Below are 51,271 nucleotides of genomic sequence, written 5' to 3'. Positions count from 1 at the left end.
TAGCGCGCCGACTGCGGGCTGTCCTTGACGAAGCCGAGCATCCACTGATGCGCGTTCTCGAGATTGGCGTAGCCGCCGGTGGCGAAGGCGCGGATGAGGTTCAGCGTCGCCGCCGACTGGCGATAGGCCATCAGCTGGCGGTGCGGGTCCGGCACGCGCGCCGCTTCGTTGAAGGCGATGTCGTTGACGATGTCGCCGCGATAGCTCGGCAGGGAGACGCCGCCGACCTCCTCCATCGGCGCCGAGCGCGGCTTGGCGAACTGGCCGGCGATGCGGCCAACCTTGACCACCGGCAGGGCGGCGGCGAAGGTTTCGACCACGGCCATCTGCAGGAACACGCGGAAGAAATCGCGGATGTTGTCGGCCGAATGCTCGGCGAAGCTCTCGGCGCAGTCGCCGCCCTGCAGCAAAAAGGCCTCGCCGTTCGCCACCTTGCCCAGAATGCGCTTCAGCTTGCGCGCCTCGCCCGCGAAGACGAGCGGCGGGAAGCCGGCGAGCTGGCGCTCCACCTCGGCGAGCGCGGCCGCGTCGGGATAGACGGGCGACTGCTCGATCGGCTTGGCTCTCCAGCTCGACGGCGACCAGTTTTCGGCGGACATGTCATCGACTCCCGGGCGGCGAAAGGCGCCGCAAAAGCGTCCAGCCGGGACAAAATTTCGGCGACGCTCGTTCAAACGGCTCCTTTAACAGGGGAAAAGCCTGCGACGCAAGCCGTTCCGACACGGCCGCGCGGCTATGGCGCGGCCGGGCTCGCCGCCGGCCCGGGCCGGACCTCCCGGCGCGCGGCGCGTGCGTCGAGCAGACGATAGGCGCCCATCTTGACGAGGCTGCCGACGAGGAAAGCGGCGAGCGCGTAGCCCCAGACCATCAGCGCATAGGTCCAGCCGATCGGCGCCATGAACCAGCCGTAGACGGCGGCGCATGTGCCAAGAAGCTGCGTCAGCTCGCAGGGGATGATCAACTTCAGGCTCGGCCAGGGACGCTCCCAGACCGGCCCCCTGTTGCGCGTCAGATAGATGGTCATGTGCCCGGCGACGAGCAGCTTGAGAAAGACGATCGACTGGACGACCGGCTCGGGCAGGCCGAAATAGTTCCGTGCGAGCCAGAACACGCCGAAGCTCGACGCGACGCCGAAAGCCCCGAGCGTCGAGGCGATCGTCAGCACGCGCCGCATGTCCCAGCGCACCGGGCGCGCCGCGAACGGCGCGTTGTCATAGGCGATCATCATGATCGGCAGATCGTTGAGGAGCGCCAGCAGCACCACCATGACCGCGGTGACGGGATAGAAATTGAAGACGAGAATGCTCGCGGTCATGAACAGGAGCAGCCGCGTCGTCTCCGAGATGCGGTAGATCGCGTAGCTGTTCATCCGCTCGAAAATGCGCCGCGCCTCCTCGATCGCGGCGGCGATCACCGAAAGCCCGGGCGCGGTGAGCACGAGATCGGCGGCGGCGCGCGCGGCGTCGGTCGCGCCGCTGACCGCGATGCCGACGTCGGCCTGCTTCAGCGCCGGGGCGTCGTTCACCCCGTCGCCGGTCATGCCGACGATATGGCCCGCCTCCTGCAGCGCCCTGACGATCCTGAACTTGTGCTCGGGAAAGACGCGCGCGAACCCGTCGGCGGCGAGAATGCGCGGCAGGACGTCGCCCCCGGCCCCGGGCCCGAACACGGCGTCGGCGACGACGATGTTCTGGCCGAGCCTGAGCTCGCCCGCGATCTCTTTCGCGATCGCCTCATGATCGCCGGTCGCCATCTTGACGTCGACGCCCATCGCCCGGGCGGTGGCGATGGTTTCGGCCGAATCCTCGCGCGGCGGATCGTAGAGCGGCAGCAGGCCGAGAAAGCGCCAGCTTCCGGCCTCATCCGTCCGCGCCACGCCGAGCGTGCGAAAGCCGCGCGCCGCCTCGCGATCGACGGCGGCCTCGATCGCCGCGCGCTCGGCGGAGTCCGGCGCGCAGAGCGCGACGATCGCCTGCGGGGCGCCCTTGGCGACCCTGAACGTCCGTCCGTCGGTCTCGATCGCGGCCTCTGCCCGCTTGGCGACCGGATCGAACGGCTCGAACGTCGTCACGCGGAAGCCGTCGAGCGCGCCGGCGGACGAAAGGCCGGCGAGAATGGCGCGGTCGATCGGGTCCGGCGCGTCGCGCCGCGAGGCCAGCGCCGCCGCGACGATGAGCTCGTCTCGCGCGAACCCCGGCGCGGGCTCCGGCTCGCCGAGGGTCAGCTCATTCCGGGTCAGCGTGCCGGTCTTGTCGGTGCACAGCACGTCCATGCCGGCCATCTCTTCGATGGCCACGAGGCGCGAGACGACGGCCTTGCGCCGCGCGAGCCGCTCCGCGCCGACGGCCATGGTCACGGAGAGGACCGCAGGCAGGGCGACCGGGATCGAGGCGACGGTCAGGATGAGCGCGAACTGCAGCGTCTCGATCAGCGGATCGTGGCGCCAGAGCGCGACGAGGCCGATGATCACGACAAGGCCGATCGTCACGAAGATCAGGAAATTGCCGATCTTCAGCACGGCCTGCTGGAAATGCGAGACCGTCTGCGCCTGCTCGACGAGCTGCGCGGTCTTGCCGAAATAGGTGTTCATGCCGGTCGCCGTGACGACCCCGCTCATTTCGCCCTGCCGCGCGATCGAGCCGGAATAGGCCTCGTCGCCCGCCTTTTTGTCGACGGGCAGCGATTCCCCGGTCAGCGCCGACTGATCGACGCTGAGATAGTCGCCTTCGGTCAGTTTCACGTCCGCCGGAACGACATTGCCGAGCTTGATATGGACGAGATCGCCCGGAACGACGAGCCGCGCCGCAATGTCCTTCCAGACGCCGTCGCGCCGGACGCGCGCCTTGAGGGCGAGCCGCTGCTTCAACAGGGCGATGGCGGTGTCGGCCTTGGTCTCCTGCCAGAAGCCGACGCCGGCGTTGATGAACAGCATGGTCAGGATGATCGCCAGATCGTCCCAGTGGCGCAGCGCCGCCGAAAGGGCGGCCGCGACCTCGATCATCCAGGGGATCGGCCCCCAGAAAAACCGCGCAAGCCGCCCGAGCGCGCCGATCCTGTGTTCGATGAGTCCGTTCTCGCCATAGCGTGCAAGACGCTGCGCGGCCTCGGCCTCGGTCAGGCCGGCCGCGTCGCCGCCGGGCGTCGGCCCGGCCGCCGCGGCGGCGTCGCCGATGTTCTCAGCCGTCATCCGCGCCTCACGCCTCGTCCGGCATGGCGTCGGGCGCCTCCGGCCCCGGCGTCGCGCGTTCGTAGCGGGCGGTGCGCACGCGCATGGTGACCAACTCCTCGGCGGCGGTCGGATGCACCGCCACTGTCGCGTCGAAATCGGCCTTCTTCGCCCCGAGCCTGACGGCGATGGCGATCGCCTGCACGACCTCGCCCGCGCCCTCCCCCAGAATGTGCACGCCGAGCACGACGTCGGACTTCGCGTCGACGACGATCTTCATGATCGTCTTTTGCGACGAGCCCGAGAGCGTCGCCTTCATGGGCCGGAAGCTCGCCTGATAGACGTCGACGCAGTCATAGGCCTCGCGCGCCTGCCCCTCGGTGAGGCCGACGACGCCAAGCTCCGGCGTGGTGAAGACGGCGGTCGGCACGTGCTCGTGTCGCACCGGCGTCGGCCGGTCGCCGAACACGGTGTCGGCGAAGGCGTGGCCCTCGCGGATGGCGATCGGGGTAAGCGCCACGCGGTGGGTCACGTCGCCGACCGCATAGATCGAGGGCACGTTCGAGCGCGAGAATTCGTCGACCTTGACGGCGCCGACGCCGTCGAGCTCGACGCCCGCGGCCTCAAGCCCGAGCCCCGCCGTCGCGGGCCTGCGGCCGGTCGCGAGCAGGATCTGGTCGACCTCGACCTCAAGCCCCGAGGTGAGTTTGACCCTGTACGCCTCGTCCGCCTTCTCGATCGCCGTCGGCAGATGGCTGAAATGGGTTTCGACGCCCGCCGCCTGCAGCGCGTCGCGAACGCCGCAGCGCATGTCCTCGTCGAAGCCGCGCAGCACGTTCTCGCCGCGCGAGGCGAGGATCACCTTCGAGCCGAGCCGCGCGAAGACCGAGGCGAATTCGACCGCGATATAGCCTCCGCCCACGATCAGCAGGCGCGCCGGCATGGTCTTGAGGTCGAAGATCTCGTTCGAGGTGATCGCGTGCTCGCGCCCGGGAACGTCGGGCTCGAGCACCGGCGCGCCGCCGGTCGCGACCAGAATGGTCTTCGCGCTCACGATCCGCCCGTCGGCGACGAGGCGCACGCGATGCGCGTCGACGACCTCGGCGCGGCTGTCGACGAGCGCGACGCCGGCCTTTTGCAGATTGGCCCGGTAGATCGCCGAAAGCCGCGAGATTTCATGCTCCTTGGCGGCGACGAGCCGGCTCCAGTCGAACAGCGTCGCCGGAACGGTCCAGCCGAAGCCCGCGGCGTCCTCGAACTCGTCGCGGAAGCGGCTGGCGTAGACCATGAGTTTTTTTGGCACGCAGCCGCGGATGACGCAGGTTCCGCCGACGCGAAACTCTTCGGCGATGGCGGTTCTGGCGCCATAGCCCGCCGCGACGCGGGCCGCGCGCACGCCGCCCGATCCGGCGCCAATGACGAAGAGGTCGAAATCGAAGTCAGCCATGGCGCCCCAGCTCAAGGTTTTCCGCCCGTTCCCGCCGCGGGACCGTGGCGCGGCCAAGCTCAGATGTCATGGCCCTTTTTCTTCATTTCTTCGCGCACGCGGCTCATCATCTGGGTCGACAGCTTGCCCTGCCAGCCCTGCATGGCGGTCATGATGTCGCCGAGCACCAGGGGCTGCGACGCGACATAGGCCTTGCCCGCGGCGCTGGTGAAGAAGGCGACGGCGGCCGAAAGGTCGGCCTCGCTCATCCGCTGGGCGAAGATCTGCGCGGCGACGCCGACCATCTCGTCCGGCAGGCGCTCGAACTCCGGCTGGAGATTGTTCAGCACCTCCTTGAGGTCGCCGGCGAGCTCGGGGCGGGTCTGCACGATCGAATCCGCGATCTGCCCCACGAATTGCGCCGGCACCACCGTGAAGGAGCGCGCCATGCCGGAGGCGAGGACGAGCGCCCGCGCCGCGGCGAGATGCGACGGCTTGATGACGTTGGCGGCCGCCGCCGGCGCGGGCGCCGGCTTCTGCGCCTGCGCCGCGGTCGGCCCCGCGGCCAGCGCGAGGGCGAACGCCGTCGCGACGGCGCGGCGAAATTCCTGTGGCGATCGTTTCATGCAGCTTCTCCCGCGCCGCGGCTTCAACGCGTCTCGACGGCGCCGAAGCGCGCGACTCCGTCAGGCCCCGCGACGATCGCCATCCGGGCGAGGCCGATGAAGAGCCCGTGTTCGACCACCCCCGGCAGGACGCTCAGCGCCTGCGCGAGATCGTCCGGGCGCGGCAGCGCGCCGAAGCGGCAGTCGAGGATGTAATTGCCATTGTCGGTGACGAAAGGCGCGCCGGACGCGGCGCGGCGCAGCGCGACGTCGCCCTCGCAGCCCGAAGCGCGCGCGGCCGCGACGACATGGCGGCGCGTCGCCTCGAGGCCGAAGCGGACCACCTCGACCGGCAGCGGGAACGCGCCCAGCGTCTCGACCTTCTTGCCGGCGTCGGCGATGACGACCATGGCGCGCGAGGCGGCGGCGACGATCTTCTCGCGCAAAAGCGCGCCGCCGCCGCCCTTGATCAGGCGCAGCCGCGCGTCAAATTCGTCGGCCCCGTCGACAGTCAGGTCGAGCTCGGGAGTTTCGTCGAGCGTCGTCAGCGGAATTTTGAGCCGTTCGGCCTGGGCGCGCGTGTCTTCGGACGTCGGCACGCAGAGAACGTCGAGGCCCGAGGCGACGCGTGCGCCGAGCAGGTCGACGAAATGGCGCGCCGTGGACCCCGTGCCGAGGCCAAGCCTCATGCCGGGCCTGGCCAGCGTCAACGCTTCGGCTGCGGCGGCGCGCTTGGCGTCGTCAAGATTGAGCTTGGTCATCGAGCCGCTCCGGACGGCCTCGCCGCATGAGGCCGCCAGCGGGTTAGCGGTCGCGTCCGCGCCCGTCAAGCGGCGCCGGGCCCGGGCCCCGATCCTTCAGCCTATGTCGGCGGCGCCCGCCATTCAGGCGCCGGCGGCGGAAATCCGGAAAATTTTAGTACGTTTATCCGAAGTTGGCGGCCGAAAAGCGCGCGGCGCTCTTGCTTTCCGCGCCATCCTCGCCGACGCTGCCGGAAACGCGCTCCCGACACGCATCCGGCGAAGATTTTTCCATCTTCGCCGGGCGTAGGCGCATATTTGCGTCAACGGAAAGTTCTCACGCCGGAATTTCTCGAAGACGCCGGATTCTTGACCTAAGCAGGAGCCCATGACTTCCACCTTCACGCCTCCCCCGCTGCTGGTCTTTGACCTGGACGGAACGGTCGCCGACACCGCGGTCGATCTCGTCGCGACGCTCAACGCCATCCTGACGCGCGAAGGGCTCGCCGCCATTCCCTTCAAGGACGCCGTCGGCATGGTCGGCTCGGGCGCCAAGGCGCTGCTCCAGCGCGGCCTCAAGGCCAATGACGTGACCGTCGACGAAAAGCGGCTCGACGAGCTTTTCACCGACTATCTCGCGCATTACGAGGCGCATATCGCCGACGACTCCACGCTCTATCCGGGCGTGACCAAGGCGCTCGACCGCTTCGAGGCGGCCGGCTGGACCTTCGCGATCTGCACCAACAAGGTGGAGTCGAGCGCGCGCCTGCTGCTGACGGCGCTTGGCGTCGCGCAGCGCTTCAAGGCGATCTGCGGCAAGGACACGTTCGACGTGTCGAAGCCCGACGGCGACGCGTTGCTGCAGACCATCGCCAAGGCCGGCGGCGACCCGCGCCGCGCCATCATGGTCGGAGATTCGCGCACCGACATCGACACGGCGAAGAACGCCAAGGTGCCGGTCGTCGCCGTGACCTTCGGCTACACCGACCTGCCGGTCGAGACCTTCGAGCCCGACCGGATCGTGAAAAGCTTCGACGAGCTTTTCGACGCGGTCGAGGAGCTTTCGGCGGTGTTTCACGTGGCGTGAGGCGGGCCGGGTCCGGCGGCGCGCCGGGCCCGCGGCGGCGCCTAGGCCGCGGGATTGTCCCGCGTCATGACGAGCGCGGCCTGCTCGACGTCATTGGCGCGGTTCGTCCAGCCCCGGCCGAAGGCGTCCCAATTGTCGAGGCCGCGATAGAACTGCAGCCGACGCTCCGTCGTTTTGACGACGACGTCGGCGGGGCGCATGGCTTTCGTCGCGGCGAGCGTGGCGTCTCCGATCGAGCCGTCGGCCTCCGCCCCGACGACCTGCTGGAGAATTTTGGCCGCGCGTCCGGGCCCCATGTTCACCGCCATGTCGAAGACGACGAGATCGACGCCGGGCGGAAGGTCGTCGCAGCGACAGACGTTCCAGTAGCGCGTGCGATAAATTTCGCAGGCCGTCTCGCGCGTCAGGCTCTTGACGTCCTCCACGTCCGCGGGCCGGCCGACGCGGTCCTGCATCCATTTCGAGAGCGTGCCGATCGTGATCCCGAAATTGGTCGCGCCGCCGCGGTCGTCGGGATGGTCGACGAAGCCGCCCTCCCTGGCGAGCACGATGTCGACGCAACGCTGAAAATTGGAGAATTTTTTCGCCGGCGCAGCCGGAGCCGACGCCCTTTCCGGCGCGAGCGACGCGCGGGCCGCCTCGATCGTCAGGGCTTTCGACTGGGTGGCCTCGATCGTCGACTGCGCGGACTTCATCAGCTCCGCCGCCTGTCGCGTCTGCTCGACCTGCTGATTGACGCCGGCGACGTCCTTGATGCGAGACCCCTGCGACGAGCCGAGCCAGAAGGTCACGACGGTCGTGAACGCGGCGACGAGCGCGCCGAGCGTCAGATTGATCAGCTGAAACAGCGACTGGTAATGCAGATCGGCGCTTTTCTGCATCTCCGGGGCTGTCGCGGCGACGTTCATTTGCGGACCGCCCATGACGGTGAGCCAGCCGAGATTGACGAAGAAGCCCAGGATGACGAGCAGCGAAATGGCGAGAGGCCCCCATTTTTGCGGCCCGTCGAGCTTCGCCCATTCGAGCGCGCTGCGGCGCGCGTCGCCGACATCCCTGAGCTCTTCGCCGAGCCGGGCCAGATCGTCCTTGCGTTCGTCGGCGTCGCGCGCGTTCGCCTCCCTGATCAGGAGAAGCTGCGCCTCCTGGCGCTTGCTCTCCTGATCCGCGGCGATTTCCGCAAGCCGGATCTGAAGCGCCCGTTCGGCCGCGGGGTCGGCGTTCAACTTTTGACGGGCGACGTCCGGGTCCTGCGTGCCCGCGGCGTCGGCGACGGCCTTGCTGACGCTCGCGGCGATCGCGCCGGTCTTGTCGCCGGCGAGCGCCTGGAGAATGATCGGAAGCACGTTCAGCGCGATAGGGATGAGCGGACCCATGGCGTCCCCCGGTTTGTCCTGACGCGCCGCAGACACGGCGGCCACGGCGGGATCAAGACTGATTCCGAGCCTCGCGGCGGTGTCCTTTCCCACCTCGCCGTCGGCGACGATCCCGACCGAGGTCTGAAAGGCGCTAACGGCGCGCGCGGTGTCCGGCCCATAATCGCCGTCGATCTTGCCGGGGTCGAAGCCCTTCGCCCGCAGCGCCGCCTGAATGCGCCGCACGACGGCCTCGTGCATGCCGGGCGCTTCAGGATAATAGAGCGGCCCAGGCGGCGTGAAGTCGCGCGGCGCGGCGGCGTCCCCATACTGAATTTCGGGGATGAGGACGCCCGCGTCCCATTTGCGTCCGTCGACCCTGCCGCGACGCACGCCATAGGCCTTTCCCATGGCCTCGATCGTGCCGCCCTTCCCGTCGCTGAGCGCGATGTGGCCCATGGTCCCGGGGGCCGGCGGAAACCGCAGCAGAACGCCGCCCGGCGTGGCGGCGGCCTGCTTGGCGGGAACGCTGATGGGAAGGCTCGTCGCGTCGCGCCGCCAATAGCCGGTGTAGGCGTCGGCCGTATGGGGATCGCTTCTGTTGTCTTTGCAGCCGTAGAGGACGCCGGCTTCCTGATACACGAGCCAGGAAATGAATTCGGCGCAGTCCCAGGGACCTTTCCAGTCCGGATCGTCTTTTGGAACCAGCACGAAATCGTATTTTTCGGAAAGATGTCTGACGGCCCGATCGACGAGGCCCTGACCGCTTGGCATCGTGATCTCCGGGGAGGAATTTTGCAGATCTGTTTGTAATCGAGCAGATTTAGCTGTTTTGACATGCGCGACGACTGCGCCTTAATTTGTATTTGGCGCACCGGAAAAAATATAAATCCACAAAAAATCAATATCTATGCTTCAACGCGGCATGTCTGTCACCGCCGATAAAGCAACTATCATTAATAGTTACGCGCAAAATCACGCCCGCGCAAGCAGGATGACGGATCGCCCGCTCAAAATAAAAGAGCGGAGCCCGCCGCCCGGCGAGCCCCGCCCCAATCCTGCGTATTTACTGTAGAGCTTCTGCTTGCTACCGCGAAAACCGCTTGTACTTCATGCGGTGCGGAATCAGGCTCTCAAGGCCGAGGCGGCGCTTCTTGTCCTCCTCGTAATCCTGGAAATTGCCCTCGAACCATTCGACATGGCTGTCGCCTTCATAGGCGAGGATATGCGTCGCGATGCGGTCGAGGAAGAAGCGGTCATGCGAGATGATCACCGCGCAGCCGGCGAAATCGGTCAGCGCGTCCTCAAGCGCGCGCAGCGTCTCGACGTCGAGGTCGTTGGTCGGCTCGTCGAGCAGCAGCAGGTTCGCGCCCGATTTCAGCATCTTGGCGAGATGCACGCGGTTGCGCTCGCCGCCTGAAAGATTGCCGACCTTCTTCTGCTGGTCTGGCCCCTTGAAGTTGAAGGCGCCCGTATAGGCGCGCGAGTTGATCTCCTTCTTGCCGAGGTAGATCACCTCATTGCCGTCGGAAATCTCCTCCCAGACGTTCTTCTTGGGGTCGAGCGCGTCGCGCGACTGGTCGACATAGCCGAGCTTGACCGAGTCGCCGATCGTGATCGAACCCTTGTCCGGCTTCTCGAGCCCGGTGATCATGCGAAACAGCGTGGTCTTGCCGGCGCCGTTCGGGCCGATCACGCCGACGATACCGCCGGGCGGCAGCTTGAAGGTCAGGTCGTCGATCAGCAGCGTGTCGCCGAATCCCTTGGAGATGCCCTCGAAATTGACCACCGTATTGCCGAGCCGCTCGGCCACGGGAATGACGATCTGCGTCGCGCTCGGCGCCCGCTCGCCCTGCTTGGCGACGAGATCCTCATAGCGCTGGACGCGCGCCTTGGACTTCGCCTGGCGCGCCTTGGGGCTTTGCGAGATCCACTCCGCCTCCTGCGCGATGGCGCGGATGCGCGCTTCGTCCTCGCTCTTCTCCTGGCTCAGGCGCTTCTGCTTGGCCTTCAGCCAGGCCGAATAATTGCCTTCGTAGGGAATGCCGCGGCCACGGTCGAGCTCGAGGATCCAGCCCGTCACATTGTCGAGAAAGTAGCGGTCATGGGTGACGATCAGGATCGCGCCCGGATAATTGCGCAAATGCCCTTCGAGCCAGTTCACCGTCTCGGCGTCGAGATGGTTGGTCGGCTCGTCGAGCAGCAGCAGTTCGGGCTGCTCCAGCAGGAGCCGGCAGAGCGCGACGCGGCGGCGCTCGCCGCCCGAGAGCTTGTCGACCGGCGAATCGTCGGGCGGGCAGCCGAGCGCGTCCATGGCGAGCTCGACCTGGGCGTCGAGATCCCACAGGCCCTTGGCCTCGATCTCGTCCTGCAGCCGGGTCATCTCGTCGGCGGTCTCGTCAGAATAGTTCATGGCGAACTCGTTGTAGCGCTCGAGGATCGCCGTCTTGGCGGCCACCCCCTGCATCACGTTCTCGCGCACGGTCAGCGCCGGATCGAGCTGCGGCTCCTGCGGCAGGTAGCCGACCCGCGCCCCTTCGGCGACGAAGCCCTCGCCCGTATACTCCCTGTCGATCCCGGCCATGATCTTGAGCAGCGTCGACTTGCCCGCGCCGTTGACGCCGAGCACGCCGATCTTGGCGTCAGGGTAGAAAGAAAGGTTGACGTTCTCGAGGACTTTCTTGCCGGTCGAATAGGTCTTGGTCAGACCCTGCATATGATAAATGAATTGCCGCGCCATCAGGGCTCCGCATCGGTGCGTCTTGCGTTCAGGGGTTGGGCGTTATGTAGACGCGCGGCCGCCTTCGGTCCAGTTGTTTGGCCGGGGCCATTTTCCCCGGGCCATGGCCGCGACGGTCCCGCGCATTGATCTTGCTCCGATTTGGTCTAGAACGGGCCCTCCTCTTCACCAGGGATTTGAGCCTTGCCCGACCTCGGATTGCGCAAACTCGGATCGATCGTCCCCGGCCGGAGCGCCGACGCCGCGCCCGCGGCGCGGCGGATCGAGCCGGCGATCGCGCCGCCCGCCGCGCCCCCGCCGGGCTCCGCCCGCGCGCAGGCCCAGACGCAGGCGCAGGCCGCGCCGGAGCGCGCGCCCGTCCTGTTTCGCGCCGAAACCGCCGAAAATCCCCGGCCCTCCGACGCCTCTGACGAAACCGCCGTCGCCCTCCTCGCCGAGCTCGCGCTGCACAGGCGCACGCAGACGCCGTTCTCGATCGGGCTCGTCGGTCCCTCGGGCTCGGGCAAGAGCGTCGTCCTGAACCGGCTCGTCGCCGCGGTCGAGCGGCTCGCCGCCGCCGCGCGCGCCGGGCAGGCGCCGGCCTTCCACGGCGAGACCCAGGTCCTTCGCCTCGACGCCGCCGACATGGACGGCGCGCCCGCGACCGCGCTCGCCGGCGCGCTCTATGGCCGGCTCGCGGTCGACGCGCCGCAGCTCGGGCTCGAGGCGAGCCACGCCGCGCGCGACCCGGGACTCGCCGCGCGCGAAGCCTATGAGCGGCTCGACGCCGCGAGCCGCAAGCTGCAGGAGGAGCGCCGCTCCTTCGACGAAGCGGAGGCGCATCGCGCGCGGCTCATGGACATCGTGCTCTATGAAACGCCGGGCTCGAGGGTCGACGCCGAGATCGCGCGCCGGCGCGGCGCCGTCAACGCCATGATGAGCCGCCTCGGCCCGCGCGGCGACGCCGTCGCGGAGTTCAAGGACATGGCCCGCGGCCTCGCCGAAGCCCGCGGGCCCGGGCGCGCGGGTTTTATCGCCAATCTGTTCTGGGGCCTCAGGGGCCAGTCGAAGCGCCTGATCTGGGCGGGCGCGCTCGCCCTTGCGGGCTTCGGGATCGGCGTCGCGCTCAACCATCAGGCGGAGTGGACCGGCTGGATCGCGGCGCAGCCCGACATGGGCGCCGTCGCGGGCGCGATCCGCTCCCATGTCTCATGGCTCGAACCGCTTCGGCTCGCGGCCTATGCCGGCGCGGCCTGGGCCCTGCTCTCCAACCTGTGGCGCGGCGGACGGCTGCTGCATCTCCTGTCGCGCGCCGAAGAGCTGCTCAAGCGGGAGCTGACGGAGCGCGGCCGCGACGCCGACGGGCTGCTCGCGCATCAGGCGCGGCGCGTGCAGGACCTCGCCGGCGAGGTCGACCGGCTGAGCCGCAAGGCGGCGGAGGCCGAGCGCCGCGCCCGCGGCGGCCTCAGCGCGACCGCCGCCGAACCCTCGCCCTTCGTCGCCGATCTCGTCAGGCAGCAGGCGCAACGTTTCATCGCCGCGCTCGGCGCGATGGTCGAGGCCGGGGCCGATCGCAAGCTGCGCCGCGTCGTTCTGGCGCTCGACAATCTCGACATGGTGACGCCCGAGCGCGCGCGCGAGCTTCTGCGTTTTTCGCCAGGGCCCGGCTATGTGAGTCTGGTCGCGGTCGATCCGGCGCGCGGATCGACCGCGCCGCCGACCTCGAAAAATGGATCGCCGCGCCCCTGTCGGCGGCCGAGCTCGCCGCGCGGCGCGACCCGGCGCGCCAGCTGCGCGAGCTGATCGGCGCCGAAGACGCCGCCCAGCCGCCGCCCGCGCCGCGCGCCGCGCTCGACGAGCCGCTCGGCCCGCAGGAGGAAAGCGTGCTCGAATGTCTCGCGCCGGTCGCCGGCGGCTCGGCCCGCGCGCTGAAGCGCTTCGTCAATCTCTATCTGCTGCTGCGCGCGCAATACCCGGGCGACGACGCGCGGAAAGCCGCCGCGCTGGCGCTCGCGGTCGACGCCGGCGGCGGCGACGAGTTCGCGGCGCTCGAAGCCGCCGTGCGCGGGCCGGGCGCCGAGCCCGTCTTCGACCCGCACCGCATCGGCCCGCGCCTCGCCGCCGGACTGCAGGCGCTCGCCGCCAATGGCGCGCGCCTCGACAAGGGCGACCTGCGCGCTGCGATCGCCGAAGCGCGGCTGTTCTCCTTCAGAAGCTAAGCGCCGCGCGGAAGCGTGGCGCCGCGGCGCGGCGAGCCTGCCAAAAAGCCGTCGTCAAAGCGGAGCGCTCAGAACATCCGGGCGGCGCTTTCGAGCGCCTTCCACACGCCCCACAGGATCGGCAGTCCGACGAGCGCCCATGGCAGCGCCGTCGCGGCGTCGAAGCGTCCGGCTCCGACGCCCTGCGCGCTTCCGCCCGCGGCATGCGGGGTCTCGACCTCGGGCTCGTCGATCAGCCATTTCGGATCGACCGGCCGCACAAGAAGATTGGCGACGAAGCCGACCACGAGAAAGCCGGCCAGAATATACATCGTGCGGTCGTAGACGAGGGCGCGCGCGACGCCCGCCTCGATCTGCGCGTCGCGGATGTAGCCGACCACGACCGGGCCGAGCACGCCCGCCGTCGACCAGGCGGTCAGCAGGCGTCCGTGGATGGCGCCGACGTAGCGCGTCCCGAAAATGTCGGCGAGATAGGCGGGGACGGTGGCGAAGCCGCCGCCATACATCGACAGGGTAATGCAGAACGAAGCGACGAAAAGCAGCTTCGAGCCCATGTGGGCGAAGGTCGGCGCAAGCGCGTAGAGAACGACGCCAAGGCCGAAGAAGACGAAATAGGTCGTCTTGCGGCCGATCTTGTCGGAGAATGACGCCCAGGCGAAACGTCCGCCGATGTTGAACAGCGACAGCAGACCGACGAAGCCAGCCGCGACCGCCGCCACCGCTGCCTTCTGCCCGGCGTCGAGGCCCGAGAAGGGAATCTGCGGCAGGCGGATCAGCGCGCCGGCGAAGATCTCCTGAAGCATCGGCGAAGCCATGGCGAGCACGCCGATGCCGGCCGAGACGTTCATGCACAGCACGATCCAGATCAGCCAGAACTGAGGCGTCCTGTGCGCGTCGCGCAGAGCCACGTCGCCATGGGTGACGAAACGGCGCTTGTGATGCGGGGCGACGAAGCCTTCGGGCGCCCAGTTCTTCGGCGGCACGCGATAGCCGAAAGCGCCGCACAGCATGACCACGAGATAGATCGCGCCGAGCGTCGCCATGGTCTGCCACACGCCGACGTCGGTCGGGGTGCGGAAATGCGTCATGAGCAGATTGGCGAGCGGCGAGCCGATCATGGCGCCGCCGCCAAAGCCCATGATGGCCATGCCGGTGGCCATGCCGCGCCGGTCAGGGAACCATTTGATCAGCGTCGAGACCGGCGAGATATAGCCGAGGCCGAGGCCTATCCCGCCGACGACGCCAAGGCCGAGCCAGAGCAGCCAGAGCTGATGGATATGGACGGCGTAAGCCCCGATGAGAAAGCCCCCGCCCCAGCACAGGGCTGCGACCAGCGCCGCCTTGCGCGGGCCGGCGCGTTCGAGCCAGCCGCCGAAGACGGCGGCCGAAAGGCCGAGGAAGACGATGCCGAGCTCGAACACGACGAGCAGGTCGCTGACGCGCCAGTCGCAGCTTGTCGTGAACAGCGCCGTCGCGATCGACATGTCAGGGCAGGCGATCGACTGGTCATGGCCGAGCGCGCGCGAGAGCGGCAGCCAGAATACGCTGAGGCCGTAGGCCATGCCGATGCACAGATGAATGGCGAGCGCCGCCGGCGGAACCAGCCAGCGGTTGAAGCCGGGTTTGGCCACGGTATGTTCGCGCGACAGAAACCCCGGGCGCGCCGGCGCGCCCTCGATTCGAGAAACAGTCGGCATCATCCTCCCCGATATTTTCTTGAGCGTGCGGGCGGCCTCTGTCGCGGGCCGTTTGTTCGCCGCTGGGCCTGCGAAGGTGCAGCATCGCTCACGCTGGAGCAATCGCCTTCTTGCCTTGGGCGGTCTTTTTCCGGCGCGTCGGCGTCAATGTTCAGACGCGCTGCGCGGCGTCGGTCCGGAAAGCCTGACGGACTTCGGCCGGTTTCGCCGAAGCGACGGCCCCAAGGGGGCGCGGCGTCGCCGGCGTTTGCGCAGAAGGGACGACCGACGGACAAAAAAGAGCCGCCCGCATGGCGGACGGCTCTGAAGGCTTTCGAAATCCGGCCGCGTCAGCGCGAATAGAATTCGATGACGAGATTCGGCTCCATCATCACCGGATAGGGCACCTCCGCCGGCAGCGGGATGCGGGTGATTTTGGCCGTCATCTTGGTGTGGTCGACTTCGTAATAATCGGGCACGTCGCGCTCGGCGAGGTTCTTCGCCTCGACGACCATGATCATCTCGCGCGCGGCGTCGCGCACTTCGACGACGTCGCCGACCTTGACGAGATAGGACGCGATGTTGACGCGCTTGCCGTTGACCTTGACATGGCCATGGTTGACGAACTGGCGCGCGGCGAACACCGTCGGCACGAACTTCGCGCGATAGACCACCGCGTCGAGACGGCGCTCGAGCAGGGCGATGAGGTTGTCGCCCGAGTCGCCGCGCATGCGGATCGCCTCCGCGTAATATTTGCGGAACTGCTTCTCGGAGATGTTGCCGTAATAGCCCTTGAGCTTCTGCTTGGCCTTGAGCTGGGTGCCGAAGTCGGACAGCTTGCCCTTGCGGCGCTGGCCGTGCTGGCCGGGGCCATATTCGCGGCGGTTGACCGGGCTTTTGGGCCTGCCCCAGATGTTCTGGCCCATACGGCGGTCGATTTTATACTTGGCTTCTGCGCGCTTCGTCATCGCGTGTCCTCGTGAACGGAAAAGCCGCGAGAGGCGCGCGCGCACAGAACCCCTCGCCCCGGCGAGGAGCGAGAGAACCAAAGCCCGCGTCCTCCCGCAGCGGGAGGAACGCGCCCTCCTCCGCCCCTTCTTGCGTCGGGGCCGACAGGCGCGCCAAAAGCGCGCCGCGGGTGCGTTTGTTTCGGACCTTCGCCCAAAACACGAGCCGCGCCATTAAGGCGCGGCGAGAGGAGAGCGCTTAGCCCGGTTTTTCGCAGGCGTCAAGCGGAGACGCCCAGGCGCGGGTCAGTAGCACGGCGGATAGGGATAATAGCCGCAGGCCGGCCGGGGCGCTGCCGCCGCGGCGCCCACCGCCGCGCCGGCGACGAAGCCCGCCGCCCCGACGCCGACAGGATAGGCCGGGCGGGCGTACCACGCGCCATGATACACGGGCGGATGATAATAGGCCGCGCCGCCCCCATGCCAGCCATAGGAGGCGCCGCCCCAGCCGCCGACATGCGCGAAGCCTCCGCCATAGGGTCCGCGCATGGCGAAGGCGTCGATGAACAGCGCCGCCGGCCCGCCGGCCGCGAGCGAACCCTCAAGAACCGCGACGTCAAAGGTCAGCGTCGCGCCTTCGAGCTTTGGCGCCTTGAGCGTCACGACCGCGTCGGAGACGTCGCCGGCCTTGGCCCCGAGAACGGACACGGTGGCGTTGGGCGGGTCGGCCGCGAAGCTGTTCTTGCCTTCGTCCCACTGCTGCAGAAACTGCTGCAGGGTCTCATGGCCCGCGGCGCGCACGGGACGGTCGGCGAAGACGATCGCATTCGCCGAAACCCCGGTCAGCACGAGCTTGCCTCCCTCGAGCTTCGCCCCGGCGGCGTTGATCACGGCGAGCGAGGGAACAGGCCGCTCGGCGTAAGCTTCGCCAATGGTCTTCTGCAGCGGCTGGTGCGGCTGGGGCTTCGCGGGCTCCTGCGCCATCGCGGCGGCGCAGCTCAGAACGAAGCCCGCGGCGGCGAAGGCGCGCAGCGCCGTGCGGGCGCGCGGCGTTGCGCCGGTCTCGGTTCTCGGCATGATTCTTCAATCCCTTTTCTGCGGCTTGCGCCCGACTGTCTTACGCGCGGCGGCTTGCGTCGGCCTGACGCGACGGCGCGCGACGCGCGACCGGACTGTGGCGCCGACGGCGGCGGAAAACTTGACCTTATGCGTCACGCAGGAGGCGTCCGCGCCTTGCGGCCGGGGCTATCCGGTCGCGACCTGACGGCCCTGCCCGTCGACGACGCGCTCGCCGTTCTCCTTGAAAAACTCGCCCCGCTGCGGCGGCAGGAGGTCGAGCGCGAGCTCGGCCGGGCGGCACAGCCTGACCCCTTTCGGCGTGACGACGATCGGCCTGTTGAGCAGCGCCGGACGCTGCTCGATCGCGTCGAGGCGCTGTTCGTCGGTCACGTCCGGCGCGCCAAGCCCGCGGTCGCCCGGCGGCAGGATGTCGGCGCCGGGCTTCTCGACGACCGCCGAATGGATAATAACCATTGCCGCCGAGATTGACGCCGCTGTGACAGGCGGCGCAGCTACCAATCACTTGAACAGGCGCAGGCCGGCCTTCTGGACCGGGGTCAGGGCGTTCTCGTCGCCTTCGAGGAAGCGGTCGAAGGGCGCATTCGGCGTGATCAGCGTCGCCTCGAAGGCTTCGATCACGCCTGCGCGGCGTTGTCGAAAGTCACCGGATCGGCCTCGCCCGGAAGGCGCTGCGGAATTCGGCGACATATTCGGGCATGTAGTTGAGCACCGCCAACGCTGGGACCGTGGCGTTCATTTCAATGGGGTTCTCCATCGGCCCCTTGGCCTGCCTTGAGGTCGGCGGCGCGCCCGTCCCAGAACTGCGCCTTGTTGAACTTCGGCGTTGAGCACGCTCGGGGCGCGGCGCGACGCGCTGCCAGCCATGGCCGATCGAGGTCGGACCGGCGTCGGGCCGCCGCCGCCGATATTGGCAGCTGTTGCAGGCTCAGCGCCTGGCTGCCTGAAAGCCCGCGCGTCGAAAAACAGCTTGCGGCCGAGGTCGATCTGCGCCGGCGTCGGCCGCGCGCCGCGGATCTCGCCCACAGCTGCGGGAATGGGCTTGAAGATGACGCGTCCTTGCGCCGTCGGCGGCGGCGGCGAGCGAGCGCGGCCGCGCCCATGATCAGTCGCATCGCGCGTCCCTCCTGACTTTTGCGCGATCTCTGCGCGGCCTGCGCCTTGATTTCGATCAAGGGCCCCGGCGCGGCGCGGGCGCTGGTCAGGGTCTTGCCCAGCGCCGAGAGCGTCATGCGCCTGCCGCGCCGCTTCGAGCGGAAGGCGCGCGTGAACGACCGGCCTGACCTTGCCGGCTTCGATCAGCGGCCAGACCTTCTCGCGCAGCACCCTGCGCGATCGCGGCCTTCTCGGCGACCTTGCGCTGCCGCCCGAGCATGCAAAGGATCGGCGACAAGCCTTGCCGCCGCCCGAACAGGCGATTTTCGACCAGCGGCCCTCCGTGGCCAGCGCCGAGTTGCGCTGCAGATAGGGCGCGCCGACCATGTCGAGCACGACGTCGACGCCCCCGCCCGACGTGAACGCCTTCGCCTCGGCGAGAAAATCCTGCGTCCGGTAATTGACCGCGAGCTCCGCGCCGAGCTTGCTGCAAAAGGCGCATTTCTCGTCGGAGCCCGCCGTCGCCATGACCCGCGCGCCGAACGCTTTGGCGAGCTGGATCGCGATCGAGCCGATCCCGCTCGATCCGCCATGAACGAGCAAGGTCTCGCCGGGGGCGAGGCGCCCGCGCGTGAACACGTTGTCATGGACCGTGAAGACCGTCTCCGGCAGGGCCGCGGCTTCGACGGGGTCGAGGCCGCGCGGAAGTTCGAGGCAGAGCGCGGCCTTGGCCAGCGCATAGTCGGCGTAGCCGCCCGAGCCGAGAAGCGCGCAGACCGCGTCGCCGACGCTGGCCCTCGACCCCTTCCCCGAGCGCCGCCACGCGGGCCCGAGATTTCGAGGCCCGGCACGTCGGACTCGCCCGGCGGCGGCGGATAGACGCAAGGCGCTGCGCGCAGTCCGGCCGGTTGACGCCGGCCGCCGCGACCTCGATCAAAACCTCGCCCGGCCCGGGCGAGGGAACTGGCGCCTCGCCGATCCGGATGACCTCCGGGCCGCCCGCGCCCTCGAAATAAATGTAGCGCATGGTCGACGTCACGGCGCCCTCACGAAGAAATAGACGGTCAGGACGACGCCCATCGCGATGACGAAGCCGCGCACGATCTTCGGCGGCAGCCTGCGCGCCGCATGGACGCCCACATAACCGCCCGCGATCGCCGAAACGGCGGCGATCAGCGTCAGGCGCCAGAAGATGAGGTCGGTGAAGACCAGCGCGAGCACCGCCGCGGCGTTCATCAGCGTGGCGAGAAAGATCTTCAGGCTGTTCATCAGCCAGATGTCGCGCAGCCCGTACAGCGTCAGCGCGGCGAGCATCAAAATGCCGATGCCGCCGCCGAAATAGCCGCCATAGATCGCGACGATCGCCTGGGCGACATAGATTCCCTTGGCGTTGAGCCGCATGAAGCGGTTGTCCGGCTTGAGCGCGGAGCCCGCCGCGAAGACGGTGGTCGCAAACAGGATCAGCCAGGGAATGATGCGCGCGAACACGGCCGGCGGCGTCACGAGCAGCAGCAGCGCGCCGATGAAGCCGCCGACGAGGCTGATCGCGCCGAGCACGCGGGCGTCGACCCGCGGGTCGAGCGCCGCCGCCTTGAGGCCGTCGCGGGCCGCGAAGGCGGTCGTCACCTGGCCGGGGAACAGCGCGACGGTGCTCGAGGCGTTGGCGGCGATGGGCGGCGCGCCGGCGGCGATGAGCGCCGAGCGTAAGGAAGAGGCCGCCGCCGGCGAGCGCGTTGATGACGCCGGCGGCGAAGGCCGCGAGCGCGACGATAAAAAGAGCGAACATCGCGCGGTCCTTCCGGGCGGCCGTTCGATCGGCCGTCCTGCGACGCTGTCGTTCCTTTTAATGCGCCTGCGCGAAAAGTCATGCGCCGCGGCTCGAGCGCATAATCTTGAGCGTAAAGCGCTTCGCCCGGGTCGCGGCGCGATCCGGGCGTTGCGAGGCGGGCGAACGGGCCGCCCGAGACGGGCGAAGACGAGCCGCCCGGTCAGGCGCCGGCCTATTCCGCCGCTTCGGCGAAGGCGTCGTAGGCGGAGAGCCCCGTCGCCGCATGGATCGAGGCCTCGAGCTCGGGCGACACGTCGCAGAGGCCGAACTGAAGCGAGCCATGGGCCGCGCTTCTGTGGCGTCCGAGCACGACATGCCGCAGACCGCAGCGATTGAAGATCCGCGCCAGCAGCTTCGAGTGATCGCGACCATCTGCGTCACGCCATGGTCGAGGGCGAAGGCGCACATGCCGGCGATGATCTCGCAGGCGGCGCGCGAGACGCCGTTCGGCTGGAGGCGACGGTCTTCCGAAACGGCGAAGCGGGTCGCCTCCCAGATCGTCGGCGAGCGGATCACGAGCCCCGGGAACATATGCTGGAACACGGTGGTCGCCATATGCTCGGTCGAAGTGTTCAGGAAGCGGATCGACCCGGCGAGCGTGCCGTCCGGAAGCATGCTGCACAGATAGACCGCGTCGTCGCGATCGAATTCGTCTCTTTCGAATTCGCCGTTCACAGATGGGATGTCCCATTTCTTCTGGTCGATGAAGATTTGCTTACGCTGACGAAACATCTCTTCGAAGACGTCACGGCGCTCTTCAGCGTTCATATCCATAAATGATCTCGATCATGTGAGCTCTCCTTGTAGGAAGATGAGTTCATTTTCTACTCCGGCAATTTTAAGGATATTCCCCCGATAGGGGATAAATCGAGAGAGCCGACCACAGCGGCGGCCGGCCCAGGCCAATACAGAACGACGCCGCGACAACATGTCGCGGCGTCGGCCCTGTGGAGACATTGAATAATATTGAAAAACGTCAGCGAATAAGACCGGCGCGAATCGCTTTGGTCACGGCGTGCACGCGGTTCAGCGCCTGCAGCTTGTAGCGCGCGGAGTCGAGATGCGCCTTGACGGTCTCCACCGAGATACGCATCAGGATCGCGATGTCGGCGACGGATTTGCCTTCGGCCGACCATTCGAGCGCTTCGATTTCACGCTTGGTGATCGCGTTGAGGTCGATCGGCGTGTCTTCGGCGTGAATGCTGTAGGCGCGCTGATGCACGAAATGGGCGACATGCACGAGATCGCGCATCAGATCGTAGCGGCGCGCGGCCCATTCGCGCGGCGATTCGTTCGACGTCGCCACGAACAGCGCCCAGAGGCCGTTGGTCGGGCCGCGCACGGGAATGGTGAGGCCCTGCTCGCCGACGCCATGTTCCTTGGCCTCGCCGAACAGGCGCTGCACTTTCTTGTTCGGGCGCGGCAGCTTCGACCAGTCGACCGGCAGAAGGGAGCGCGCGCCGACGTTCACGACCGGGTCGATCGCAGTGTAGCCGCTCGCTTTGTAGTGCTTGATCCAGTCGTCGCTATACGTCATATGAGCAAAAGGGTTCTCGATCGTGCGGCCGCGGAAGGACGGGCATAGATAGGCGACATGCGCCAGTCCGTAACGATCCCGAATATAGTCGATAAATTTATCAAGCGTCTGATCGGTCAAGTCCGTTTCGAGATCCAAAAGCCGGCGGATGTCGACGTCTTCAAGCCCTTGCATACCCGTCTCCTGTCCGCCCCGAAGGCGGGTTTCCGTCGGCCGCCGCATTTAGCAATTTCGCCGCGCCAAGAATGATAAGATTATCAAGGTGATCGCGTTCAACCCCGTTCGACTTTCAACTTCATCAAAGGCGATGCGCGGACGCATGGAAGCAAATATTATTGAATACATCGTCCAGTTGCGACGCGTTCCGTAGACGTATGAAAATTCAATATAAACAGGTGATTTAATATGCGCGCCGATTCTCGCGCGCCTGACGCTGGCAAGATCCGAGCGCGAAGGCCGCTCACATTCCTGTTCGTCCCCATATAGGGGAAGCTTTGGCGGCGTCGCGGCTGTATGATGCGTTGAGAAGATTAGGAATAGTCATAGAATGAAAATCGTCAGCGAACAGAGAGAAAGCGACACGCACCAGAACATTGTCGATGTTGCGGAGCGCTTGTTCAGCCAGATCGGATTTCAAAAAACCACTGTCGCCGACATCGCGCGCGAATTGCGCATGTCGCCTGCGAATGTCTATCGATTTTTTTCGGCCAAGGCCGAGATCAACGAGGCCGTCGCGCGCCGCCTGCTCGCGCAGATGGAGGCCGAGGTCGACGCCGTCGCGCGCGGAAAGGGCTCCGCCGGCGAAAAGCTGCGCGAGGCGATCGCCACGCTCGAAAAATCCAACGCCCAGCGTTTCGTCGCCAACCGCAAGCTGCATGAACTGCTCGAGACCGCCTTCAATGAAAGCTGGCCGATCGTGCAGGAGCATTCGAGGACGCTCAACAGCGTGATGACGACGATCATCTCTCAGGGCGTCGAGGCCGATGAATTTCACGTCAAGGACTGTCAGCTCGCCGCGATTCTCGTGCGCAGCGCCTGCATCCGCTTCTGCCACCCGCGCCTCATGGTGGAATGCGCGCAGGAGCCGGAGCCGACGCTCGACCAGATGGTCGATTTCTGCCTCGTCGCGCTTCGCTGAGCGCATCCGGCCCCGCGAGGCGCGCTGATCTGCCCGAGATCGCGCGTTTATTTCGACGCGCGGAATCTCGCGTCGAGCGGCGGGCATTTGTTGAGCTCTTCCGACGCTCGCGCATGGCGCGCCTGGTCCAGGCCGCCATGGAAAAAGTTCTCGCGCGGCCGCCCGCCGCAAGAGCGCCGCGAGCCGGTTGAGCAATCCGCGTAAAGTTCAAATTCATGATCGGACTTTCGGCGAACAGTCAGCCAAGCCGCGCCCAAGAACCTCGCGTCGAACTGACCGAGATCGGGCGCGACCGTAGCTCTCAGCCTCGCACAGCAAGGCCAGAGAGACGATCGCGGAGACGTCATTAATTCTTAATCAATAAAGGACGGCGTCCATGCGCGCGATCAATTTCATCGCCGTCCGCAACCTTCCGCGCGCGACGATTTCGCTCCGCTCAGAACAACGAAGGCTGAACAGTCGACGCCGGTTCGCCTGGCGCGGACAGGCGCTGCAGCTGCGGCCCCTCGTTGCGCGCGTCATTGACCTCGGGGCCGATCTCGAAAAACGTCAGCAGATCGTCCGGCGCGGGCGCGAGCAGCGAAAAGGCGTCGGCCGCGGCCGTCTCGTCAGCCGCGAGCCAGCGCGCGAAATCCTTCCGCTCGATCATCGCCGGCAGGCGATCATGCACGCAGGCGGTCGCGCGATTGGCCGCGGTGGTGACGATGCAGGCCGTGTCGACCTCCTCGCCGTTCGGCCCGCTCCAGCTTTCCCACACCCGTGCGAAGCCGATCGGCGCGCCGTCGGCGCGGCGGAACGGAAAGGCGTCCCTGCTTCGCGCGCGCCGGGCGTCGCTGCGCCATTCATAAAAACCGTCGGCGACGAAAAGGCAGCGACGGCGCTTCATCGCCGCCGAGAAGCTCGCCTTCTCGCGCAGGCTTTCGGCGCGGGCGTTGAAGATCAGAGGAAAGCTGCGCGGATCCTTGACGAACGCGGGCAAAAAGCCCCAGCGGATCAGCGCGAAGCGCCGTTCGACGCCGTCCGCTCCGGGGCGCTCGCGCACGATCGCCACGGGCTGGGTCGGCGCGATATTATAGCGCGGCGGAAAATTCGGCTGGTCCAAATAGCCGAACCAGCGCCGCGCTTCTTCGGGCGGCATGGCCGCCGCGCGGCGATCCGCACATCGCCGTTCTCCCGCGCCGCCGCTTGGACGCGCTCATTTCGCGGGCGCGCGTCCCTGATCGACGAAGGCGCGAAACTGCTCGAGGCATTTCTCCCGGGCGAACTGCGCGGCGAGGCCGCGCCCGTTCCCGAGCGCGGGATGCGCGCCGGTTTCGGCGACCGCACGCGATCTCGCGCGCCACCGCCTCGCTGTCGCCGGCGGGCACGAGAATCGCGACACCGTCGAGCACTTCATGAAGAAGCTCCGTGCCTGCGTCGGCGGTCGCGAGAACCCGGCTTGCCGCTCGCGAGCATGCCGCCGAGCTTCGAGGGCAGCACGAGATCGGCCGCGCCGCTCGACTGCGGCAGCACGTGGAGATCGGCGAGATTGAGCAGTTCGCACAGCCGCTCTTCAGGCTGGAGCGGCAGGAAGCGCAGATTGGGCAGGTCGGCGTAGTCGCGCATGAGGCGCGCCTTTTCCGGGCCGTCGCCGGCGACGACGAAATAAAGGTCGGGCCGATCCTTGAGGAGGCGCGCCGCGTCGAGCATCACCTCGAGCGCCTGTTTCGCGCCGATGTTGCCGGCGTAAAGCGCGACGAAATCGTCCGGCTTCCAGGCCGAGTTCGGCGCGAAAGCCGTTCTCTCCCTGAAGCGGAAAAATGCGGTCGAGATCGACCCAGTTGCGCACGATGCCGATCCGCTCGGGAGCGACGCCCTTGTCGACGAGCCTGCGGCGCATCTGGCCAGAAATGGTGACGATGGCGTCGAAGCGGCGCAGCAGATGCGTCTCGCAATAGAGAATGGCGCGTTTCAGCGCGCCGCCGCTGATATGGCCGACGGCGAAGGCCGCGTCGATCTCAAGGTCCTGCACATGAAGCAGCAGCCGCGCCCCGATGAGCTTGGCGATCAGACCCACGGGGACGACCATCAGCGTCGGCTCGACGCACAGCACGACGTCAGGCCGCGGGGCGAGGATTTTCCACAAGGCGACAGGGAAGCTCGCGGCGGCGTAGCTCGCCGGCGCGATGATACGCCATATTCCGCGCATGTCGGCGCGCAGCACGATCGGACAGCGCGTCACGGACACGCCGTCGAGCGTCTCCGACTGATAGCGCAACGCGCCGTAAGGCGGCCTGACGCGCCAGCCAGGATAATGCGGCGGCGCGACGATGGCGGCGACGTCATGGCCATGCTCTGCGAGATAGGCAGCCGATCTCGCCCGTGAAGCGGCCGACGCCGGTCATCTCCGGCGCGTAGTTTTCTCCGAGAATCAGAACCTTCAGGCGCTTTTCGCCTGCCGTGGAAGTGCTCACATCAATGCTCGTCAAGTTGGCGCTGGCGGGACGGCGTTCGCTCGCGGCAAGCAAGCCGGCGGGAGCCTCGTTTCAAGTCGGTCGAGAACCCCGCGGCCGGAGATCAAGACAAGTGAGGGAGCGCACGCCGGATTTCGGACATTTCGCCGCGGCTTTTTGGGCTCAGCGACAGCCCGAAAGCGCAGGATTTTCAACCCTGCGGCGAACCAGCCGGCGCTCGCGCGCCACGCGCCCCTGTGACCGGCGCGACTCGGCGCGCCGCGCCGCCCGCTACTGCACCTGCGTCGCGCCGATCAGCGCGCGGCCATGGCCGAGCGGCTGAACGCGGTGGGCCAGCCGACGAGCGCGTTGGTCGTGCCGATCGAGGAGTCGGTGACGGTGTTCACGAAGTTGAAGAATTTCGTGAGATTGTAGGACTGGGCGTTGGCGATGAAGATCACGTCGCCATTGCGCATCTGGGTGCGGGTGGCGATGAAATAGCCGCCTGGATCGCGCAGATTGACCTGGAAGATGATCGGCACGAGATCGCCGGTGAAACGCGCGACGTCGACGCCGAGAAGCTTGGCGACTTCCTTGGGCTCGCGGCGATAGAGGAACACCATTGATGCGTCGGCGCGCACGTCCTGCATGCCGCCGGCCTTGGCCACCGCCTCGGCGAGATTGATGCGCCAGGCGTCAAAATTATACTGGCCCTGCGCGCCGGCCTCCGTCGCCCCGAAGACGATGAACTTCTGCTGTTCCTGATAGACGTAGATGCGGTCGCCGGGCTGGATATAGATGTTGTTGGCGGCGTTCATCACGAGGTTCTCGAAGGGGACCGTCGCGGCTTGCCGTCGCGCTCGAGCATGACCCAGGTCGAGAAGCCCTGGCCCTTGATGCCGCCGGCGCGGGTGATCGCGTCGAGGATGCGGTCATGGCGCCGGTCGCCGGCACGGCGAAGCGCAGCGGCGTGTTGACTTCGCCGATCACGCTGATGAGCGAGGTGCGCTGCTGGGCGAGGCTGACGATGACCTGAGGCTCGATCGCTCGGTTCTTGATGCGGTCGATGATCTCGTTCTGGATCTGGACGTTGGTGCGGCCGGCGGCGCGGATGACGCCGGCGAAGGGAATGGTGATGTTGCCGTTGCTGTCGACCGCCTGGTCCGGCAGCGTCACGAAATTGCCGGGACGCGCGCCGGCGTCGAGCGGAATGAACAGGCCGCCGGCGGTGCTTCGAAGACCGTGGTCGAGACGATGTCGCCGATGCCGAACTTGATGTTCGAGGCCGGGCGACGGTCGGTGAAAGTGCCGGCGAGGCCTTTCGGCTCAAAGGCGGCGAGAATGTCGACCGCCTCGGGCGAAAGCTTTACGAGGGCGTAGGGCAGCACGTCCGATTTCTCGGACAGGACCTCGACCGACACCGGTCCGTCGTTGGGAAAGAAACTGCAGCCGCCGACGCCCGTCAGAGCCGTCGCCAGCGCGGCGAGTCCGCACGCCCGCAATCCCCGCATAATCTGTCCCTCGCTCGATTTGTCCAACAATTACCCTGCGGCGGCGGTCTAGGCCAAGCGATTCCACCCCCTTGACGCGGCGTCAGGTCACGGTATGCGAAGCTCTGTTACAAATTTGGCACAGCGATGGTTCAGGCGCAGGTTGCGACGGCGCGCGCGTCGCAATTGATGCGGAAAGACTTTTCCTTCGCCAAAGCCCTTGAGATGAAAACCGGAAAGCTTCTTGAGCGCGCGCCGCCGGACTTCCGCATGGAAAGGCGTCCGCTTGCGGCGGGGATTGCGCATTTAGAGGGCCGCGAAAACGCGCCGCCGGCGGAGGGCCGCGCGAGACCCATGAATCGCGGTTTGGTTAAGAGCGCGTCGCGCGCGGCGTCGGCGCGGCCTGCGCCCCTGCGACGGGCAGCGGCGCGCGCTCGCCGCCCCTCTCCAAGGCGCGGCGCAGCACGAAGATCCCGGATCGCCGAGGAGAGATTCGCCTTGCCGCGTCCGGCGTCGATCTCGGCGACGCAGGCGGACACCGGCTGTCCCCGCTCGGCGGCGGCCCGCCTGAGTTCTGTCCAGAAGAGCCGTTCGAGCGAGACGCTGGTGCTGTGGCCGGCGACGGCGAGCGAATGTTTGACGACGGCGCCGTCGTCGGCTTCGTCGCCTCGCTCATTCTTCCGGCGGATCTTTCGGCTCGTCGAGGCGATGGCCGTCGAGCCGCATCGTCTCTCTTTCTCGCGCAGGGCCGCGGCGGCCTCGCGTTCGGCGGCGGAGACGCCCGAGGCGCAACGCGCCGCGACCGCGGCTGGCGGCTTCCTCGCGGGCGCGCGTCCGGCGCACGCGCGGCGCAGATTGACGATCTCGCCCATGCGGGCCTGGGGTTTCTTGCGGAAGGCGTCGATCGAGACGATCTTGTCGCCGGAAGGCGCCGGCCTCGGCCGGCTTCGGCGCGCGGCTCCGGCGCGCTCGGCGCCGCCTCCTCGCGGCCCGGCTCTCCGGGGTCGTTCGCGCCCGCCTCGACGCCGTCGTCGAGCTTGAACTCGAGGTCGAAGCCCGCCGTCGGGTCCGAAAAACGCGTCACGGCGTCGAACGGCACGAGCAGCATTTCCGGCACGTTCTTGAACGACAGCCCGACCTCGAAGGCGTGGTCGGTCACGGACAGGTCCCAGAACTGATGCTGGAGGATGATGGTCATCTCGTCGGGGTAAAGCTCGCGCATGCGCGAGGAGAGGCGGACGCCGCGGGCGTGGGTGCGGAAGGTGATGTAGAAATGATGGTCGCCGACGAGCCCGTCGCGCGCCATGTCGCCGAGCACCTTGCGGACGACCCCGCGCAGCGCGTCCTGCACGAGAATGTCGTACCGGATGAGATCCACCGCCAATCGAGCCTCCGGCGTCCCGCCGATCCGGCGGACTGAAACAGGAAGATGAATCGAAGGCTTATCGAAATTTCACGCGATTGGCGAGAGCGCGCGGCGGCGAAGACGCGACGACAAAAGCCGCTTTGGCCGGAAGAAAAAACCCGCCGGAAAAGCCGCGCGGGCGAGAAAAAAGGGGAGAGGATTAAGTGGAGGCTTCTGTTGCCGAGGCAGCCTCCGGGCCCCATAACCAAGTGCTACCCTTAAGGACTTGATTTCGGTTGCTTAAGCTGCATTACGCAGCGACGGCCACCGGAGCATAGTTGTCGTTGGCAACTATAAGTTTAGCCCGATAACGGCGGTGCAATGCCGGGCGAAAGACAGACCTTTACACTCCCCGTCGAACCTGTTTCGCCCCCGCCGAAGCCCGCCGCGCGAACGGGCTGGGTGGAGGCGCCGGGTACCGCCCCCGGGTCCGAAGAGCTTATTTCGACGCCGTTTATCGCCATAGCCGCACGAGGCGGCGAACCCAATATAGGGCCGCATGCGTCCTTTTGAAAGGGCCGCGACGCGGCGCCTGCGGCTTGCGCCCGCTATTCACCGCGCGCACATCGGACGTGCTTCGTCGGCGCGTTTAACGAGCCTGCGCCTCGTCGGCGCGTTATAAGCCGGGTTCGCCCGGAGGCGCCCGCCATGCAGCTCTATCTCGACCTTCTCGACGACATTCTGCGCCATGGCGCGCGCAAGCCCGACCGCACCGGAACGGGAACCCTGTCCGTTTTCGGTCGGCAGCTGCGCTTCGATCTTTCGCGCGGCTTTCCGCTGCTGACGACCAAGAAGCTGCACTGGCGCTCCATCGTCCATGAGCTGCTCTGGTTCCTGCGCGGCGACACCAACGTCGCCTCGCTGCGCGCCGAGGGCGTGACCATCTGGGACGAATGGGCCGACGCCAATGGCGACCTCGGCCCCGTCTATGGCAAGCAATGGCGCTCCTGGGCCGCGCCGGACGGGCGCGTGATCGACCAGATCGCCGGCGTGCTCGAGACGATCAGGCGCGATCCCTTCTCGCGCCGGCTCGTGGTCTCGGCCTGGAACCCGGCCGACCTGCCGCAGATGGCGCTCGCGCCCTGTCATTGCCTGTTCCAGTTCAACGTCCGCGACGACGCGGCCGGCGTCCGGCGGCTCGACCTTCAGCTCTACCAGCGCTCGGCCGACATCTTCCTCGGCGTTCCCTTCAACATCGCGAGCTATGCGCTCCTGGCCGAGCTCATGGCCCATGTCTGCGGCCTTGCGCCCGGCGACTTCGTGCACAGCTTCGGCGATCTCCATCTTTATGCGAATCATCTGGAGCAGGCGCGCGAGCAGCTTTCGCGCGCGCCGCGCCCCCTGCCCCGGCTGACCGTCGCGGCCGGCGCGAAAGACCTGTTCGCCCTGCGCTTCGACGACCTGAGCCTTGAAAACTACGATCCGCTGCCGGCGATCCGGGCGCCGGTGGCGGTTTGACGCCGCCGCCGCATTCAAACACGCCGCGCGATCGGCTATAGGCTGGCCGCTCGCCGCGAGCCTGTCGTCCGCGGCCAGACCGGTCCGGTTCCATGAGCACATCATCGCGCGAAGCGCGAAGCGGCGCCCCGCGCGAGACGGAGGCGGCCCCGCGCGAAAGCGCGGCGGCGGCGCGGGAGGCCGAAGCCGCGTCGCTCGCGATCCTGCCGACGGCGCGCCAGTCGATCGGGCGCGGCGTGCTGTGGATGCTGCTCACGACCCTGCTCTTCGTCTGCCAGGATTCGCTCGCCCGCATCCTCGTCGAGAGGCATGCGCCGACCGAAGTCGCCTTCGCGCGCTATCTCGTGCATTTCCTGATCGTCGGGGCCTATCTCGCCCTGCGCGCGCCGCGCCTTCTCGTCTCGCGCCGGCCGGCGGCCCAGATCCTCCGCTCGGCCTTTTTGTGCGCCAACACGATTCTCGGCATCTACTGCCTCAAGATCATGCCTTTCCTCGATTTCTCGGCCGTGGTCTGGGTCGCGCCCGTGCTGGTGACGGCGCTGTCGGTGGTCGTGCTCAGGGAAAAGGTGTCGCTCGCCGGCTGGGTCAGCGTCTTCATCGGGCTCGCCGGGGTCTGGATCATCGTGTCGAGCGCGGGACTCTCGTTCTCGGCGCTCACCGTCCTGCCGCTTCTCGTGGCGGCGACCAACGCCCTCTACCAGATCGCGACGCGCATGCTGCGCACGGCCGACGAGCCGGCGACGACGCTGTTCTACACCTCTGTCGCGGGCGTCGCGTTCTGCGCGCCCTTTTTGCCTTTTTTCGCGACGCGGCCCTCGCCCGAGAGCCTTGGCCTGATGAGTCTGCTCGGCTGTTTTGGCGCGGCGAGCCATTTCTGCATCATCCGCGCCTTTTCGGCGGCCCCGGCCAATGTCGTCGCGCCCTTCGGCTATACGGCGCTCGTCTGGGCGAGCCTTTCGAGCGTGATCGTCTTCTCCGAAATCCCGACGCTGCGCACCGTGGTCGGCACGGCGCTGATCGTGGCGGCGGGGCTCGCGATCTTTTTCGGGCCGAGGCCCCAACCCATGGAGCGCGCATGACCTTCGCCCAAACCGGCGCCGCCGCCGCGATCAGGCCCGCCGCGCCCGGCGACGCCGGGCTCGTTCTGGCGTTCGTGCGCGAGCTCGCCGACTATGAAAGCCTGTCGCATGAAGTTCTGGCCTCGGAGGCCGATCTCGACGCCGCGCTGTTTGGCCCCGCGCCGCAGGTGTTCGTCGCGATCGCCGAGGTCGGCGGCGAGCCGGCCGGCTTCGCGCTCTGGTTCCACACCTTCTCGAGCTTCACGGGCCGGCGCGGCGCCTGGCTCGAGGATCTCTATGTGCGCCCGGCGTTCCGCAAGCGCGGGCTCGGCAGGGCCCTGATCGTCCATGTCGCGAGGCTCTGCGCGCAGCAGCCTGGCGGGCGTTTCGAATGGTCCGTGCTCGACTGGAACGCGCCGGCGATCCGCTTCTATCGCTCGCTTGGCGCGCGCGTCATGAACGAGTGGCTGATCTGCCGCACGGAGGGCGAGGCGCTCGACAGGCTCGCCGCCGCCGCGGGCGAACCTTGAGCGCGCCGCTCACGCTCGTCGCGGCCGTCGCCGAAAACGGCGTGATCGGCGAGGGCGCCAACCTGCCCTTCCGCCTGCCGAGCGACCTCCGGCGCTTCCGCGCGCTCACCCTCGGCAAGCCGCTGCTGATGGGCCGGCGCACCTTCGCGTCGATCGGCCGGCCGCTGCCCGGCCGCGAGACCATCGTGGTGACGCGCGACGCAGGCTTTCGCGTCCCGCAGGGCGTCTTCGTCGCGGCGAGCCCCGAGGCGGCGCTGGAGCTGGGGCGCGCGCGCGCGCGCGCCCTCGGCGCGCCCGAGATGATTCTTGCGGGCGGCGGCGAGCTTTACGCCGCGCTCATGCCCCATGTCGGCCGCATGCGCCTGACGCTGGTCGAGGCCTCGCCCGAAGGCGACGTGCTCTTCCCGCCGGTCGACTGGAGCGAATGGGCCGAGGTCGAGCGGCTTCGCCCCGAGCCGCAGCCTGGCGATGAGGCCCGTTTCTCCTTCGTCGCCTATCAGCGCGTCGCCGACGGACGCGTCGCCTGAGCCCGGCGCGCGCCCGGGCCGCCGCCATTGCCGCGGCCGAAGGCGATCCCCATTTGTCGAGTCGCCGCCGCTTTCCTATAAAGACGGCGCAGTCTTTACGAGCATATGAGGTTTCATGCCCTGGATCAGCGACGGCGGCGGCGGCGGCTCCTGGAAACCGAGCGGCGGCGGCCCATGGGGGCAAAAGCCCAGCTCGCCGCAACCCGACCTTGAAGACTATCTGCGCCGCGCCCAGGACAGGCTGAGAAGCTGGCTGCCGGGCTCGGGCGGCGGCCTTGGCGGCGCGCGCGGGCTGCTCGCGCTGCTGCTCGTCGGCGTCAGCCTCTGGCTTTTGTCCGGCTTCTATACGGTCGGCCCGAGCGAAGTCGGCCTCAACAAGATCTTCGGGCGCTATACGGGCAAGACCGGTCCGGGCCTCAATTACAACCTCCCCTATCCGATCGGCGACGTGGACAAGCTCGCGGTCACCACGCGCAACACCATCAACGTCGGCTTCGCCTATCGCGCCGACGGGCGCAACGCCGTCGACCTGCCCGAGGAAAGCCTGATGCTCACCGGCGACGAGAACATCGCCGACGTGAAATTCGTGGTGATCTGGCAGATCGATCCCGTGCGGCCCGAGGATTACGCCTTCAACATCGCCAATCAGCGCGAGACGGTGAAGGCGGTCGCCGAAAGCGCCATGCGCGAGGTGATCGGCCGCAGCCAGATCCAGCGCATCCTGACCGCCGACCGTCGCGTGATCGAACCCGCCGTGCAGGAGCTGATGCAGCGCATCCTCAATGAATACAAGGCCGGCGTGCTGGTGCTGCAGGTGCAGCTGCAGTCGGTCGACCCGCCCGAGCAGGTCATCGCCGCCTTCCGCGACGTGACCGCGGCGCAGCAGGACCAGAACCGCATGCGCAACGAGGCCGAAGCCTACGCCAACCGCGTGGTGCCGGAAGCCCGAGGCAAGGCCGCGGCGATGATCCAGGAGGCCGAAGGCTACCGCGAGCAGACCGTCGCCGAGGCGACCGGCCAGGCGGCGCGCTTCCTCAAGATCTACGAGGAATACAAAAAGGCGCCCGACGTCACGCGCGAGCGCATGTACCTCGAAACCATGGAGCGCGTGTTCGGCGGCATGGACAAGGTGATTCTCGACCAGGGCTCCGACGGCCAGCCCGTCGTGCCCTTCCTGCCGCTCGGCTCCCTGCTCGACAAGCCGCACGAGGGCGCGCGCCGATGAAGCACGTCTCCACCATCGTCCTCTCCGTCGTCGGCCTCGCCGTCTTTCTCGTCCTCGCCGGCGCGGTCTTCACCGTGCAGCAGACGCAGCAGGCGCTCGTGCTGCGCTTTGGCGAACCCGTCGCCGGCCGCGGCCTCGTGACCAAGCCCGGCCTGCATTTCAAGATCCCGTTCATCGAGAACGTCATCTATCTCGACAACCGCATCCTCGACCTCGAGGCGCCGAAGCAGGAGGTGCTCGCCTCCGACAACACCCGCATCGAAGTCGATTCCTTCCTGCGCTACCGCATCGTCGACCCTTTGAAGTTCTATCAGACGGTCGGCAGCGTGGAGCGGGCCAACAGCCAGCTCGGCTTCGTGCTCAACTCGGCCGTGCGTCGCGTGCTCGGCGAGGCGAACCTCATCCAGATCGTGCGCGACGAGCGCTCGAACCTGATGCAGCGCATTCGCCAGCAGGTCGACGCCGAGGGCTCCCGCCTTGGCATCGTCGCCGTCGACGTGCGGCTGCGCCGCGCCGACCTGCCGCGCCAGATCTCCGAGCGCGTCTACAGCCGCATGCAGACCGAGCGCGCCAGAGAGGCGGCGGAGTTCCGCGCGCAGGGCTCCGAGCAGGCGCAGAAGATCGTCGCCGCCGCCGACCGCAATGTGGTGGTGCTGCGCGGCGACGCGCAGCGGCAGGCCGACGAGACCCGCGGCGAAGGCGACGCCGAACGCAACCGCATCTTCGCCGACGCCTTTGGCCGGGACCCGGACTTCTTCGCCTTCTTCCGCTCCATGCAGGCCTATGAGGCCGGGCTCAAGTCGAGCGACACGCGCATGGTCGTGAGCCCGAAGTCCGAGTTCTTCCGTTATTTCGGCTCGGCGCGCGGCGCCGGGCCGTCGTCGATGACAGGCGACGTCAGCGTGAAGCCGGCAGAGCTGGCGCCGGCCCCGGCCGAGCGCGCAGGCGAGTCCGGCGGCGCGGCGGCGGAGCCGTCAAAACCCTGACGCGGGCGGGCGCGGGCCCTTGCAACCGCGCCCGCCCTTCGCGGCGAAGCCGAAGGCGCGCGAATTCCTCCGGCGCTCCGATCCGTGAAGCGGTCGCAGCTTTTCGCGCCCGCCCGATTGCGCTACGCGATAGGGTCGCCGTTTTCGCCTGAGACTGGTCTGGAGGATCAACGCCCATGGGCGTCACCCGCTTTGCGCCGCGCCGCGCGCCCGCCGCGCTGATCGCCGGCGCGCTCGCGCTTCCGCTCGCCTGCGGCCTCGCGCCGCTCGCGCCCTTCGACATCCGCGCGGCCGCCGCCCGGGGCCCTGAGTCGCTCGCGGGGCTTGCCTCGGAGGTCAGCGACGCCGTCGTCAACATCTCGGCCACCCAGGCCATGGACGAAAAGCGCGGCGCGGGTCAGTCCCCGCCGGAGCCCGGAACGCCCTTCGACGATCTGTTCGACGAATTCTTCAAGCGGCGCAGCCAGGGCGAGCCCGGCGCGCAGGGGCCGCGCGCGCCGCGCGAGCGCCGCTCCAACTCGCTCGGGTCTGGCTTCGTCATCGACCCTTCGGGCCTCGTCGTCACCAACAACCACGTCATCGCCGACGCCAATGAGGTGACGGTGATCTTCACGGACGGCTCGAAGCTCAAGGCCGACGTCGTCGGCAAGGATCCCAAGATCGACGTCGCCGTGCTGCGCGTGAAGCCCGACAAGCCGCTCAAGGCCGTCAAATTCGGCGACAGCGACAGGATGCGCGTCGGCGACTGGGTGATCGCCGTCGGCAATCCCTTCGGCCTTGGCGGCTCGGTGTCGGCGGGCATCATCTCGGCCGTGAAGCGGAACATCGATTCAGGCCCCTACGACAATTATTTCCAGACCGACGCGGCGATCAACAAGGGCAATTCCGGCGGCCCGCTGTTCAACATGGACGGCGAGGTGATCGGCGTGAACACGGCCATTCTCTCGCCCTCGGGCGGCTCGATCGGCATCGGCTTCTCGACTCCCTCGTCGATGATCCAGCCGGTGGTCGAGCAGCTGCTGCAATATGGCGAAACGCGGCGCGGCTGGCTCGGCGTGCGCATCCAGAACGTCGACGACACCATCGCCGAATCGCTCAATCTCGGCGCGGCGCGCGGCGCGCTCGTCGCCGGCGCCGACGAAAAAGGCCCGGCGCGGGCGGCAGGGATCAGGACCGGCGACATCATCGTCAAGTTCGACGGCGTCGCCATCAACGAATCGCATGAGCTGCCGAAGATCGTCGCCTCGGCTCCCGTCGGCAAGGACGTCGAGGTGGTGATCCTGCGCGAAGGCAAGGAGATGACCAAGACGATCCGGCTTGGCCGTCTCGAGGAGAAAGACAGGAAGCTGACCGAGGCCGCGGCGCGGCGCGGCGAGGAGCAAAAGCCGCCGGCCGCGAGCGAAGCGGTCGAGCGCGCGCTCGGCATGACTTTTTCAAGCCTCAGCGACGACGCGCGGCGCCGATTCTCGATCCGGCCGGGCGTCGGCTCGGGCGTGGTCGTGACCGAGGTCGATCCGGGCTCGGGCGCGGCCGAGAAGCGGATCCTCGCCGGAGAGGTCGTGGTCGAGATCAACCAGGCCCCGGTCAAGGAGCCGACGGACGTCGCGCGGCGCCTCGACGATCTGAAACGAGAGGGCAAGAAATCGGCCCTGCTGCTCGTCGCCAACGGCCAGGGCGAGATGCGTTTCGTCGCCCTGCCCATGCCGTGACGCGCAGCTTGCGGCCTGGCGACGGAACGGCGAATTTCGCCGCGCAAAGCGCTTGAACCGGCCGACGCCGGCCGCTATAAGACCCCCGGCCTCAGGCGGCGGCCCCCTTCGGGCCGCATGCTTTCGGGCCACATGTCGGAGTGTAGCGCAGCCTGGTAGCGCACCTCGTTCGGGACGAGGGGGTCGGAGGTTCGAATCCTCTCACTCCGACCAAGTTTCCTTGCAATGTATTGAAATATAAACTGTTTTTAGGAGAGAGCTTCGTCCGCCTGCATAAAGACCTGCACAACCGGCATGCGTTGGATTGGTCTTGGATGCGCAGCGACGTATCCTGCCGGCGCGTCGGCTGAAAAGGGATAGCTGTTCTTGGCGCCTGCTGCTCTCAAGCTTGCGCGCGTGGAAGACGGGCTTCAATCACCTGACCTTTCTCGCCAGGGATTGGTCAGGTCCATCTTCAAAACGTCCGGGACGGTGACGCCGACCACTGGCCAGCTGAATTCTTTCGCCCGCCCGTCGACAGTCTCCCGAACCCTGTTCAGATAGGCGCCGAACGCCGCAAGCATTTGACCCTTGCCAAAGCTCAAGCTTACGGGAAGGGACGCCAGTCGCCATGCGCTCAGCGCGCCGACCGGGAAACCGTCAGCGCTCTGAGGCCGTCGAAATTGCCAATGAATGGCGTCGCCGTCATGCGTGACCGAAACTCCTTCGACGATTCTCGCGCAACCACTTTCTCCGCAGCTGCATGTAAAGATGTCGTAGACGCCCTCGACATGCAGGCTTTTAAGAAGCAGAGGCAGATCGATGGGGTGCGGTTCGTCGAGATGACGCCCATCCACCCAGATTTCGGTATTGAGGCAAAGCTTGCCGTTCGGAGACTTTTGCGCCTCTGGGTTGTCGACGACTGTCAGGCGCAGGTCGAAATGATTGGCGGCGACGAGGCGAAATTCTGAAGCGTCGACATCCTCTGCATCGCCACTGGCGTCACCTTCGATTTCGTTATCATCGTCGCCGGAATCAGGTTCATCCTCCCAAGGATCAAGATATTGCGTGACCCGTTCATTGTCCTCGTCGGCCGCTTCACGCAGGAGCGAGGGACGGATATGGTCCACGACCGCGTCGAGATCGACCGGAGTCTGTTCCAGAGCGTCTCCGTCCTCATGATGGTCAAAAAGCCAGTCAAATCCGGTCTCGGTCTGTAACCAGAGCGCCAGAACGGCGGCGCGCTCCAATTCGCCAAGCCTCGCCAACAGGACACGATCGATGAGGTCTTCATAAGCCCCCCAGAGGGTGGACTCTTCGCCCTGCGTTTGAGCGCATATCTCATCCCATACATTGCGTAATGGCGTATCGTCGCCCGAAAGCATGGAGGCGCGCCCCAATTGCCGGAGATGACGCTTGGTTTGGATCACAATGAGCCGCTCCACCCGGGACGCCCAGCGCCGAACGATGTATTCTTCGATCCGCATCCAGAGATTCTCGCCCTGTTGGCTGCTGTTCTGAGTCGTTTTCGTGGAGGCCCGCCAGGCTTATGCCGTTTCGATCCTGGCGTGGGCGGCTGCGGACAGCCGCTTCACGCCGAAATAACGCGCGACCTCGGCGGCGCCATTCCGAGCGCGCGCGACACCGAGTTCAGCGAGGGCGATGTCCGCGATCGGACGGACATCCTCCTCTCGGGCGGGACGGCGGGCCCGGCTCCACTCGGATCGAACGGCGGCCTCCTGCCACACGAAGCGGCCTCCTCCGGGCTCTTCCTCGACGAAATGGAGGCGTTCTGTGAACGACATCACCCGATCGCGGATGTTGGGTCCGGCCCGATTGAAGCCATGCGCCCGCGCAATCCGCTGCACCAGCAATGTTTCCGCGATGGGCGCTTCCGCGGCGAGCACATGCTTGATCAGGATGGCGAGCGTTGCGTCGTAACGAGGGTCATAAAAACCGTCGGGATCGATCATGGCGGCGAGCGACGCGAAATCCGTCAAGCGATAGAGATCCTCGTCTGGCGAGGTGACATAATCGGCAGCCGGCTCCGCAACCTGCAGATAATGCGTATTGAGCGCGTCGGCGGCTCTCAGCGCGGGAAACGCCGCTACAAGTCGCTCGGGCGGCGTCCTGACCTGGTCGTCCAAGGCCGACATTGCATTCGTCGCCGGCATGTCGGTGGGCGATGGCTGGACAAGCGCCGCTGCGGCTGCCCGCTTCGCCGTCGCCTTCCGGTCCGCGGTCAGCGCCGCCTCGATTTTGACGTGCAGCCGCTCCGCTTCCCTTTCTCTGTCGGTCCACCAGTCGGTCGACCAGACGCGCAGCAGCGACCAGCCGAGCCGCTCGAGGATCGCCGCCCGAACCTTGTCGCGGTCGCGCGCAGTGGCGGCGCTGTGATAGGCGGCGCCGTCGCATTCGACGCCCACGAGATAGTCGCCCGGCCGATCCGGATGGACAACGCCAAGATCGATGCGGAATTTCGACACGCCGACCTGCGGGACTATGGTCCAGCCGCGTCGGCGCAAAGCTGCGGTCACAGCTTCCTCGAATGGCGAATCGTCGCCGCCCATCGAGCCCTTCGTCGCCTCAGCCAGAGCGCGCGGACCGCGGTCCGCGAATTCGATAAACGCTTTAAGGTCGCGCACGCCGTCAGACGCCGTACGGGTCAAGTCGATCATGCCGGGATCGAAGGAAGTGAAGACCGTCATCTCGCGCCGCGCGCGCGTCGCCGCGACATTGAGGCGGCGGCTTCCGCCGGCGGGATTGAGCTTGCCGAAGGACATGGACATCGTCTTGCCTTCCGGTTCCGTCGGCCCGAAGTTGACCCCGAAGAGGATGACGTCGCGCTCGTCGCCCTGCACGGTTTCGAGATTGCGGACGCAGACCGGTTCGAGCCGTGTTTCGGCGTCGAAATGCGCTTCGATCGCGGGGTCGGCGCGCCGTACCCTGTCGAAAAGATCCTCGACGAGCTTCATTTGCTCGGCGTTCATCGTGATGACGCCGAGCGAGAGAGGCCGCCCCATTTCATCAACGAAGGCCGGATCGCGGAGGAGCCGCACGGCCTCGTCGACGATCGCCCGCGCTTCGATCGGATTGGTGCGCGCGCCCCTCGCATAGACGCCCGGGACGCGCCGCCAGCTGACGGCGCTCGGCCGCGTCTGCGGCGGCGGAAAGGTGACGAGCTTGCTCTCATAGTAGCGCGTGTTGGAGAAGCAGATCAGACTCTCGTGGCGACTGCGGTAATGCCAGTCGAGACTATGCTGCGGCACGCCGGCGGCGAGGCATTCGTCGAGGATGCTCGGCAGGTCCGCCTCGGCGTCGTCGTCGGCTGTGGCGACGCCGGAACCGCGCGCGAAATCATTGCTCGGCGGCATCTGGCGCGGGTCGCCGGCGATCACGACCTGCCTGCCGCGCGCCATCGCGCCGATCGCGTCCCATGGGGTAATCTGCGAGGCTTCGTCGAAGATGACGAGATCGAACAGCTCCTGTTCGGCAGGCAGATATTGCGCGATCGAGAGCGGACTCATCAGCATGCATGGCGCAAGCCGAGTGAACGCGTCTCCCATTTCGGCGGCGAGCCGCCGGATGGACTTGCTTGGCCGCTGCAGCTGCAACTGATGCTTGAGAACGCTGTAGCCGTCCCTTTTGCCAGTCTCGTTCTTGTCCGGGATCAGGCCGCAGAGCCTGGCGCGGATATAGCGCGAGGAGAGTTCGCCCATTCGATCGTCGACCGCGCGAAAGCGGGCGATCCTGTCCTCATGCTCGGCGGCCATGAAGCGCATGAGCAGCGGCTCCCGGTCGATCCGGCTGAAGGCGAACCAGCGCGCATAGGCGGTGTCGAAGACCTCCACCGTGGCCTCAGGCGGAACGCTCTCTCGTTCCAGCGCGTCGACGAGGGGAGCGAGGCCCACCTGTATCGCCTCATCGCGGACGCGTCTCCACGCCGTCCACTCGCGCAGCCGGCGGGCGTGAACGACGACGGCCTGAGCCCGCGCGCGTAAGGCCGCGAAATCGGCGCCCGCCGCCGCCTGCGTCAGTTCATCGAAGCGACTGGTCGCCCGGTCAAGCGCCTCCAGCGCCTGACGCAGACGAAGAGCCGCGCCTGCTACGGGCCCGTCGCCCGCCAGCATCTCGTTGGCGTCGACCACGAGCGCGGCCGTCGCGCCGCGCAGCGTGATCAGCGTCTCGGCGCTATCGGCCCCGGCGGCGATCGTCACGCGCAATCGCTCTGCGTCCTCTATGGCTCGCTCCACCTTGTCGCCCTCAGTTGCGAGGCCTACGAAACCGGGCAGGACGGATGCTTTCGGGGCAAGCGCGTCGATCCGCGCAAGCAGATCCCGCAGAGCGGCGAGGCGCGGCAGATCGCCGTCCGGCGCAACGGCGCCCGACGCTCCGCCGGCCTGCGCCAGCGCCCGAGCCACCTTGCGCTTCGCGAAGGATCCAAGGAGCCAGAATTTGCCGCCCGCTGCCGTCCACGCTGCGCCAAACTCGTCAATCGCGATCCTGCGGGCGGCCTCGGGCGCATAGCGGGCGCTGAGCGCCGTCTCCTCGTTGCGATATTGCGCGATCAGCGACAGGGCTTCGCGCGCGGCGGCGACGCGGTCGGCCACGTCCGGCGCGAAGGCGAAGCGCAGATCATGGCCGTGCGTCGACAGGCACAGATCCGTAAAGGCGAGCAGCGCGCCGAGGCCGTCCCGCCCCTCCCCGCGCAGCGGGAGCCCCGTCACCGCGGCCAGCCGCGCCCCAGCTTCCACGGCCGCATCGACGGCGCCTGGAATCTCGCTGGCGCTCGCGACCATCTCCTCCTGCCATCCGTTCGACCAGTCGACATGGGTGACCCCGGTCAACTCGGCGGGCAAGTCGGCGACAGCCTTCCGCGCAATTCCGAGCGCCCGCGCGATCTCGCGGAACCGATCAGTTTCCTGGGCCGAATGACACGTCGATGGCGGGAATGCGAGCTTTGGCGTCGCGGCGTTGAGATCGCGCACGGCGCGCCCTATCGCGCGGTGAATGGTCCAGCCGTTCGGCTCCGGCCGGTGAAGCAGAGCCGCCACCGCGTTGAGTTCGTCGCGCAGCCGCCGCGTCTCTGCCGCCTCGCGCGCCCATTCTTCCGCGGTCAGCGCGTCGCGTGTCGTCCAGGCGCTGTCGAGCTGCTTCAGCACCGTCGATTTTGTCGCCTTCGAGGAATGCAGCTCCAGGCAGAACGGAGCGAGCCCCTTTTCAGCGAGGCGCCGCTGCACCACTTCGAGCGCCGCGCGCTTCTCCGCGACGAACAGCACGCGCCGGCCAAGCGCCAGATTATGCGCGATCATATTCGCGATGGTCTGTGACTTGCCGGTGCCCGGCGGCCCGTCGAGCACGAAGGCGCGCCCTTGCGCTGACGCCACCACCGCAACCAGTTGCGAGCTGTCCGCCGGCAGCGGAGTGAATACGGCGCCCGGGTCGATTTTTGCGTCGAGATCCTGCGCGCGTGGAAAACCTCCCCTGTCAACCTCAACCGATCCGTCACGATCGATCAGATGACGGACCAGCGGGCTCTCCTTTAAGAGATCGGCGCGCTCGACGAGGTCTTTCCACATCAGATATTTTGCGAAGGAGAAGACGCCGAGCGCGACGTCTCCGGTCACCTCGAAGCCGGCGAGGTCGCGCACCGCGGCGCGGACGGTTCGCCAGACGCCTTCGACGTCTACGCCGCTCTGATCTTGAGGAAGATCTCCATCGAGACCCGCGATGGCGAGCTGAAAATCCTGGCGCAGCAGCTCGAGCAATGTCAGATTGAAGCGCGGTTCGTCCTCGTGCATGATCATCGTCATGCCTGACACCGCGCTCTTGCGCTCGAGCCGGACCGGCAGCAAGATCAGCGGCGCGCGATAGGTCTTTTCCTCCTTCGGCGATTTTTTCCACTTGAGAAAGCCGAGCGCGAGGAAGAGCGTATTCGCTCCGCCTTCCTCGAGGTCGGTTTTGGCCTTGCGGTAGAGTTCCGTCAGGGAGGCGTCGAGCTTGTCCTTTGGCAGCAGCGACAGCGCTTCGCCGCGCGCCAGGGCGCTGGCGGCGATCTCGTCGCGCAGCCGTGAATGTGTCTGATCCTCGTAAATAGTCTCGTCACGTCCACCGATATCGATTTCGGGCATCGGCTGGATGCGAATCTTCTTCCCGTTCGCAAGCTGGTCCTCCAACGTCGCGGGGTTCGGACAATGCAGCCGCACCACCCTCCCGCTATCACGCAAATGCAGCAGGTTATTGCTGGTGGTCAGGTTGAGCAGCTTGCGCCGCCACTGATCAACGCGCCCGGCGGGAGTCTGAGCCGCCTCTTGCGTCTCGACGTCGAAGGGCGGCAGAGCGGGCGCCTCGTCTAGGCCCTCGGCGATGGAGGGCGGATTAGCATCAGTCTCGCCATGGCGTGGCGCGGCGACGCCAAGCGGGCGGATCTTCTGCATGCGCGCGCGGCGCACGTCGATCGCCATCTCAAAGCGCGCCGGCGCATCTTCGGCCATCTGCCGCCTCGCCTGCGTCACGGCCTGACTGAAACTGGCCGGCGCGGCGCCTGTCGCCAGAGTGGTCTCAAACACAAGCAGGTCATCGAGATCGAGCCGGCGCCGAAGCGCGGCCGCCTCCTCGGTGATCAAGGCCGCGAACTCGACCGGCTGTAGCCAGACGCCCGCGAAGGCGTGGCCTTCGGTCATCACCAGCAGAGGGTTCAGGCCCGCCTGCTCGAGCGCCGCGGCGAAAAGCAATGTCGTGTCTAGGCAGGTCGCGAGCTGTCCCTCGAGAATTTGCGACGGCGTGCGCACCTTCTGCCCGGTCTGTTCAAAGCTGGCGGGCGGAATGGCGTAGGACAGGCGCAGACCCGCCACCGCCGACCAGATCGCCGAAGCCAGCTCCCAAACGCGGCGGCGCTCTTTGGACCTGTAGCCGTCAATCGCGTCCTGCTTGCCGGCGCGCCTCAGCGCGTCCGAGGCTGCCCTGAGCACGCGATCGACGGCGGGGTCATTCGGCATCACAAAGGCGGGAAGCAACTCCGCCATCACGCCGATTCCGCCCCATTGATTATGGGCGAGAAGCTCGATCGGCTGCGTGGCCTCGGCCAACAAGGCGTTCGCCGCATCCGTCAATCTCAGGGTCAGCGTGCCAACCAGACTTTCGGTCAGATCATGTAACAGCGTCGCGTTCAGCGCGACGTCGCGGTCATGAATCGAAAGCGTCTCCGACGCCCCGATCGCGTCGATGCTCCAGACTTTCGTTTGCACAAACGGCGGATCCGACGACAGCGACAAGGTGAGAGTGTGCGCCGGCGTATCCGGCGGCGCGGTCACCTTCACGTCTCGAATGAGAGGCACGGCGTTTTGATGAGTCGCGAAATTAATCTTCGGCGCGATCACGCCCTTAATTTCCCACGTCACAATATGCCTCGTTTTATGCCTTGGAATGTCGACCGCAAAGCCTCCGCTTATAGCGGACTAAATCGGCTCGCGCTATCGATGCAGTGCGCAGCGCACGCCTCGGGTCCTTGACGTGCGTGCGCCAGACCTCGCCTTTCCAGAGTTGCGCGCCGGCGCATTTCTCGAGCGAACCGTCCGGGCGCAAGGTGAAGGCCTTCGAGAGTATGGTTCCCTGCGGCGACGCAAAGACGCTGAGGGTGATCGGCTGCGACGCCGGAGCGTCGACTCGCGCGACGGATTGCTCCAGCGCGTCTGCGGAAGTATACATGTCGACAGTCATCCATTTTGTGTGAATTTGGCCAATGGCGGTCGGTTGGTCCTGCGTCCCGGCCGACCATTCATTGCCGACGAGGTTTCGATCTGATCGACTCGCGCGACCTGCACGATCGCCAGAGGTTGAGCGCCGTGGCGAATGCCGCCTCGAGCGGCCCAGGCAGCACAACGGCCGCCTGCGCGGCAAACCAGTGGTCGTCGACCACATTCTCGGAAAGCGCCGGGTCGAACGTCAGGAAAACTGGCTTGCCGAGCGCGTGGGCGTGGCCGATTTCGACCTGCGTTCCATGGGCGTCGCTTGCGTCGATATATCCGAACACAAAATCGGATCGTCCGATCCGCGCCATATCCGCGTCAAAGATGCGGCGGCGCTCCGTCGAACGCCCTCCACCGTCTGCGACGCCGTGCGTCGCCGGGTCGTGCTCCTCGAGCCAGGACGATACGAACGGTCCCGTCATCGTGAAGTTTTCGAGCGGCACGACCTCATGTGGATCGAATTCGTCGCGGACTGACACGCACCCACCTGTCAGTCGATTGCGCCAGTCGTTCCTGTGTCTGACCTTGCCGGCCAGATAGATTCTGGGACGTTCCGACGCGAAGCGGGTGAGGATGCGGGCAGCGATTTCCTTCGCGGACGCCAGCGGGATCGACCTCATCGGCCCGCCTCCCCCGCGCCAGGAGCCGCGATGCGACGGATTTCGGAAATCGGAACTAGCGTGCGTCCTCCGATCCGAACCAGACGAATGTAGCCAGCGCGGTCCCAGCGGAAGAGGGTCGCGCGGGAAATGCCGCCGAGTAGCCTGCTCGCTTCAGCCGTCCCGACCATGATCGGCTCGTCGAGCGCGGCCTCGTGATGTCGTTCCATTATAACCTCCATCAGGCGCAACGAGCGCGCCGTTGCAATGGAGGTGATTTGATCGCGACCCGGAGCAGGAAACACGCGACACCATAAAGCCTCGCCCGAGCGCTATGGTGTCGCTGGACAAGGTCATTCTCCCAAGACGCCTTGCTCCTTTGCGGCCTTCAGCGCGCGCTCGACGCTTCTCGCCAACGCCCGGGGGTTGGTCGAGATTTCACGCAGATCAGCGGGCATATGGCGTTCGAGCTCCGCCAGGAAGGCGACGAATGGCGTGGCGACGTCGTCGCTGCGCGTGGCTACGGGCAAACTTTCCTCCGTGCAGAATGCATGTAAGGCGACGAACCACCTGTCGCGCGGCAAGTTGCCACCGGGCACATCCTGTTCGGCCTCGAGCCCTGACGCCTCGACGTGCACTTTTTCGGTGTGCGAAAACTCGATCCCATTGAAGATGTGCTTCATGCGGTGATGCGCCGGCTGGCCTCTGGCGGTCCGCGCCGCCTCGGCATAAGCGCGCAGGATCGGAAGAAGCTTCCTGGTCTTGGGCGCTGACGGAGCGATGATGCCGAGCGCTCGGTCGATGTCCGACCGGCCGAGACTGCCTCCAGCACCGCCCTGCTGTTTGATGACCTCCGCGAGATTGTCGGCCGCACGCGCGACAACGGCGAGCCATTTCATGACCTGCGCCGTCTCCGGGGCCGTCGCCTCTGCTTTCTCGTCCTCAATGCGGCGGCGGGTGATGGCCGTCACGGCCTCCCGCCATCGCCGGCCGTCCGCCGCCTCTGCCGTTGCGAGGCCAACATATGGCGCAAGATCGGCCGCAATGGCTTCGGCGAAGCGCGGGAAATAGGCAGCGCCAATTTGTCTCCATTCATCCGTCTGGAACGTCCAGTATGAACGTTTGAATGTCGTCGAGACGAGACGCTTCGCGCGCTTCCCCCCGCCCTGCTTCCGGTTCATGCGCATCGCTCTGCGAGCTTCACGATCTGTCAGCCTGCCGACCGTCGCAATAAAGCGCCCATGCCTCCATCATGGCTCTTCTCTTCTCAAGGAAATCGCCGCGCTTGTAGGCGAGCTCGGCGGCGTCGCCCAAGCGGTGCGCCAGCGCCTGTTCGGCGAGCTCGCGCGGAAAATTCGTTTCGCCGCCGCACCAGTCGCGAAAGCTGCTTCGAAAACCATGCACCGTCGCACCCTCCCCGCCGAGCCGGGCGAGGACCTTCGCCATGGCAACATGCGAAAGACCGCCGCCGCGCGGGCTCTCGAAGACATGATCGCCGATCCGGGGCAGAGCAGCGAGAATTTCTAGCGCTCGTCCGCACAATGGGACACGATGCGCCCTTCCGCCTTTCATGCGGCTCGCCGGGACATGCCAGATGGCGGCCTCAACGTCGATTTCCGGCCACTGCGCGCCATAGACTTCGCCCGAGCGGGCCGCCGTCAGGATCAGAAACTCAAGCGCCATGGCTGCGACCGAGCTGGCCTGATGCGAGCGCAGACGGCCGATGAACGCCGGCACATCTCCGTAGGGCAGCGCAGCGTGATGGCTCCGCTCGACCTTCGCGGGTCTCGGCAGGATCTGGTCAAGATGCCCCCGCCATTCGGCCGGATTGTCGCCTGCGCGATGGCCGTGCGCTTTAGCGGCGTCGAGGACGTTCCTGACGCGCTCCTGCACGCGCCGCGCCGTCGTCGGTTTGGTGGCCCAGATCGGGCGCAGGACGCCAAGCACCGCCTCTGTGTCGATCGCGTCGACAGGCTTTAGCCAGAGTGCCGCCGCGTCCTTTTCGAGCCCGCGCCATTGCGCGGCGTGCTTGACGTTGCGGCTCTGGGCGGCCTTCGCCTCGATCACGTCGATCGCGATCTGTCCGAACGTCGGCGTCGCCCGCGCCGCCTGCCGGGCAGTCGCGCGTTCGACGATCGGATCGACGCCCTGCCGAACGAGCTTTTCGGCGGCGTCGCGGGCGGCGCGCGCTTCGTCGAGCGAGACCGCTCCCCTGTCGCTGGCGCCGGAGGGAGCCCGCCCGAGCCCCATCACCTTCCGCTTGCCGCCCCACTGATAGAAGTAGAGCCAGCCGCGCCGCGCGCCGTCGCCGATCTCCAGATAGAGGTTGCCGCCGTCCGCATGCCGCCCCGGTTTTCTGAGGGTCGCCGCCTGGCGCGCCGAAAGCCTGTTCCGCGCCCTCACCATGATCGCTCCGCCTGCACTTTGAACTGCATAATGAGAATGCGATCAATTGACGGCGATTGCAACGTCAAGCTTGCTTGCGCGTCAGCAACTCACTGTCCATCAACGGATTTATGAATCCAAATGACCCAAGGCGCGATCACATAAAACCCCAGTATGGCGGACTCTCACTCCGACCAAAATTTATGCATAACTTATCGAAATATCGATAATTTCCAAAAGCCGCGCCGGCCTGCGGGACAATGATCCGCACGCACGGCTTGCTTCTGACGGCGCCGCGACCTGTCGGGCTGTTCAAGACGCGGAACGCGTTCTTTATTGATCCTGGAAATTGACGGCGCGATCTTTTCCTCCAAACGAAACGACGCGCGACGCCGACGCCGCGCTTCCGGATCAGGCGCACCGCCTCACCTTCAACGCCCGGAAAACCGCGCGCCGTCTCATGACACGCCCCCGGCTTCGTGAAACACCTTTCCCCGGCGTCCATGAAACCGGCGGCGGGGCCTTTGCACGCGTCCGGCGTTCGATCATCGGAGGGCATATTTGCGGGTTCTCGTTTGTGGCGGCCGCACCTTCAAGGACGCCGAACGCTTGAGACGCGAACTCGATTCGCTTCACGCGGCGCTGGGATTCGCGACGTTGATCGAAGGCGGCGCAGACGGCGCGGACAGGCTTTCGAGGGAATGGGCCGCAGGGGCTGGCGTGCGAGTCGAGGAATACGCGCCCGACTGGTTCGCCCATGGTCGAGCCGCGGGGCCTGTCCGCAACAGACAGATGCTCGATGAAGGCCGGCCCGATCTCGTCGTCGCCTTCCCGGGCGGGCGCGGGACGGCGAACATGACCCTGCAGGCGAGGCAGGCCGGCGTGCGCGTGATCGAAATCCCCGCCTGACGCGCGCCGCGCCGACGCCGTCCTGCGCCGGCGTCGGCCCGGCGCAAGAGCGGATCCCGGTTCCGCTCAGGCGCGGATGGTCGTCCCGATCGTGAGCGCCGAGGCCGGAACAGGGCTCATCTCCCTTCGCCCACACGAACTGGCGCCGCCGATCCATGGACGCAGGACCGGCGGTCCCGGCCGCCACACCCCGAAGACGCGCCGAAAGCGCGCCGCGCGCCGCTCAATCCCCACGGCGGCGCCGGGCGGGCTACGATTCGCGCCCGCCCGGCGTCGTCCTTCCGCGCAAGGCGCCGCAGGGCCGGTCCGCCGGTCTTTTTGGGAGACCCCGCGCGCCTATTCCGGCTCAGGCTCGGGGACGGGCGCGGCGTCGGTCTGCGCGTCGTGCCGGCGCGCGTCGTGATAATCGAAGCTGATCTCCGCCGCGAAGTCGCGTTGCGCGCCGGGCGGCGGCTTTGGAAAGGGCGAGGCGCGCGCGGCGAGCCCCAGCGCCTCCACGTCGAGATCCGAATCGCCGGTCGAGCGCAGCAGCGAGACGTTGACAAGCTCGCCCTTCTCGTTGAGCGAAAAGGCGATCACCGCCCGGCCCCGCGCGCCGCGCTCGCGCGCGCCTTCAGGATACTGCTTGGCGCGCTCCAGCATGCCGAACACGACGACCTTGTAGTTCAGCAGCTCCTCGCCGCCGTCGGTCGGGACCGGCACGGCGACGGCCTTGAACAGCGGCGGGCCGTTGTCGAACGGCAGCTTCAGCCCGTTCGACAGCCCCGCGGTCTGCATTCGCCCCGTGCTTTGGCCCGTCTGCGCGCGCTGCGCCTCCGCCCTGCGCTCCTCCGCCCTCGCCTGCTGGGCGGCCTTGCGTTCCTCGCGCTCGGCCTGGCGACGCTCCTCGGCGGCTTTCTTCTCGGCGACCTTCGCCTCCTGCGCCGCCCGGGCGCGCGCGGCTTTCTCGTCCGCCGCCGCCTGGCGCGCCGCCCTGGCTTCGGCGGCCTTCTGGGCGGCCTGCTCCCGCGCCGCCTGCTCCTGCGCGGCTTTCGCTTCCTGGGCGGCTTTTTCCTGCGCGGCTTTAGCCTCCTGCGCCGCCTGTTCTTGCGCGGCTTTTTCCTGCGCGGCTCTGGCGTCCTGAGCCGCCTTCTGCCGCTCCGCCGTTTTCTGGGCGGCCTTGTCCTGCTCCGCCTTGTCCTGCTCCGCCTTGGCTTCGGCCGTCTTGCGCTGGCGTTCCGCCTCCTCGCGCGCCGCCTCGTCCTGCGCGGCCTTCGCCTCCTGCGCCGCCCTGGCCTCTTGTGCGGCCTTGTCCTGCGCGGTCTTGTCCTGCGCGGCCTTCTGTTCGGCCGCCTTTCGCCGTTCGGCGGCGGCGGCTTCGCTTTCGGAGGGCTTCTTTTCCTCCATCACGACTTCGATCGGGATTTCCTGCTCGACCTGCGGCGTCTCGCGCCGCAGCGACGACCAGACGACTGCGGCGAGCGTCGCATGGAGGGCGAAGGCGGCGAACAGGGCGAGCGAAACCCCGTTCCGGAGCCCGAGACGCGCCTCGTCGGGAAGCAGATGATCCGTGGCGCCGGCGCACAGGTCGACGGCCCCGGGGCCGGCGTCGGCCGCTTCGTGACGGCGCGCGGAAAGCTCTAAAGCCGAGCTTCGAGCCTCGTCCTCAGACGTCGCCGGCGTCATCTCTGGCATGGTCCTCGTCGAAGCCTTCGCCGGGAGATGCGGCGGCCGGAAAGGGAAAGCTCGTCGCGCCGCCAAGCCCGGCGCGCCGCAAAATCTTAACGCAGACGCCGCAGCGCCGAAACGGCGCCGCGAACACAGTCCCTTGAAATTTCGTGAAGCCTTGCGCGCGCAGGGCGGCGGATTTGAGGCGCCGGCCGCCGCGACCCGTCGCGCCGAAAACTCGGGCCGCGACGAAGGGCGTCAGCCCGCGGCCGAGCGAAACGACGGCGCGGCGGCCTCGACGATGGCGAGCGCGGCCCTGAAGGCGGCTTCGACGTCGAGCTTGGTCGTGTCGAGCACTACGGCGTCGGCGGCGGGCCGCAGCGGCGCGGCGGCCCGCGTCGAATCGCGCGCGTCGCGCCGGCGGATGTCTTCGAGCACGGCGGCGTAGTCGACCTTTTCGCCGCGCGCGCGCAATTCGAGCGCGCGGCGCGTCGCCCGCGCGTCCTCGCTCGCGGTGACGAAGATCTTGCAGGCGGCGTCGGGGCAGATCGTCGTGCCGATGTCGCGCCCGTCGAGCAGGGCGCCGCCCGGACGATGCGCGAAGCGGCGCTGCGTCTCGACAAGGGCCGCGCGCACTTCAGGAATGGCCGCGACGACCGAGGCGGCCTCCGACATGTCGCGGCTGCGCAGCGCCTGCTCGTCGAAATCGGTGAGGGCGAGGCCTCGCGCCGCCCAGATCGCCGCCTCGCGGTCGGCGAGATCGCGTCCCTGGTCGATCAGGGCGCGCGCCGTAGCGCGATAGAGCAGCCCCGTGTCGAGATGCGGCAGGCCGAAATGGGCGGCGAGACGGCGCGCCAGCGTGCCCTTGCCGGACGCCGCCGGACCGTCGATGGCGATGATCATGAAAAGCGCGCTCCAAGCCGCTCCATCTCGGCGCGAAAGCCCGGGAAGCTCGTCGCGATCATGGAGGCGTCGTCGATCGCGACCGGCGCCCCTGCGGCGAGGCCGGCCACGAGAAAGCTCATGGCGATGCGATGGTCGAGATGCGTCGCGACAAGGCCGCCGCCGGGGATCGCCCCGCCCCGCCCCTCGACGATCAGGTCGTCGCCCTCGATCTGCGGGTCGATCCCGCAGGCGCGCAGGCCAGCCGCCACCGCCTCAAGCCGGTCCGATTCCTTGACCCGCAATTCGCCGAGCCCGCGCATGCGCGTCGTCCCTTCGGCGCAGCAGGCGGCCACGGCGAGGATCGGATATTCGTCGATCATGCTCGGCGCGCGCGAGGCCGGAACGTCGACGCCCCGAAGCGCCGAGGCGCGCACGCGCAGGTCGGCGACCTCCTCGCCGCCCTCCTCGCGCCGGTCGAGAATCTCGATGTCGGCGCCCATTTCGAGAAGCGTCGTCAAAAGCCCGACGCGCAGCGGATTGGTCATCATCGCGTCGACGACGATGTCCGAGCCGGGAACGAGCAGCGCGGCGACGAGCGGAAAGGCCGCCGACGACGGATCGCCCGGCACGGACAGCGGCGCGGGGACGAGTTCGGGCCGCCCTTCGAGCGTGATCCTGCGCCCCTGCGCCCCGAACGGCTCGACGGCGACCGTCGCGCCAAAATAGCGCAGCATTTTCTCGGTGTGGTCGCGGCTCGCCTCGGGCTCGATCACCGTGGTGCGGCCCGGCGAATTGAGCCCGGCGAGGAGAATCGCCGATTTGACCTGCGCCGAGGCCACCGGCGAGCGATATTCGATCGGGATCGGCTCGGCCGTGCCCCTGACGACGAGCGGGCAGCGTCCGCCCGCCTCCTGCGACACCGTCTCGACCCCCATCAGCGCCAGCGGATCGAGAATCCGGCGCATCGGCCGCTTGCGCAGCGAGGCGTCGCCGTCGAAGCGCGCGGTCAGCGGATGGCCGCCGACGACGCCCATCATGAGCCGCATGCCCGTGCCGGAATTGCCGAAATAGAGGTCGCCCTTGGGCTGCAGCAGCGAGCCGACGCCGCAGCCCTCGACGCGCCAGCGCCCTTCGCCGAGCCGTTCGACGCGCGCCCCGAGCGCGCGGCAGACGTCGGCCGTGTGCAGCACGTCCTCGCCTTCGAGCAGGCCCTCGATTTGCGTCTCGCCGACGCTGAGCAGGCCGAAGATGAGCGCGCGATGCGAAATCGACTTGTCGCCGGGCGGCTTGATCCGTCCGGAGAGAGGCGCGCTCTTTTGCGCGCTGAGCCGCCCCGTCGCCGCCATCACGTCCCGCTCCCAGAAATCCCTCGCCCGCCCGCGAGCCCGCCGGCTCGTTAGCACGCCGTCCGCGCCCTTGTCATCAAAACGCGCGCGACGGCCCGCAAGCGCGTGTTGACAGGCGCTTGCGCGGTCACTAACCGGACCGCAACATCGCTGAAGGGACCGCAAGGTCCAGCTCCACTGAGGTTCATGTCTGTGGCCAAACCCGAACTCGGCGCCAAGCATCAGTGCCAGGCCTGCGGCACCCGTTTCTTCGATCTTAACAGGAACCCGATCACCTGCCCGAAATGCGGGACGATCTTCCAGGGCGCGCCGGTCTCGCGGGCCGCGCAACGCGCCGCCGC

At 67.4% G+C, this 51,271-nt stretch carries 40 protein-coding genes, 1 tRNA gene, 1 other RNA gene and 8 pseudogenes; 14 read left to right on the top strand and 36 right to left on the bottom strand.

Annotated features, from left to right (window positions below):
* The 5 genes from ACILRB_RS11390 to rpiA form a co-directional block, all read right to left on the bottom strand.
* Positions 1–599: 3-deoxy-7-phosphoheptulonate synthase (locus ACILRB_RS11390; protein WP_395666401.1), on the bottom strand; the 599-nt coding region annotated here is incomplete at its 3' end.
* 134 nt (positions 600–733) lie between these two features.
* Positions 734–3,187, bottom strand: coding sequence for a plasma-membrane proton-efflux P-type ATPase (locus ACILRB_RS11385; protein ID WP_395666400.1), 2,454 nt, complete (start codon positions 3,185–3,187; stop codon positions 734–736).
* A 7-nt stretch (positions 3,188–3,194) separates the two neighbouring features.
* Positions 3,195–4,613: a glutathione-disulfide reductase gene (gor, locus tag ACILRB_RS11380; protein ID WP_395666399.1), complete on the bottom strand. Its 1,419-nt coding sequence runs from the start codon at positions 4,611–4,613 to the stop codon at positions 3,195–3,197.
* Between the two features lie 59 nt (positions 4,614–4,672).
* Complete coding sequence (locus ACILRB_RS11375) at positions 4,673–5,218, bottom strand: DUF2059 domain-containing protein (RefSeq protein WP_395666398.1); 546 nt, start codon at positions 5,216–5,218, stop codon at positions 4,673–4,675.
* 23 nt (positions 5,219–5,241) lie between these two features.
* Positions 5,242–5,958 (bottom strand): ribose-5-phosphate isomerase RpiA, encoded by a 717-nt coding sequence (gene rpiA / locus ACILRB_RS11370; protein ID WP_395666397.1) that lies wholly within the window; start codon positions 5,956–5,958, stop codon positions 5,242–5,244.
* 367 nt (positions 5,959–6,325) lie between these two features.
* On the opposite strand from rpiA, the gene ACILRB_RS11365 reads away from it, so the two are divergent.
* Positions 6,326–7,024, top strand: coding sequence for an HAD-IA family hydrolase (locus tag ACILRB_RS11365; protein ID WP_395666396.1), 699 nt, complete (start codon positions 6,326–6,328; stop codon positions 7,022–7,024).
* A 41-nt stretch (positions 7,025–7,065) separates the two neighbouring features.
* On the opposite strand, the gene ACILRB_RS11360 is transcribed toward ACILRB_RS11365, so the two are convergent.
* Positions 7,066–9,150, bottom strand: coding sequence for a glycosyl hydrolase 108 family protein (locus ACILRB_RS11360; RefSeq protein WP_395666395.1), 2,085 nt, complete (start codon positions 9,148–9,150; stop codon positions 7,066–7,068).
* Between the two features lie 313 nt (positions 9,151–9,463).
* The gene (gene ettA, locus ACILRB_RS11355; RefSeq protein WP_395666394.1) at positions 9,464–11,116 is read right to left on the bottom strand and encodes an energy-dependent translational throttle protein EttA; all 1,653 of its coding nucleotides are present in this window, start codon (positions 11,114–11,116) and stop codon (positions 9,464–9,466) included.
* 183 nt (positions 11,117–11,299) lie between these two features.
* Between ettA and ACILRB_RS11350 the strand changes: the two genes are divergently transcribed.
* A complete protein-coding gene (locus ACILRB_RS11350; protein WP_395666393.1) occupies positions 11,300–12,898 on the top strand; it encodes a hypothetical protein in 1,599 nt (532 codons plus the stop codon).
* 80 nt (positions 12,899–12,978) lie between these two features.
* Complete coding sequence (locus ACILRB_RS11345; protein ID WP_395666392.1) at positions 12,979–13,314, top strand: hypothetical protein; 336 nt, start codon at positions 12,979–12,981, stop codon at positions 13,312–13,314.
* A gap of 68 nt (positions 13,315–13,382) precedes the next feature.
* Here the strand turns inward: ACILRB_RS11345 and ACILRB_RS11340 are convergent, their stop codons facing one another.
* From ACILRB_RS11340 to ACILRB_RS11295, 10 genes and pseudogenes are all read right to left on the bottom strand, one after another.
* On the bottom strand, positions 13,383–15,011 hold the full coding sequence (locus ACILRB_RS11340; RefSeq protein ID WP_395666391.1) for an OFA family MFS transporter: 1,629 nt from the start codon (positions 15,009–15,011) through the stop codon (positions 13,383–13,385).
* 329 nt (positions 15,012–15,340) lie between these two features.
* On the bottom strand, positions 15,341–15,958 hold the full coding sequence (rpsD, locus tag ACILRB_RS11335) for a 30S ribosomal protein S4 (protein WP_395666390.1): 618 nt from the start codon (positions 15,956–15,958) through the stop codon (positions 15,341–15,343).
* 285 nt (positions 15,959–16,243) lie between these two features.
* The gene (locus ACILRB_RS11330) at positions 16,244–17,014 is read right to left on the bottom strand and encodes a hypothetical protein (protein ID WP_395666389.1); all 771 of its coding nucleotides are present in this window, start codon (positions 17,012–17,014) and stop codon (positions 16,244–16,246) included.
* Positions 17,015–17,182: 168 nt separating this feature from the next.
* A pseudogene (locus ACILRB_RS11325) lies at positions 17,183–17,404 on the bottom strand (ArsC/Spx/MgsR family protein); the annotation flags it as partial.
* A 253-nt stretch (positions 17,405–17,657) separates the two neighbouring features.
* Positions 17,658–17,888: a hypothetical protein gene (locus ACILRB_RS11320; protein WP_395666406.1), complete on the bottom strand. Its 231-nt coding sequence runs from the start codon at positions 17,886–17,888 to the stop codon at positions 17,658–17,660.
* 347 nt (positions 17,889–18,235) lie between these two features.
* Positions 18,236–19,136, bottom strand: a pseudogene (locus tag ACILRB_RS11315) (NAD(P)H-quinone oxidoreductase); the annotation flags it as partial.
* An 8-nt stretch (positions 19,137–19,144) separates the two neighbouring features.
* A complete protein-coding gene (locus ACILRB_RS11310; RefSeq protein WP_395666405.1) occupies positions 19,145–19,750 on the bottom strand; it encodes a sulfite exporter TauE/SafE family protein in 606 nt (201 codons plus the stop codon).
* A gap of 359 nt (positions 19,751–20,109) precedes the next feature.
* Positions 20,110–20,247: a hypothetical protein gene (locus tag ACILRB_RS11305; protein ID WP_395666407.1), complete on the bottom strand. Its 138-nt coding sequence runs from the start codon at positions 20,245–20,247 to the stop codon at positions 20,110–20,112.
* A 104-nt stretch (positions 20,248–20,351) separates the two neighbouring features.
* Positions 20,352–20,669 (bottom strand): annotated as a pseudogene (locus tag ACILRB_RS11300) (acyl-homoserine-lactone synthase); the annotation flags it as partial.
* Positions 20,670–20,913: 244 nt separating this feature from the next.
* Positions 20,914–21,648, bottom strand: coding sequence for an autoinducer binding domain-containing protein (locus ACILRB_RS11295; protein ID WP_395666388.1), 735 nt, complete (start codon positions 21,646–21,648; stop codon positions 20,914–20,916).
* A 373-nt stretch (positions 21,649–22,021) separates the two neighbouring features.
* Here ACILRB_RS11295 and ACILRB_RS11290 point away from each other — a divergent pair, with 373 nt between their 5' ends.
* The gene (locus tag ACILRB_RS11290) at positions 22,022–22,612 is read left to right on the top strand and encodes a TetR/AcrR family transcriptional regulator (RefSeq protein ID WP_395666387.1); all 591 of its coding nucleotides are present in this window, start codon (positions 22,022–22,024) and stop codon (positions 22,610–22,612) included.
* Between the two features lie 436 nt (positions 22,613–23,048).
* Here ACILRB_RS11290 and ACILRB_RS11285 read toward each other — a convergent pair.
* The 10 genes and pseudogenes from ACILRB_RS11285 to ssrA all read right to left on the bottom strand — a co-directional run.
* Positions 23,049–23,753: pseudogene (locus ACILRB_RS11285) on the bottom strand (SOS response-associated peptidase); the annotation flags it as partial.
* Positions 23,754–24,004: 251 nt separating this feature from the next.
* The gene (locus ACILRB_RS11280; protein WP_395666404.1) at positions 24,005–24,328 is read right to left on the bottom strand and encodes a glycosyltransferase; all 324 of its coding nucleotides are present in this window, start codon (positions 24,326–24,328) and stop codon (positions 24,005–24,007) included.
* A 97-nt stretch (positions 24,329–24,425) separates the two neighbouring features.
* Positions 24,426–24,956: pseudogene (locus ACILRB_RS11275) on the bottom strand (glycosyltransferase); the annotation flags it as partial.
* A 402-nt stretch (positions 24,957–25,358) separates the two neighbouring features.
* Positions 25,359–25,862: a hypothetical protein gene (locus ACILRB_RS11270; RefSeq protein ID WP_395666386.1), complete on the bottom strand. Its 504-nt coding sequence runs from the start codon at positions 25,860–25,862 to the stop codon at positions 25,359–25,361.
* Between the two features lie 259 nt (positions 25,863–26,121).
* Positions 26,122–26,220, bottom strand: a pseudogene (locus tag ACILRB_RS11265) (polysaccharide biosynthesis/export family protein); the annotation flags it as partial.
* Positions 26,217–26,555: a hypothetical protein gene (locus ACILRB_RS11260; RefSeq protein WP_395666385.1), complete on the bottom strand. Its 339-nt coding sequence runs from the start codon at positions 26,553–26,555 to the stop codon at positions 26,217–26,219. The gene ACILRB_RS11260 and the pseudogene ACILRB_RS11265, both read right to left, overlap by 4 nt.
* A gap of 87 nt (positions 26,556–26,642) precedes the next feature.
* Positions 26,643–26,840, bottom strand: coding sequence for a hypothetical protein (locus tag ACILRB_RS11255; RefSeq protein WP_395666384.1), 198 nt, complete (start codon positions 26,838–26,840; stop codon positions 26,643–26,645).
* A 227-nt stretch (positions 26,841–27,067) separates the two neighbouring features.
* Positions 27,068–27,406 (bottom strand): annotated as a pseudogene (locus ACILRB_RS11250) (ribbon-helix-helix domain-containing protein); the annotation flags it as partial.
* 125 nt (positions 27,407–27,531) lie between these two features.
* Positions 27,532–27,840 (bottom strand): annotated as a pseudogene (locus ACILRB_RS11245) (ClpXP protease specificity-enhancing factor SspB); the annotation flags it as partial.
* Positions 27,841–28,102: 262 nt separating this feature from the next.
* Positions 28,103–28,458, bottom strand: a transfer-messenger RNA (tmRNA) gene (gene ssrA / locus ACILRB_RS11240).
* A 129-nt stretch (positions 28,459–28,587) separates the two neighbouring features.
* On the opposite strand from ssrA, the gene ACILRB_RS11235 reads away from it, so the two are divergent.
* The 8 genes from ACILRB_RS11235 (at position 28,588) to ACILRB_RS11200 (ending at position 35,645) form a co-directional block, all read left to right on the top strand.
* Positions 28,588–29,397 (top strand): thymidylate synthase, encoded by an 810-nt coding sequence (locus ACILRB_RS11235; protein WP_395666383.1) that lies wholly within the window; start codon positions 28,588–28,590, stop codon positions 29,395–29,397.
* A gap of 92 nt (positions 29,398–29,489) precedes the next feature.
* Positions 29,490–30,476 (top strand): DMT family transporter, encoded by a 987-nt coding sequence (locus ACILRB_RS11230; protein WP_395666382.1) that lies wholly within the window; start codon positions 29,490–29,492, stop codon positions 30,474–30,476.
* On the top strand, positions 30,473–30,985 hold the full coding sequence (locus ACILRB_RS11225) for a GNAT family N-acetyltransferase (RefSeq protein ID WP_395666381.1): 513 nt from the start codon (positions 30,473–30,475) through the stop codon (positions 30,983–30,985). The genes ACILRB_RS11230 and ACILRB_RS11225 overlap by 4 nt, the downstream gene beginning before the upstream one ends.
* Positions 30,982–31,512: a dihydrofolate reductase gene (locus ACILRB_RS11220; protein WP_395666380.1), complete on the top strand. Its 531-nt coding sequence runs from the start codon at positions 30,982–30,984 to the stop codon at positions 31,510–31,512. Before ACILRB_RS11225 ends, ACILRB_RS11220 begins: the two co-directional genes overlap by 4 nt.
* 115 nt (positions 31,513–31,627) lie before the next feature.
* Positions 31,628–32,737, top strand: coding sequence for an FtsH protease activity modulator HflK (gene hflK, locus ACILRB_RS11215; protein ID WP_395666379.1), 1,110 nt, complete (start codon positions 31,628–31,630; stop codon positions 32,735–32,737).
* On the top strand, positions 32,734–33,723 hold the full coding sequence (hflC, locus tag ACILRB_RS11210; protein WP_395666378.1) for a protease modulator HflC: 990 nt from the start codon (positions 32,734–32,736) through the stop codon (positions 33,721–33,723). Before hflK ends, hflC begins: the two co-directional genes overlap by 4 nt.
* A gap of 176 nt (positions 33,724–33,899) precedes the next feature.
* Positions 33,900–35,432 (top strand): Do family serine endopeptidase, encoded by a 1,533-nt coding sequence (locus ACILRB_RS11205; RefSeq protein ID WP_395666377.1) that lies wholly within the window; start codon positions 33,900–33,902, stop codon positions 35,430–35,432.
* 136 nt (positions 35,433–35,568) lie between these two features.
* Positions 35,569–35,645: transfer RNA gene (locus ACILRB_RS11200), tRNA-Pro, on the top strand.
* Between the two features lie 197 nt (positions 35,646–35,842).
* On the opposite strand, the gene ACILRB_RS11195 is transcribed toward ACILRB_RS11200, so the two are convergent.
* From ACILRB_RS11195 to ACILRB_RS11170, 6 genes are all read right to left on the bottom strand, one after another.
* Entirely contained in the window at positions 35,843–36,898 is a 1,056-nt protein-coding gene (locus ACILRB_RS11195; RefSeq protein WP_395666376.1) for a hypothetical protein, read from the bottom strand.
* A gap of 60 nt (positions 36,899–36,958) precedes the next feature.
* Positions 36,959–42,811 (bottom strand): DUF3320 domain-containing protein, encoded by a 5,853-nt coding sequence (locus tag ACILRB_RS11190; protein ID WP_395666375.1) that lies wholly within the window; start codon positions 42,809–42,811, stop codon positions 36,959–36,961.
* A gap of 377 nt (positions 42,812–43,188) precedes the next feature.
* Positions 43,189–43,779 (bottom strand): nucleoside 2-deoxyribosyltransferase, encoded by a 591-nt coding sequence (locus ACILRB_RS11185; protein ID WP_395666374.1) that lies wholly within the window; start codon positions 43,777–43,779, stop codon positions 43,189–43,191.
* Positions 43,776–43,988, bottom strand: a complete 213-nt coding sequence (locus ACILRB_RS11180; RefSeq protein ID WP_395666373.1) for a hypothetical protein — start codon at positions 43,986–43,988, stop codon at positions 43,776–43,778. Before ACILRB_RS11180 ends, ACILRB_RS11185 begins: the two co-directional genes overlap by 4 nt.
* Before the next feature lie 123 nt (positions 43,989–44,111).
* Positions 44,112–44,939 (bottom strand): hypothetical protein, encoded by an 828-nt coding sequence (locus ACILRB_RS11175; RefSeq protein ID WP_395666372.1) that lies wholly within the window; start codon positions 44,937–44,939, stop codon positions 44,112–44,114.
* A gap of 19 nt (positions 44,940–44,958) precedes the next feature.
* Complete coding sequence (locus tag ACILRB_RS11170; protein ID WP_395666371.1) at positions 44,959–46,164, bottom strand: tyrosine-type recombinase/integrase; 1,206 nt, start codon at positions 46,162–46,164, stop codon at positions 44,959–44,961.
* Between the two features lie 540 nt (positions 46,165–46,704).
* Here ACILRB_RS11170 and ACILRB_RS11165 point away from each other — a divergent pair.
* Positions 46,705–47,052, top strand: a complete 348-nt coding sequence (locus tag ACILRB_RS11165) for a DUF2493 domain-containing protein (protein WP_395666370.1) — start codon at positions 46,705–46,707, stop codon at positions 47,050–47,052.
* Between the two features lie 336 nt (positions 47,053–47,388).
* Here ACILRB_RS11165 and ACILRB_RS11160 read toward each other — a convergent pair whose 3' ends face one another.
* The 3 genes from ACILRB_RS11160 to aroA all read right to left on the bottom strand — a co-directional run bounded on the left by ACILRB_RS11160 (position 47,389) and on the right by aroA (position 50,930).
* Positions 47,389–48,726, bottom strand: coding sequence for an energy transducer TonB (locus ACILRB_RS11160; RefSeq protein WP_395666369.1), 1,338 nt, complete (start codon positions 48,724–48,726; stop codon positions 47,389–47,391).
* A gap of 231 nt (positions 48,727–48,957) precedes the next feature.
* A complete protein-coding gene (gene cmk / locus ACILRB_RS11155; protein ID WP_395666368.1) occupies positions 48,958–49,602 on the bottom strand; it encodes a (d)CMP kinase in 645 nt (214 codons plus the stop codon).
* The gene (gene aroA, locus ACILRB_RS11150) at positions 49,599–50,930 is read right to left on the bottom strand and encodes a 3-phosphoshikimate 1-carboxyvinyltransferase (RefSeq protein WP_395666403.1); all 1,332 of its coding nucleotides are present in this window, start codon (positions 50,928–50,930) and stop codon (positions 49,599–49,601) included. Before aroA ends, cmk begins: the two co-directional genes overlap by 4 nt.
* Before the next feature lie 192 nt (positions 50,931–51,122).
* Here aroA and ACILRB_RS11145 point away from each other — a divergent pair.
* Positions 51,123–51,271: TIGR02300 family protein (locus tag ACILRB_RS11145; protein WP_395666402.1), on the top strand; the 149-nt coding region annotated here is incomplete at its 3' end.

Source organism: Methylocella sp., assembly GCF_044226135.1.
GTDB lineage: Bacteria > Pseudomonadota > Alphaproteobacteria > Rhizobiales > Beijerinckiaceae > Methylocapsa.
This window is presented reverse-complemented; position numbering and strand designations above follow the sequence as displayed.

Coding starts and splice junctions, on each gene's coding strand:
- ACILRB_RS11385 (WP_395666400.1), bottom strand. CDS start 3,187: ATGACGGCTGAGAACATCGGCGACGCCGCCGCGGCGGCCGGGCCGACG.
- gor (WP_395666399.1), bottom strand. CDS start 4,613: ATGGCTGACTTCGATTTCGACCTCTTCGTCATTGGCGCCGGATCGGGC.
- ACILRB_RS11375 (WP_395666398.1), bottom strand. CDS start 5,218: ATGAAACGATCGCCACAGGAATTTCGCCGCGCCGTCGCGACGGCGTTC.
- rpiA (WP_395666397.1), bottom strand. CDS start 5,958: ATGACCAAGCTCAATCTTGACGACGCCAAGCGCGCCGCCGCAGCCGAA.
- ACILRB_RS11365 (WP_395666396.1), top strand. CDS start 6,326: ATGACTTCCACCTTCACGCCTCCCCCGCTGCTGGTCTTTGACCTGGAC.
- ACILRB_RS11360 (WP_395666395.1), bottom strand. CDS start 9,150: ATGCCAAGCGGTCAGGGCCTCGTCGATCGGGCCGTCAGACATCTTTCC.
- ettA (WP_395666394.1), bottom strand. CDS start 11,116: ATGGCGCGGCAATTCATTTATCATATGCAGGGTCTGACCAAGACCTAT.
- ACILRB_RS11340 (WP_395666391.1), bottom strand. CDS start 15,011: ATGCCGACTGTTTCTCGAATCGAGGGCGCGCCGGCGCGCCCGGGGTTT.
- rpsD (WP_395666390.1), bottom strand. CDS start 15,958: ATGACGAAGCGCGCAGAAGCCAAGTATAAAATCGACCGCCGTATGGGC.
- ACILRB_RS11330 (WP_395666389.1), bottom strand. CDS start 17,014: ATGCCGAGAACCGAGACCGGCGCAACGCCGCGCGCCCGCACGGCGCTG.
- ACILRB_RS11295 (WP_395666388.1), bottom strand. CDS start 21,648: ATGCAAGGGCTTGAAGACGTCGACATCCGCCGGCTTTTGGATCTCGAA.
- ACILRB_RS11290 (WP_395666387.1), top strand. CDS start 22,022: ATGAAAATCGTCAGCGAACAGAGAGAAAGCGACACGCACCAGAACATT.
- ACILRB_RS11270 (WP_395666386.1), bottom strand. CDS start 25,862: ATGAACGCCGCCAACAACATCTATATCCAGCCCGGCGACCGCATCTAC.
- ACILRB_RS11260 (WP_395666385.1), bottom strand. CDS start 26,555: ATGCGGGGATTGCGGGCGTGCGGACTCGCCGCGCTGGCGACGGCTCTG.
- ACILRB_RS11255 (WP_395666384.1), bottom strand. CDS start 26,840: ATGCGCAATCCCCGCCGCAAGCGGACGCCTTTCCATGCGGAAGTCCGG.
- ACILRB_RS11235 (WP_395666383.1), top strand. CDS start 28,588: ATGCAGCTCTATCTCGACCTTCTCGACGACATTCTGCGCCATGGCGCG.
- ACILRB_RS11230 (WP_395666382.1), top strand. CDS start 29,490: ATGAGCACATCATCGCGCGAAGCGCGAAGCGGCGCCCCGCGCGAGACG.
- ACILRB_RS11225 (WP_395666381.1), top strand. CDS start 30,473: ATGACCTTCGCCCAAACCGGCGCCGCCGCCGCGATCAGGCCCGCCGCG.
- hflK (WP_395666379.1), top strand. CDS start 31,628: ATGCCCTGGATCAGCGACGGCGGCGGCGGCGGCTCCTGGAAACCGAGC.
- hflC (WP_395666378.1), top strand. CDS start 32,734: ATGAAGCACGTCTCCACCATCGTCCTCTCCGTCGTCGGCCTCGCCGTC.
- ACILRB_RS11205 (WP_395666377.1), top strand. CDS start 33,900: ATGGGCGTCACCCGCTTTGCGCCGCGCCGCGCGCCCGCCGCGCTGATC.
- ACILRB_RS11195 (WP_395666376.1), bottom strand. CDS start 36,898: ATGCGGATCGAAGAATACATCGTTCGGCGCTGGGCGTCCCGGGTGGAG.
- ACILRB_RS11185 (WP_395666374.1), bottom strand. CDS start 43,779: ATGAGGTCGATCCCGCTGGCGTCCGCGAAGGAAATCGCTGCCCGCATC.
- ACILRB_RS11180 (WP_395666373.1), bottom strand. CDS start 43,988: ATGGAACGACATCACGAGGCCGCGCTCGACGAGCCGATCATGGTCGGG.
- ACILRB_RS11175 (WP_395666372.1), bottom strand. CDS start 44,939: ATGAACCGGAAGCAGGGCGGGGGGAAGCGCGCGAAGCGTCTCGTCTCG.
- ACILRB_RS11170 (WP_395666371.1), bottom strand. CDS start 46,164: ATGGTGAGGGCGCGGAACAGGCTTTCGGCGCGCCAGGCGGCGACCCTC.
- ACILRB_RS11160 (WP_395666369.1), bottom strand. CDS start 48,726: ATGCCAGAGATGACGCCGGCGACGTCTGAGGACGAGGCTCGAAGCTCG.
- cmk (WP_395666368.1), bottom strand. CDS start 49,602: ATGATCATCGCCATCGACGGTCCGGCGGCGTCCGGCAAGGGCACGCTG.
- aroA (WP_395666403.1), bottom strand. CDS start 50,930: ATGGCGGCGACGGGGCGGCTCAGCGCGCAAAAGAGCGCGCCTCTCTCC.